This window comes from Enterococcus sp. RTP21361st1_A6_RTP21361_211029, from assembly GCF_040910045.1.
Classification (GTDB): domain Bacteria; phylum Bacillota; class Bacilli; order Lactobacillales; family Enterococcaceae; genus Enterococcus_D; species Enterococcus_D gallinarum.
In genome coordinates this window covers 1-41,336 of record NZ_JBDGBK010000024.1, presented here as the reverse complement: position 1 = coordinate 41,336, position 41,336 = coordinate 1, and the positions used below count along the sequence as shown (strand labels likewise).

Annotated in this window: 42 protein-coding genes, 1 tRNA gene, 1 pseudogene and 1 riboswitch; of the genes and pseudogenes, 28 read left to right on the top strand and 16 right to left on the bottom strand. The window is 41.4% G+C overall.

Translation table 11 applies throughout. The features are described 5' to 3' along the window. Window positions 1-903: pseudogene (locus AB5Z52_RS06470) on the top strand (hypothetical protein); the annotation flags it as partial. 177 nt (window positions 904-1,080) lie between these two features. Here the strand turns inward: AB5Z52_RS06470 and AB5Z52_RS06465 are convergent. The 6 genes from AB5Z52_RS06465 to AB5Z52_RS06440 form a co-directional block, all read right to left on the bottom strand. Continuing rightward, entirely contained in the window at window positions 1,081-1,359 is a 279-nt protein-coding gene (locus AB5Z52_RS06465; protein ID WP_021151001.1) for a rhamnogalacturonan acetylesterase, read from the bottom strand. A 53-nt stretch (window positions 1,360-1,412) separates the two neighbouring features. Next, window positions 1,413-1,541, bottom strand: coding sequence for a hypothetical protein (locus tag AB5Z52_RS06460; RefSeq protein WP_256926305.1), 129 nt, complete (start codon window positions 1,539-1,541; stop codon window positions 1,413-1,415). Between the two features lie 221 nt (window positions 1,542-1,762). After that, window positions 1,763-3,148 (bottom strand): glucuronate isomerase, encoded by a 1,386-nt coding sequence (uxaC, locus tag AB5Z52_RS06455; protein WP_021150999.1) that lies wholly within the window; start codon window positions 3,146-3,148, stop codon window positions 1,763-1,765. 20 nt (window positions 3,149-3,168) lie between these two features. Further along, window positions 3,169-4,674 (bottom strand): UxaA family hydrolase, encoded by a 1,506-nt coding sequence (locus tag AB5Z52_RS06450; protein WP_117474578.1) that lies wholly within the window; start codon window positions 4,672-4,674, stop codon window positions 3,169-3,171. Window positions 4,675-4,676: 2 nt separating this feature from the next. Next, entirely contained in the window at window positions 4,677-6,092 is a 1,416-nt protein-coding gene (locus AB5Z52_RS06445; protein ID WP_117474577.1) for a tagaturonate reductase, read from the bottom strand. A 96-nt stretch (window positions 6,093-6,188) separates the two neighbouring features. Continuing rightward, on the bottom strand, window positions 6,189-7,169 hold the full coding sequence (locus AB5Z52_RS06440; RefSeq protein WP_003127161.1) for a LacI family DNA-binding transcriptional regulator: 981 nt from the start codon (window positions 7,167-7,169) through the stop codon (window positions 6,189-6,191). 454 nt (window positions 7,170-7,623) lie between these two features. Between AB5Z52_RS06440 and AB5Z52_RS06435 the strand changes: the two genes are divergently transcribed. The 5 genes from AB5Z52_RS06435 to AB5Z52_RS06415 all read left to right on the top strand — a co-directional run bounded on the left by AB5Z52_RS06435 (window position 7,624) and on the right by AB5Z52_RS06415 (window position 11,322). Then, window positions 7,624-8,937: a glycoside hydrolase family 28 protein gene (locus tag AB5Z52_RS06435; protein WP_003127164.1), complete on the top strand. Its 1,314-nt coding sequence runs from the start codon at window positions 7,624-7,626 to the stop codon at window positions 8,935-8,937. Window positions 8,938-9,107: 170 nt separating this feature from the next. Further along, window positions 9,108-9,299, top strand: a complete 192-nt coding sequence (locus AB5Z52_RS06430) for a hypothetical protein (protein WP_003127165.1) — start codon at window positions 9,108-9,110, stop codon at window positions 9,297-9,299. A 289-nt stretch (window positions 9,300-9,588) separates the two neighbouring features. Further along, window positions 9,589-10,035: a GNAT family N-acetyltransferase gene (locus AB5Z52_RS06425; protein WP_288551401.1), complete on the top strand. Its 447-nt coding sequence runs from the start codon at window positions 9,589-9,591 to the stop codon at window positions 10,033-10,035. Window positions 10,036-10,122: 87 nt separating this feature from the next. Further along, the gene (locus AB5Z52_RS06420) at window positions 10,123-10,986 is read left to right on the top strand and encodes a VOC family protein (RefSeq protein WP_034704718.1); all 864 of its coding nucleotides are present in this window, start codon (window positions 10,123-10,125) and stop codon (window positions 10,984-10,986) included. Between the two features lie 117 nt (window positions 10,987-11,103). After that, window positions 11,104-11,322 (top strand): hypothetical protein, encoded by a 219-nt coding sequence (locus AB5Z52_RS06415; protein ID WP_005472469.1) that lies wholly within the window; start codon window positions 11,104-11,106, stop codon window positions 11,320-11,322. A gap of 200 nt (window positions 11,323-11,522) precedes the next feature. Here the strand turns inward: AB5Z52_RS06415 and AB5Z52_RS06410 are convergent, their stop codons facing one another. The 4 genes from AB5Z52_RS06410 to AB5Z52_RS06395 all read right to left on the bottom strand — a co-directional run bounded on the left by AB5Z52_RS06410 (window position 11,523) and on the right by AB5Z52_RS06395 (window position 13,930). Continuing rightward, window positions 11,523-12,014: a prolyl-tRNA synthetase associated domain-containing protein gene (locus AB5Z52_RS06410; protein WP_029486906.1), complete on the bottom strand. Its 492-nt coding sequence runs from the start codon at window positions 12,012-12,014 to the stop codon at window positions 11,523-11,525. A 353-nt stretch (window positions 12,015-12,367) separates the two neighbouring features. Then, window positions 12,368-12,778, bottom strand: coding sequence for a hypothetical protein (locus AB5Z52_RS06405; RefSeq protein ID WP_288551526.1), 411 nt, complete (start codon window positions 12,776-12,778; stop codon window positions 12,368-12,370). Between the two features lie 57 nt (window positions 12,779-12,835). Then, window positions 12,836-13,138 (bottom strand): hypothetical protein, encoded by a 303-nt coding sequence (locus AB5Z52_RS06400; RefSeq protein ID WP_003127173.1) that lies wholly within the window; start codon window positions 13,136-13,138, stop codon window positions 12,836-12,838. Between the two features lie 710 nt (window positions 13,139-13,848). Then, a tRNA-Leu gene (locus AB5Z52_RS06395) sits at window positions 13,849-13,930 on the bottom strand. Window positions 13,931-14,127: 197 nt separating this feature from the next. On the opposite strand from AB5Z52_RS06395, the gene AB5Z52_RS06390 reads away from it, so the two are divergent. The 4 genes from AB5Z52_RS06390 to AB5Z52_RS06375 all read left to right on the top strand — a co-directional run bounded on the left by AB5Z52_RS06390 (window position 14,128) and on the right by AB5Z52_RS06375 (window position 18,758). Further along, window positions 14,128-15,237 (top strand): hypothetical protein, encoded by a 1,110-nt coding sequence (locus AB5Z52_RS06390; protein ID WP_124018874.1) that lies wholly within the window; start codon window positions 14,128-14,130, stop codon window positions 15,235-15,237. Beyond that, window positions 15,237-16,451: an ABC transporter permease gene (locus tag AB5Z52_RS06385; protein ID WP_142434598.1), complete on the top strand. Its 1,215-nt coding sequence runs from the start codon at window positions 15,237-15,239 to the stop codon at window positions 16,449-16,451. Before AB5Z52_RS06390 ends, AB5Z52_RS06385 begins: the two co-directional genes overlap by 1 nt. 11 nt (window positions 16,452-16,462) lie before the next feature. Beyond that, window positions 16,463-17,338 carry an ABC transporter ATP-binding protein gene (locus AB5Z52_RS06380; protein WP_005472477.1) on the top strand — a complete coding sequence of 292 codons (876 nt, stop codon included), beginning with the start codon at window positions 16,463-16,465 and terminating at the stop codon, window positions 17,336-17,338. A 202-nt stretch (window positions 17,339-17,540) separates the two neighbouring features. Continuing rightward, window positions 17,541-18,758: a pyridoxal phosphate-dependent aminotransferase gene (locus AB5Z52_RS06375; RefSeq protein ID WP_003127177.1), complete on the top strand. Its 1,218-nt coding sequence runs from the start codon at window positions 17,541-17,543 to the stop codon at window positions 18,756-18,758. A 148-nt stretch (window positions 18,759-18,906) separates the two neighbouring features. Here AB5Z52_RS06375 and AB5Z52_RS06370 read toward each other — a convergent pair whose 3' ends face one another. Beyond that, entirely contained in the window at window positions 18,907-19,086 is a 180-nt protein-coding gene (locus AB5Z52_RS06370) for a DUF2187 domain-containing protein (RefSeq protein ID WP_003127178.1), read from the bottom strand. Window positions 19,087-19,227: 141 nt separating this feature from the next. On the opposite strand from AB5Z52_RS06370, the gene AB5Z52_RS06365 reads away from it, so the two are divergent. Continuing rightward, window positions 19,228-20,085, top strand: coding sequence for a helix-turn-helix transcriptional regulator (locus AB5Z52_RS06365; protein ID WP_003127180.1), 858 nt, complete (start codon window positions 19,228-19,230; stop codon window positions 20,083-20,085). 56 nt (window positions 20,086-20,141) lie between these two features. Continuing rightward, the gene (gene nagA, locus AB5Z52_RS06360; RefSeq protein WP_005472479.1) at window positions 20,142-21,287 is read left to right on the top strand and encodes an N-acetylglucosamine-6-phosphate deacetylase; all 1,146 of its coding nucleotides are present in this window, start codon (window positions 20,142-20,144) and stop codon (window positions 21,285-21,287) included. Window positions 21,288-21,476: 189 nt separating this feature from the next. On the opposite strand, the gene AB5Z52_RS06355 is transcribed toward nagA, so the two are convergent. Continuing rightward, window positions 21,477-22,073, bottom strand: coding sequence for an aromatic acid exporter family protein (locus AB5Z52_RS06355; RefSeq protein WP_368266852.1), 597 nt, complete (start codon window positions 22,071-22,073; stop codon window positions 21,477-21,479). Between the two features lie 96 nt (window positions 22,074-22,169). On the opposite strand from AB5Z52_RS06355, the gene AB5Z52_RS06350 reads away from it, so the two are divergent. After that, window positions 22,170-23,120, top strand: coding sequence for an aromatic acid exporter family protein (locus AB5Z52_RS06350; RefSeq protein WP_003127184.1), 951 nt, complete (start codon window positions 22,170-22,172; stop codon window positions 23,118-23,120). A gap of 55 nt (window positions 23,121-23,175) precedes the next feature. Here the strand turns inward: AB5Z52_RS06350 and AB5Z52_RS06345 are convergent, their stop codons facing one another. Beyond that, on the bottom strand, window positions 23,176-24,132 hold the full coding sequence (locus AB5Z52_RS06345; protein ID WP_117474473.1) for a Gfo/Idh/MocA family protein: 957 nt from the start codon (window positions 24,130-24,132) through the stop codon (window positions 23,176-23,178). Window positions 24,133-24,257: 125 nt separating this feature from the next. Here AB5Z52_RS06345 and AB5Z52_RS06340 point away from each other — a divergent pair, with 125 nt between their 5' ends. From AB5Z52_RS06340 to purB, 9 genes are all read left to right on the top strand, one after another. Further along, window positions 24,258-24,761, top strand: a complete 504-nt coding sequence (locus AB5Z52_RS06340; protein WP_034704725.1) for a hypothetical protein — start codon at window positions 24,258-24,260, stop codon at window positions 24,759-24,761. A 13-nt stretch (window positions 24,762-24,774) separates the two neighbouring features. After that, entirely contained in the window at window positions 24,775-25,563 is a 789-nt protein-coding gene (locus tag AB5Z52_RS06335) for a D-alanyl-D-alanine carboxypeptidase family protein (RefSeq protein ID WP_117474474.1), read from the top strand. After that, complete coding sequence (locus AB5Z52_RS06330; RefSeq protein WP_003127188.1) at window positions 25,556-26,155, top strand: glycoside hydrolase family 73 protein; 600 nt, start codon at window positions 25,556-25,558, stop codon at window positions 26,153-26,155. Before AB5Z52_RS06335 ends, AB5Z52_RS06330 begins: the two co-directional genes overlap by 8 nt. Window positions 26,156-26,175: 20 nt before the next feature. Further along, window positions 26,176-26,853: a hydrolase gene (locus AB5Z52_RS06325; protein ID WP_213359207.1), complete on the top strand. Its 678-nt coding sequence runs from the start codon at window positions 26,176-26,178 to the stop codon at window positions 26,851-26,853. An 89-nt stretch (window positions 26,854-26,942) separates the two neighbouring features. After that, window positions 26,943-27,040: riboswitch (purine riboswitch) on the top strand. Between the two features lie 75 nt (window positions 27,041-27,115). Beyond that, a complete protein-coding gene (locus tag AB5Z52_RS06320; RefSeq protein WP_003127190.1) occupies window positions 27,116-27,697 on the top strand; it encodes a xanthine phosphoribosyltransferase in 582 nt (193 codons plus the stop codon). Continuing rightward, window positions 27,697-29,001 carry a nucleobase:cation symporter-2 family protein gene (locus tag AB5Z52_RS06315; RefSeq protein WP_003127191.1) on the top strand — a complete coding sequence of 435 codons (1,305 nt, stop codon included), beginning with the start codon at window positions 27,697-27,699 and terminating at the stop codon, window positions 28,999-29,001. Before AB5Z52_RS06320 ends, AB5Z52_RS06315 begins: the two co-directional genes overlap by 1 nt. Before the next feature lie 172 nt (window positions 29,002-29,173). Then, window positions 29,174-29,659: a 5-(carboxyamino)imidazole ribonucleotide mutase gene (purE, locus tag AB5Z52_RS06310; RefSeq protein ID WP_288551525.1), complete on the top strand. Its 486-nt coding sequence runs from the start codon at window positions 29,174-29,176 to the stop codon at window positions 29,657-29,659. Then, entirely contained in the window at window positions 29,652-30,770 is a 1,119-nt protein-coding gene (gene purK, locus AB5Z52_RS06305; RefSeq protein ID WP_171917740.1) for a 5-(carboxyamino)imidazole ribonucleotide synthase, read from the top strand. Before purE ends, purK begins: the two co-directional genes overlap by 8 nt. A gap of 13 nt (window positions 30,771-30,783) precedes the next feature. After that, window positions 30,784-32,082, top strand: coding sequence for an adenylosuccinate lyase (purB, locus tag AB5Z52_RS06300; protein WP_003127194.1), 1,299 nt, complete (start codon window positions 30,784-30,786; stop codon window positions 32,080-32,082). A gap of 73 nt (window positions 32,083-32,155) precedes the next feature. On the opposite strand, the gene AB5Z52_RS06295 is transcribed toward purB, so the two are convergent. The 3 genes from AB5Z52_RS06295 to AB5Z52_RS06285 all read right to left on the bottom strand — a co-directional run bounded on the left by AB5Z52_RS06295 (window position 32,156) and on the right by AB5Z52_RS06285 (window position 35,300). Beyond that, window positions 32,156-34,204: a penicillin-binding transpeptidase domain-containing protein gene (locus AB5Z52_RS06295; protein ID WP_003127196.1), complete on the bottom strand. Its 2,049-nt coding sequence runs from the start codon at window positions 34,202-34,204 to the stop codon at window positions 32,156-32,158. 5 nt (window positions 34,205-34,209) lie between these two features. Continuing rightward, window positions 34,210-34,824, bottom strand: coding sequence for a DUF1054 family protein (locus tag AB5Z52_RS06290; RefSeq protein WP_003127197.1), 615 nt, complete (start codon window positions 34,822-34,824; stop codon window positions 34,210-34,212). 89 nt (window positions 34,825-34,913) lie between these two features. After that, on the bottom strand, window positions 34,914-35,300 hold the full coding sequence (locus tag AB5Z52_RS06285) for a hypothetical protein (RefSeq protein ID WP_003127198.1): 387 nt from the start codon (window positions 35,298-35,300) through the stop codon (window positions 34,914-34,916). A gap of 264 nt (window positions 35,301-35,564) precedes the next feature. Between AB5Z52_RS06285 and purC the strand changes: the two genes are divergently transcribed. The 6 genes from purC to purM form a co-directional block, all read left to right on the top strand. After that, a complete protein-coding gene (purC, locus tag AB5Z52_RS06280) occupies window positions 35,565-36,287 on the top strand; it encodes a phosphoribosylaminoimidazolesuccinocarboxamide synthase (RefSeq protein ID WP_005472501.1) in 723 nt (240 codons plus the stop codon). Continuing rightward, window positions 36,278-36,541, top strand: coding sequence for a phosphoribosylformylglycinamidine synthase subunit PurS (gene purS, locus AB5Z52_RS06275; protein ID WP_003127200.1), 264 nt, complete (start codon window positions 36,278-36,280; stop codon window positions 36,539-36,541). Before purC ends, purS begins: the two co-directional genes overlap by 10 nt. After that, entirely contained in the window at window positions 36,538-37,215 is a 678-nt protein-coding gene (gene purQ / locus AB5Z52_RS06270) for a phosphoribosylformylglycinamidine synthase subunit PurQ (protein WP_003127201.1), read from the top strand. Before purS ends, purQ begins: the two co-directional genes overlap by 4 nt. Continuing rightward, window positions 37,208-39,436, top strand: a complete 2,229-nt coding sequence (purL, locus tag AB5Z52_RS06265) for a phosphoribosylformylglycinamidine synthase subunit PurL (RefSeq protein ID WP_003127202.1) — start codon at window positions 37,208-37,210, stop codon at window positions 39,434-39,436. Before purQ ends, purL begins: the two co-directional genes overlap by 8 nt. Continuing rightward, entirely contained in the window at window positions 39,421-40,842 is a 1,422-nt protein-coding gene (gene purF, locus AB5Z52_RS06260) for an amidophosphoribosyltransferase (RefSeq protein ID WP_142435017.1), read from the top strand. Before purL ends, purF begins: the two co-directional genes overlap by 16 nt. Window positions 40,843-40,863: 21 nt before the next feature. After that, window positions 40,864-41,336: phosphoribosylformylglycinamidine cyclo-ligase (gene purM, locus AB5Z52_RS06255; RefSeq protein ID WP_368266850.1), on the top strand; the 473-nt coding region annotated here is incomplete at its 3' end.

The window sequence follows — 41,336 nt, the reverse complement described above, 5'->3', positions numbered from 1 at the left end:
AAACTTTCTGCGTCCATTTACTACTATAACGAAGTGAAGATCAAATTTGTTGATGAAAAAAATCAACCGCTCTTAGATTCGGGGGAAATCAGAGGGCTGATCACCCATTCTGTTGATTTATCTTCGTTCTATCCCACCATTACTGGGTACTATCCGATCCGAGAAGAAAAAGACCACATCATTGTCATGCCAGGTTCTCAAGAAGTTTTCCATCGTTACAAAAAAGGTGTCCCACTACTCTTTACATTAAAAGACCGACAACAAAGAATCATGATTCCACGCTTTTCTAAAGAAGTCAAGTTATCTTATGACCTTTCCCATGACAGCCATCAAAGCGTCCAAGTTGTTGCCCAATATGGGGAGAAAAAACAGGTGCTAAGAAACTATGATGTGGGAAATACACAAACGGAAGACTCGGTCGTTTTCGAAGTACCAGAAGAATGGCTTAATAAAGAGGTAAAATTATATCTAGAGAATAAAGAGGGGGATCAATCAGCAGCAGAAACTCGCGTGTTTGTTCCTGAGTCAGGACCAAGGCTGCAAGTGCCGGCAGTCTTATCTTTTGGAACACACCCTATTCCAGCTTTTAATCAGTATCTTTTTGCTGAAAGTCAACCAATCAAAGTGGAAGATAACAGTCGCTTAGAAAAAAGCAAATGGACAGTGAAAGTAAAAATCGATACGCCGCTTAAAAACAGTCAGCAACATGAGCTGCGAGATGCGCTGATTTTTGTTGATAAAACAGGGGATATTCTCTTGTCGGACAAAGCACAGCCGGTCTGGGAAGGCAGTGGATCCGCCACATTAGCTGAGAATCGATTGAAACTGTTATTGCGACCAACGGATCATGTCGGGGAGTATCACGGCTCGCTGGTTTGGATGTTTGAAGATGCGCCTCAGTAAAAAAATTTTCTATCCGTAAAGTTCAACCTTTTTTCATAATAAAACAAAGTAAGAAACAAGCCCTTAATTCACTAAGGCTGCGACATTCACATAGCTGAAATAAACAAGCAACGTGTTTTTCTCACTTTGGAAACACGTTGCTTGTTGTTGATTGGTAAACAAAGAATTCTAACCGAATTACAGCAATATCTCACTGCTGAGAGAAAGATTCGCTTCTTTGATTGCTTGACAAATCAAGCGAGCAACGATTAAAGCTCCTTGATCATTCAAGTGAGTATTGTCACTGATACCTTCGGGATAATTCGGATATTCGTTTTTTGAAAGATGCAAAAAATACTGGCGAGCTTGCCTAGTTGCAAATGTGGAAAAATAGTTTTGCGTCATCGTGAATATATCCAGACAAGGAATCTCAAAGGCAGCAGCAAAATCTCTCATAGCTTCTGGATAAGGTCCCATGGCTAGGTGATTCAAGTCATTATGCTGATGGAACTTCAAGCGAGTGATAGAAGTCAGTAAAACTGGATTTGCTTGCTTTTTTGTGCAACAGCAATAAACTGTGCTAAATTTTCTTGATGTTCTTTTGGCGTCGTTACTCGTTCAGGATCTGTTTTCTGGTCGTTGTGGCCAAACCGAATCAAGAAATAGTCTCCGGGAGCAAGTAGTTGCTCTGCGTGCAAGAGGCGTTTTTCTTGAATGAAGCTTTTGGTTGAACGTCCATTCATAGCTAAATTAATGACCGTAACCTCTGGGGAGAGGAAGGTTGGTATTTTTCACCCCAGCCAGTTTCCGGACGCTTGTCAGTCATTTTAGTTGCAGCAGTTGAATCACCGGCAATAATTAGTTTAACCATCATCCACCTCTAAAAATCAAAATAATCTGCTGCATTTTGGTAACAGATACCTTCAACAAATTCTTTTAACTGTCTGGTATCACTTGGTGCTTCGCCGCGAAGAATGAGTTCTCCCAACCATTCACAAAAAACTCTTCGGAAATATTCATGTCTGGTATACGAAAGAAAACTACGGGAATCAGTCAGCATACCAACAAAATTTGCTAACACGCTACCATCTGCAAACTTCGTCAATTGCCGACGCATGCCGGCACGGGTATCGTTGTACCACCAGCCAGAACCGAGTTGAAGTTTGTTGTTGCCTTCTTTTTGATAACAGCCCATCAGCGCTACCAGCACATCATAATCATTTGGATTCAATGAATACAAAATCGTTTGCGGAAGAGCCTCTTTCCTCTCCGCAGCATCCAGTAATGCTTGAAGTGGGCCAGTGATCGGCTGATCGTTGATGCCGTCATAACCTGTGTCAGGTCCCAATTGATTGAGCATATTCGTGTTGCAGTTTCTATAAGCATGAAGATGCAGTTGCATTGTCCAGCCATGGTTGTGATATTGTTCAAATAAATGAAGCAAGAGGGCAGAGCGATAGACTGCTGCTTCTGCTTCTGTAATGATTTCCTGATTTCTCGCTTTTTCAAAGATAGCTTGAGGAGTCACGCTGTTTTCTAGGAAATGGAAGTGATCCAATGCGTGATCGGATAAGCGACAATTCATTTGGTGAAAAAAAGTAATTCGGCAGTCAAGTGCTGTTAACAAGTCTTCATAGCTATCGATCCTGTGGCCAACAACTGTTGCTAATTGATCGATATAGTGGTTAAACCCACTTTGTTGGATATTTAAGGCTTTATCAGGACGAAAGGTTGGTAATACCCGAAAGCGGCTTTCTTCATTAGCCAATTTGCGATGAAATGCTAGTGAATCTGTCGGATCATCGGTAGTACAAATGAGTTGCACATTGCTGTTGGCGATGATTTCTCTTCTGCTAAAGGTCTTTGATTGCAATTTTTGGTTGACGATTTGCCAGATTTCTGGCGCGTTTTCTTCATTAATCATAAGATCGACACCAAAGAAACGTTTTAACTCCAAGTGGGTCCAGACGTAAAGGGGGTTGCCGATAATTTTAGGAACTGTCTGGCACCAAGCAATAAATTTGTCATAATCCGCTGCTTCGCCAGTAATCAACGATTCATCTACTCCACATGCCCGCATCAACCGCCATTTGTAGTGGTCACCGGCCAACCAAGCTTCGGTGATATTTCGGAAAGGATGATCATCATAAATCTCTTGGGGATCTAAATGGCAGTGGTAGTCAATGATCGGCATTTTCTTGGCGTATTGATGATACAAATCTTTGGCAAAGTCATTCGTTAGTAAAAAATCATCATTTAAAAACATTGGCTTCCTCTTTTCTTCGTTTATAAAATGACACCATTCTTGAAGATGGCGATTTCTCGAACATTGTTTGCTTCATTACGGGTTTTGGTCCCACTAGCGACCGCAATGATCGCTTGAATAAAATCAGCGAGAACGTCTTCCATTGGTTCATATAATAACCGACCTGCATTGAAATCCATCCAATGGGGTTTCTTCTCGAATAATTCTTGGTTGGTGGCAACTTTCATCGTAGGGACAAAGGCACCAAAGGGGGTTCCTCGTCCTGTCGTAAATAAGACCAACTGACAATCAGCCGAAGCGAGAGCAGAAGCAGCCACTAGGTCATTACCAGGTCCTTCAAGAAGACTGAGACCGCTTTCGCGGATTTTATCTCCGTATTTCAAGACGTCGACGACCGCAGAGGTGCCGGATTTTTGCGTGCAGCCTAAAGACTTATCTTCCAATGTGGTGATTCCACCCGCTTTATTGCCTGGAGAAGGATTCTCATAAACAGGTTCGCCATACGAAAGAAAATAATCTTTAAAGTCATTGATCAGATGAAGAATCTTTTCAAAAGTTGCTTGGTCTTTGGCACGAGACATCAATACTTGCTCGGCACCAAACATTTCCGGTACTTCCGTCAACACAGTGCTGCCACCTTGAGAAACCAAGAAATCTGAAAATGCTCCTAATAACGGGTTGGCAGTGATACCAGAAAATCCATCTGAGCCGCCGCATTTTAAGCCAACTTTTAATTCACTTAAAGGCACATCTTCCCGCCGGTCGTCTTTGGTAGCTTGCAGCAATTCGTGCAATAATGCTTCACCCGCTTCGATTTCATCTTGGCTTTTTTGAGCGACTAAGAATTTGACACGATCTGTGTCATAATCACCTAGCTTTTCTTTAAATTCAGCGACCGTATTGTTCTCACATCCGAGTCCGAAAACGAGCACCCCACCAGCATTTGGGTGTTGCACAGCATCAATCAAAATTTTCCGGGTGTTTTGGTGATCTTGCCCTAATTGAGAACACCCATAAGGATGTTTGAGAATCGTGACCGAGTCAAAGGTTCCTAAGTTGGGATGACTTTGTTTGAAATTTTCGACGATGATCTCAGCGATTCCATTGATACAGCCCACTGTGGGTATGACATACAAATCATTACGAATCCCGACTTTGCCATTTTTTCTCCGGTAGCCTTTAAAAGTCAATTGGCTTTTTGGATACACTACTGGTTGTAGGTTCGGCTCATAGGTATAAGCCAGCGTTCCTGAAAGATTGGTCTTGACATTGTGGGTATGTAGCCACTGTCCAGCTTTTACATCGGACAAAAGATGACCAATAGGGTAACCATACTTGATGACGTGATCGCCTTTATTCAAATCAATAAGTGCGATCTTGTGACCTTGAGGAATCTCCTCTGTAAAACTATAGGATCGCCCTTCAAATGTAAGCTGTGTCTCTTTCGTGATTGCATGCAGAGCAACCGCAACATTGTCTTTTAGATGCAATTTGAGAAAATCGCTTTTGTTTTTTATTTCTGTCATAATCATTCCGCCTTTTTTTGAGTCGGCTCATTTTTTAATGAGTCAACGAGGTGTCGAGAACCCTTGTTTGAAAGTAGCACTACCATTTGTGAAACTTCTTTGTTGAACACGCTCAAGTCCACTCCCCATAACTTTTCTTGTCCTAGAATAAAACTGACTTGTTCAGAAGATTCGAGGGCCCGTGCCTTTTCAAAGAGAGCTAGCACAGCTTCATCGTCTTGACAATCAGTCGTTAAATACAAGTAAATCAGTCCGGCTAATGATGCAATGATTCTTGGCGGCAGTAACTGTTGCTGATGATGACGGAGCAACAACGGCAAGAGACGTGCTTTAAATTTTGAGACGCTATTCAAGGCGATCGACTGCAGTTGATGATGAACATAAGGATTTTTAAACCGTTCTTTGATCTGTTCCGCATACTGGATCAATTCTTCTTGCGGCAGGTCTAGCATAGGAATCAGTTCTTCATTGAATAGCTCATCAATGAAGCATGTAAAATCAGGATCAAGCATCACCTCTTCAACCGTTGCCAAACCAGCTAGAAGGGCCAGAGGGACCATGGCTGTATGAGGGCCATTCAAAAGATGCACCTTCCGTTCACGATAGGGGGTCAGGTCTTCAGTAAAGATTACATTCAAACTCGCAGCTGGCAATGGAAGTTTCTGAGATACAGTATGCGATGGGTTTTCGATCACCCACAACATGAATGGTTCGGCAGTGACCATCAAACGGTCCTCATACCCGTGTAATTGATTCAACTCCTCTGCTTTTGATTGGGGGTAGCCAGGAACGATTCGGTCGACTAAACTACAGCAGAAAGTGTTTTCATTTTCTAACCAAGTATGAAAGCTGTCCTCTAGTTGCCACAGTGAGCAATATTGTTGGATACACGCTTTTAATTTTTCTCCATTTCGATCGATCAACTCACAGGGAATGATCGTGTAACCTGATTTATTCGCTTGGTACCGTTGATAGAGCAGCGCAGTTAACTTAGCCGGAAAACTTTTTGGCGGCATATCTGTCCGTTTGTCTTGAGGATCAAAGGCAATTCCTGCTTCAGTTGTATTGGAAACAATGATGTCCAAGTCATCAATTTCAGCTAGAGCTAAATAATCCTGCCATTGTTCATAGGGATTCAATACGCGGCTAATCGTCGTGATGATCTCAGAGGTTTGGACAGGACGGCCGTCTGCTAATCCTTCTAAAATTACCGTATACAAATGATTCTGCTGCGCCAATAGAGATCCTAGACCTTGTTGAATTGGTTGGACTACTACAGCGCTACCATTGAAGAGACCTTGCTTATTCATCTGCTGTAGCTGCCAGTTAAAAAAGCCTCGCATAAAGTTTCCTTCGCCGAATTGAATCACTTTTTCCGACTTGCGAGTAGGATGAGTCATTTCAGTTATTTTTTTCATTGTAACCTCCAATATTCATTGATTTATAATGAACGTCTGCCATTTTGCACACGTTAACATTTTTGGCAACAGCCAAAAGCATTCAAGAAGCGAATGCTAGAGGGAATCTCTGATTGTTAGTTCTGTATCTAAAAGGTATTGTTTTTGTGAAACAGAGCCGTTGATTGAATCTAGAAGCAGTTGTGCCCCAAGCTGACTCATTTCAAAAACGGGCTTGCTAATGGTTGTCAACGGGGGATTCGTATATTTTGAAAACGGGACATTGTCAAATCCAATAATGGCGATATCGGCAGGGATTGCAAGGCCATATTCAAGACAAGTGTTGATTGCGCCAATGGCCATGTCATCGTTGGAACAGAAAATCACTTCTGGCGGCTCTGCAAGTTCCAGTAATTGTTTGGCACATTTTCGACCGCTCTCGATAGAATAGTCTCCAGTGACAGCGTATTCTGTTGGAAACGCTAGCCCGTGCTCAGTAAGAGCCCGCATGAAACCTGTCTTACGCTCTATACTGGAACGAAAAGTTGGCTTGCCTTCAATGATCGCAACTTTCTTATAGCCTAACTGAATCGCGTAGTCAATGGCTTGATAAACGCCTTGCGCATCATTGCTTGTGACATTTAAAAATGATGGTCTATCCATTTGTCGATTGAGAACGACCACTGGCAAATCTAAGTGACTGATTTCTTCGATGAAAGTGTCATCTTGATCACTTTGACTCATAACGATGATGCCATCCATCCTTGGCAAGTCCTCAACTGGACTGGTAAGGGTCGTCATATCGTGGACCGCTAAGCGATACTCTGGCGGTAGGGTGGTATTGATTCCCTTGATCACTTCAACCAAAAAGCGATCCGATGTACCTGCCGACAAATTAGAAAAGTAAAGGCCAATAATATACGACTTCTGATTGACTAGACTTTTGGCATTGACATTCGGCGTATAATTTAAAGAACGCGCAATGTCACCAATTTTCTTTTTTGTGGCTGGCTTGATTAGTGGACTGTCATTTAACGCTCTTGAAACCGTGGTATGGGAGACGCCTGCGATTTTTGCAATATCTTTGATAGTGACCATATGTATCCCTCGACTTTCTCATTGGTTTTAGCATATATCCTAAAGAGAGGAATGTCAATATATCAATAATGCACACGTTAACTTTTTTCTTTGAACCTGTATTCACAAGAAATTTTTTATGCTAGAATGGACATATCTTAAGAAATGATTCTGTCAGTAATTACAGGAGAAATCCCATGAAAAGGGTAGGGGCTATTCAGAAACATTCAACCTTTTTTTATAACATTTTCCTTCCATTTTCTATAATTAGAAGCGTTTTAATAATAGCGTTTGGAAGTTTCATTTATCATCGCACGTATAAGGATATTCAGAAAACATTGGTCCAAAATCAGCAAAATTTCGTTCAGCAAGTCAAAGGAAATCTCGATCAAAAAATTCAGATCGCTTTAAAGGATTTGCACAGCTGTGCAAACCAGCCTTTTAATAGAACCTTTAAAGAAGGAAGGGGAAAAGAATGGAAATTAGTATTGACATCAACGATTATTTAAATGAAAAGTCAGTGACAGCAACAATCCAAGGGTATATCGATCAGCTTCATCAGGCAGGAGGAGGGAGGCTGATGTTTGCCTCGGGGGTGTATCCAACAGGTTCACTGATGTTAAAAAGTAATGTTGAACTCCATCTACAACCGGGAGCTGTTCTTCGATTCTCGGATGATCCCAAAGAGTATCCAGTGGTGGTTTCGCGTTGGGAAGGGGTGAAACGGGAAGTCTATGCTTCTTGTATCTATGCCGACGGTGCCGAAAATATTGCAATCACAGGTTTTGGCACGATAGATGGTCAAGGTCAGAAATGGTGGGATGTCTTTCGCAATCATCCAGAGCAGTTAGAATATCCGCGACCAAAACTGATCAGTTTTGATTCCTGTCAGCAAATCACATTGCGAGATGTTAGTTTGGTTAATTCTCCTAGCTGGACAGTCAATCCAATCTTATGCCAAGACATCACTGTGGATAATATTAAGATCAAAAATCCTGCAGACTCGCCAAATACTGATGGCATTGATCCGGAGTCTTGCAAAAATGTTCGTATCAGCAATTGTTTGATCGATGTAGGGGATGATTGTATTGCCATTAAATCAGGAACAGAAGAGACAAAAGAACGCGTTTCCTGTGAAAATATCACGATCAGCAACTGTCAAATGCTCCATGGTCATGGTGGGGTCGTTTTAGGAAGCGAAATGAGCGGAGATATTCGCAATGTGACCATCTCAAATTGTATATTCCAAGACACCGATCGCGGCATTCGTTTGAAATCTCGTAGAGGACGCGGCGGGATTATTGAGGATATTCGAGTGAACAACCTAATTATGGACAATGTGATTTGCCCATTTACGCTGAATTTGTATTATTTTTGTGGTCCCAAAGGAAAAGAAAAGTATGTTTGGGATAAAAATCCTTACCCAATCTCTGAGGAGACTCCTCAGTTTAGGAGAATTCATTTTGTCAATATCTCCGCGCGAAATGTTCATGCTGCTGCTGGTTTTATTTATGGTTTATCTGAACAATTCATTTCAGATATCTCGTTTCATGAAGTAGCAATTTCCATGGCAAAAGAGCCCATACCCGGAAAACCAGCTATGATGACTGGAATGGAAGAGATGACCAGTCAAGGATTCTATATTGGCTGTGCTAAAAATATTCATTTTGACCGTTTAGAATTAGTCGATGTTGAACATGCCTTCCATATCGAGAATAGCCAGGGGATTGAAGTTGACCGTTCCCAAGAAAATGGTAAGCCTCTCGTGCTTCATGGTGATTTTTCGTGAAACAGCGGCAAACGTTGCAAAGGTTTGGATCATTTCATAGAAAGGAACCAATAGTTCTTGTAAGAAAGTTCTTTTATGAGAAAACGATTGTCTCGAAAAGTTTTTGTTAGAACTCAATTAACAAGAACCAGTGTCGGCTTATTTTTGCCTATCCTTATGAGAAAAAGCTAGTGCCGTTTGTTCTTTTCAACCACTCTCATGGAGGCAGTTTTTCTATTGGCAAAGAAGAATTACGCAGTAGCAGTCACTATTTGCAGCCAGAAAGTTTTCTAGAAACATTGATCGCTGAGGGTTATGCAGGTGGAGCAATCGATATTTGGGAATTTGGTGAGAGAAAACATGGTGAAAGTACGGTGTTTTAAAATTTTCGTTCATAGGACAAACCACTCTGGACCACCATACTCAATAACAATCAACAGTTCTGAATCTACAATAATGCGTATTGATGGATCAGAAAGTAAATCAGATATAAAAACGGCTGGCAGCCTAGAGGGGGCTTGCCAGCCGTTTTATATCGTCTGTGCTTTATAAGAACTTATTATATTAGAGAAGCCAACTACGCCAAAAGGGTTTCCGAAAAAACAATTATCAAGCCGAAAGTGGTAAAATAATGCGAATGCTGCTTAATTTCAATAAGGAAGGATTTTTGAAATGGAAATTAAATTTTTGCAAAAAGATCAACCAAACTGGTTGGCTTATGCGGGTCAAATTGCCAGCGTCGATTGGAAAGCTGCTGCATTTGTAGCAAATAAGATGCGTCAGAGAAGCTATAACGACTGGGAAGGCGTTTTTGTGGCTGTTGCCCACAATCAATTAGCTGGATTTTGTACGATCGTCAAAGAGGATATTGTCCCTCTTCAAGTCGCCCCTTTTATTGCGACCGTGTATGTTGCTCCCAGCTATCGCGGCAATCATCTTAGTCAGCAATTGGTATCTACTGCAGAACGGCGCTTGCATCAGATCGGTTTTGATACGATCTATATTGTCACTCAGCTGTCAGGTTTGTATGAAAAATTGGGCTATCAACAAATTGAGACAGCCACCGATCGCTTTGGGAGAAGGATGCGTGTTTTGGCAAAAAATGAAGAATTCTGCTAGTCAAGCAAATCTCTTTACTTACTTTAAGTTAGTATTATTATTAAAGTAACAAGTCATCCATTCGAGATGAGAAAAGGAGCAGAAACAATGACGGTGATTATTCCAGAATTTCAACTTCATGAACAGACTCAAATTGGGAAAGTTGTCTTAAAAGTAGCCAACTTAGAAAAAATGATTGCTTTTTATACTCAAGTGATCGGACTATCATTGATCGAAAAAAATCAGCAGACAGCTCGCTTAGGTACGGCAGAGAAAATACTGCTTGAATTGATCAAAGTCGAAAATCCATTGCCTCTCACAAGGAAAACAGGACTGTTTCATGTCGCTTTCCTTTTGCCGACTCGCAAAGATTTAGGCAATACATTGATCCATTATTTGCAAAGCAATGCACCGATCGATGGCGCCAGTGATCATGGCTACAGCGAAGCATTGTACTTAACAGATCCCGAGGGGAATGGGATTGAAGTGTATCGTGATAAACCAAAATCTGAATGGGATATTCGAGAAGATGGCGAAATTGTTGGAATTACAAAAGAAATGGATGCAGAGGGGGTTGTCGCAGCAGCAGACAGCCAACAATCAAGTTTCCCCACAGGTACTATTGTGGGACATGTTCATTTAAAAGTTGCTGATTTAGCCCAGACAGAAACTTTTTATACCCAAGTCGTAGGACTGAGCTTAAAAAATAATTTTGGGAACCAAGCAAAATTTTTTGCGGCAGGAGATTATCATCACCATATTGGCTCGAATACTTGGATGGGCAAAGGTGTGACTCCTATGGCAGACAATGACCTAGGATTGGCTTATTATACCTTTGTGCTCCCAGACAAAGAAGCCTTTGAGTCATTGCTCACGCATCTTGAGAAGGAAAATGTATCCCTTACTCTTGAATCAAGTAGGCGTTTGGCTTTATTGGATCCAAATGGCATCCAAGTCAAAATGGAATACTAGGTAAAAATGATAGCTTTTGATGTTTTTGAATCCTTGATAGCAGTTTCAGTCTAAAGACGGATGGGGAAAGATCGGCTTTATGAGATACTTGGCATATCAAAAAAGGAGTGCAGGAACATGAAATGGTGGCATCTGATGAATACGCTATGGGTTTCATTGATTTTAACTAGTTTGTTGGTACTATTTGTTCAAGACCCATTTATGACTAATTATGGCATCGATCCAATGGCGAAATTTGCTTACTTGGCATTGATTGGTATTCTTGCGATTGGATTATATGGCGTCCAATCCGTCTGGAAACATCAATTAATGAAAGTATCAATGACAAAAAAATAAGCGGGGACCCGTCAGTGGGTCCTTTTTTGTTTTTGAAAGTCAGTAGCGGATGTGAAGCAAAAAATACCTTTTAGATGATAGTTTGCCGGGCAGCAAGTTTTGTGCACATTGATGAGGGGTGACTGGCGGGTTTGACAAAATAGATGCCAGTAAAAAGTATCAGGGCTGTGCGGATTGATTCCAGCACAACCCCATGAAAATCAGGAGATATCTATGATCTGATAAGAAAAGCCATTGACCGTTAAAAAGTTGAATACATCCTTGGTAGCAAGGAAGATCGTCTTGGTATTTGTATTAGGATGGAAACTCATTCGTGGTTCTTTAGTGATTTCGCGCTCAAAGAAAATCTGAATATCTCGCTCCGAATTGCTTAAGAGCCCAAATATGGAGACAACGCCAGGTGGCAAGTGCATTTTTTTCCTCAAAAGATCAGGAGAAGCTAATTTGACTCGTGATTCACCAGTGATTTCTTTGAGCAGATTTAGATCAAGCCGTTTTTGATCGTCCATTATTAGGAGATAATAGGCGGTCTTTTTTTTATTGGTTAAAAACATCGATTTTGTTCGAACCCCATCAATTCCAGCAATAAAGCTATCTGCTTCCGCAGTTGTACTTGCAGGCGGGTGTTCGATCACTTCAAAGGAAATGTTCAAGTCGGTCAGTCTTGCAGCAACAGATTCAAAAGGATCCAATATGATCAACCCCTAGTCTCTTTTTTATTACTATATCATAGGTATAAGTTTTAAAATGCCTATTCAATCGCATGAAAGATAGAGAGAGTAACAAAAAAGCAGCTTAGCTGCTAGTGTAGGTCGTTAACTTTAGTGATCGAAATCTGAAAACAGATCTGAAAAACTTTCTCATAAAGAATTGAGGAGCAAAGAGATTTCGTCATGCGCATGGATCGAGCGTCTGTCAGTGAGCAGAAGCTGCTTTTTACAGGCTGATTCTGCCATTAGTTGTCAAAACAACCCCATTTGCTTGATAAAGAGCAAGTAAGCGTCTCGTTACCAAATTATTTTTCCAAAGATTCATAAGCAGAAAGTTACTGAGATTCTTCGGTTGCAAGTTTGAGACTAAATTTAGAGATCACCCACAGTAGAACAGCAGCAATCAGGGTACCAACAAATCCAAAAAACATGTCTAGGGGATCGGGGGTATTCATAACGCCTAATACCGTTTCGCTTAATAAATTGGCAATCAGCAAGAAAATAGTCAATCCGAGAGTATAGGTGAATTTGACGCCCATCAATAACCAAAAATACCCTAGCAGACCAATGATCAAGCTAATAGAGAAATTGGAAATGTGTAAATAAAAGTCGGGGAAAATCGCTGTAAAAAAGGTTATATCTAGATATTTTGATAAATAGGCAAATAGTGCCAAAAAAATCAGTAGTAAATAGAGTAAAGATGCCCAAACTTTTGGGTAATAATGTAGCTTTATTTGATTTTTCAATATGAACTCCTGTAATCGATTGATTGGCTCAAAGCCGTAGCTATTGTACTGGGATAGTTAGGGATTGTTAATAAAAAACGCAGCTAGTGTGTTTTTTATTTGTTTATAGTCTTTTGTAACAAAATAGTTGGCTGGGACATTGATGATCGGCAGATCATTTTCGTTGTCAAACGGGACAAATGGATCAGGTACAACCAAATAATCCACTTGGTCTTTATCGCGGAAATAATTGATTGAGACATCATAATCATTGGCGAAATAATTCTTAAGCTCAGAATAATCTGCAAAAAAGAACGCTGGTGACAATGTGGTATAACTGAGCCCATTACTTGCAGTCAAAACGAAACAGATTTTTTTCATCTTATTTCTCCTTTTTTATGATTTTATTCGTACGTATATGTTAAGGGGGTGATCGATGAGAATGGTGTAAAAATACTAAAGGATCAAGAAAGTGTCCTGCACGTATTTACCAAACAATGTTTAAACCAAAACAGCTCGGTTGTCTGTGTCTTTTTATAGACAAGTTCATTCTTTTTTACTGGTCAATCGAGTGCTGTTAATTAGTGAGACCTGACTAACGACGGTCTAAATGAAAAGCAATTATTTGCTGACTCTAGTTTCTTTTTTTTGGTTTCTTTTATCATAGAGAAGTTTGAGCAACTCATAGAGAGCCGTGAGTATTGCAATGCAAAAAAGTAAAGTCGTATATCTGATAAGAAAAATTAGATTGAACCATAATCCGTAGACCATCGGCATAACCACGATCAAGCAAAGATACAATTCGATTTTTCGGCGTCTCCTCAATTGCAGCCATCGTTCATCAGACATGTTCTCGCTCCTTTGATCAAGATAGAATTTCCATGCAATCCTCTATGTGTTTGACTCAACGTATAGACAAATAGAAGAAATACTTAGAAACAGTATAACCGAAAATGACAAAACCACATAACTAGGACGGCAATTTCGTCCTAGTTGTGTCTTTGTCATAGATTTATAAATAACAATTGCATAAAACTAATTGAACTGGAAATACAAAAAAAGCAAATTACCGAAGTAATTTGCCGGTACGATGCAGACGATGGGATTTGAACCCACACGAGCTAAGCTCACACGCCCCTCAAGCGTGCGTGTCTGCCGTTCCACCACGTCTGCTTATTGTTTTTGTATACTGACAGCTGATTGCAGCCATCACGTCTAAAAAACATGTTACCGATTATCTTCACGTTTGTCAATGCTATTTTAGGGATTTATAAAAGGACATTTTTCTTGCTTTTTATTGAAAAAAATATTTAAGTGGCAGAATCTGGTATAATGAGAAAATAACTTTGGAGCTTTAAGGAGATTGATAAATGAACTACTTTAAAAATCTGCTGGCTAAATCGATTCGGCAGCGCCGTTTTTTGTTTACGATGATAGCAGCGTTCTTGATTGGTGTGGGGCTCGCTTTTTATCTTACATTCATGGAACCAGTGAATGTACAGGCAGAAATCACTATGCAAAAAGCGCAAGCATTACGGCTTGTAGACAATTATCAGAATTATCCAAATGAATCTCAGGACAAGCAAGAAACCTATCAACTGCTGCTGGCAAACAACACATTATCTAATCGGCAAGCCTCGAATCTAATCATGGAAGAATTTCCTCGTTTCAATCGGACCAGTGAAGAGATTGCAAAAATTCAGCTGCAATTATGGGAAACCGCTTTACCAGATAAAGCCTTTTTACCATCTATCTGGCAATTGCAGCAAAATAAAGTGGTAGCAGCGCAATTAGAAGAACAGGAAAAAGCTCCTTTTCTTACTGTTGACAATGCGCAGACTGCTGTTGCGTTGACTATTCAAGTGTTATTGGGATTTGGCTTTTTATTCCTGGCATTTTTTGCTAGCGATAATTTGCTGGAAGAAAAGCGCCATTTTTCTCTGATCCATTCCTATCCACAAGTCTTCCCTATAAGGATGATCAGTAAAGTCGGGGTAAAGATGATTGGTCATCTGGCAACGATCAGCCTGTTGCTTCTAGGAATCACTGCGGCCATGTCGGTGATCGGACGATGGGGGGATTGGCACTATCCAACGGCTATCTATTATCATCATACTTGGCATGCCGTACCTTTCTGGCAATACTTTCTATTGGTACTCGTGCTTTTGACAACTTTGATTATTGTGACAGAATTACTGGGCTTTGTGGCCAATGTTTTGATTCCAAATCGCTATGTTTCTTTTTTTCTCCTTTGTCTTTGCTATGGTCTCGGTACAATAGCTAGTACACCATTCAGTAAATATTCCCCTTTTGCTGTTTTTAATTTGCAAAAGATCCTCACAGGTGAGTTTGCAGTCAGATCGCAATCGACAGTCGGGTTAGGGACAGCTTTCATCCTTCTTTTCTTATGGGGGGTGGGAGCGGTCACCTTCTTGCTGATCGCAGATAAGAAAAACTGGCTAGCGAAAGGAGTCATATAATGAAAAATTATTTTCTCTTTGAACTACAGCAATTAATCAAAAGTAAAAAAACGATCGGGCTATGGTGCTTGTTAGTAATCGTTGCTGGCGTATACAGTTTTCGTGATCGCACCTATCGGCCAATTGAGCGAATAGACAAAAATGAAATTGAACAGCGGTATTTGACTAGACAATCCTTTTTGGATGAACAAGCAGAAAATCCCTCAGATCATTGGTCCGCCGCCATGGCAGTAGCGATGTTCGAGCCATGGAATCAAGCAGATAGCTTACGATTAACTTCCCTAGCTGCCAATGATTGGCAAAAGTATGCCAAAGCAACGAGCCAATGGTATCAGCTGAGTCTCCAATATACCGATGATGAAACAATTTTCTTCACGCCTGACTATTATACTTATCAGAACTATTATGCGGCTTATGATGGGAAATACGGCTATGCCTCCACTGCAAAATGGATGGAAAGTGCCAGCCAATTACCAAACAAAAAGCTTTCCAAGTATGTGTTGGAACAAAAAACGGGTATCCAATCTGTTCAGCGGGCATTTACGAATTACTTGCCGTTTCTCTTTCTTGGCGTGACGATCTTTTTGGCAATCGATAGTCTGACCAAAGATCGTCGACACAAAAGCTTATTCTTATCTTTGCCGGTGACGGTAGATGAGATTCTTTGGGCGAAGACAGCGGCACTGTTTATTGTGTCAACACTGATGATGATCAGTACACTCGTTTTGATTTGGATCGGTGTCGGCTGCCAATTCGGCTTTGGCTCATTGGACCTACCCGTCAGTATCTTGTCTTCATCCTTTGATGCCCGTTATCCTATTTCTTCTGCCGATGTTTTTTATACACGCCCTGTTGGAGTTTTCTTACTTCAGTGTATAGGGGTAGGAATCGTGCTGCAATTGATCTATATCCGAGGCATTCTTTTGCTGAGCACACTTTGGCGTTCAGAATTAGCCAATCTCTTTCTTGCTGGTTTTGGCTTGATTAGTCCACTTATTTTTCAGAGACGCTGGTTTAGTGCATTCTTGGATAAATCAAATGATGCCTATTTGTATCAAAATTATGGTCAGATCCTTTCAGGATTCAGCCGTTTTTATTTTGGGTCCTCTGAGTTTGTCCTTGCGAAAGGACTGCTGCTTTTTGGTGTAGTGTGGCTGCTGATCGAGATCGGTCTTTTTGTTCGTGTACAGCAGAAGCAATTTAAGCTTGTTTAGGAGGTTTGGAAATGTTAGCAATGAAAAACGTAACTGTGACATTTAAACGAAATGTTTTGGATGATTTAACGTTGGCCTTTCATCCTGGAGAAATCGTCGGCTTGGTGGCGCCGAACGGTACTGGAAAATCAACACTACTCAATGTATTGATGAATTTTGTTCAGCCGACTAGTGGGGAGATCTTTCTCGATCAAACACAGCTTTACACGTCCAAGAAGTCAGAAATGGCAGCTCACCAGAAAATCTCTTTTTTCCCTGATCAGAACGATCTATATAATGATCTCAGCGGATTAGAACATTTAAAACTTTATCAACGAATGTGGCGATCAGAGGAAGCGCTGATTGATCAAACCGTGAATCAATTAAGAATGACTGACTATATCAAGCGGCCGGTTGGAACCTATTCGTTGGGGATGCGTCAAAGACTGTGTTTTGCGATGCAGATCGTGACAGACACGCCCTATATGTTGATGGACGAAGTCATGAATGGGTTGGATCCGACCAATGTGGAATTGATTTCTAACGTTTTAAAAGGGTTGCGGGAGAAAAAGAAATCGATCCTGATTGCTTCCCATATTTTGACCAATTTGGATAGTTATGCAGATCGCGTTTTGTTTTTGAAAGATGGCAAGATTATCCATGAATACCTGGGAAAGAATTCTTTAGTAGATGAACCAATTTATTTAAAAGCAAAAGATCCAGAGTTTTTGGTTTCATTTCCCGAATTAACAACATTGACAATCGATCTTCAAGAACAGGTCTATTTAATCGAAATCAGTGATCCTCAGCTGCCGCAACGCTTTATTGAAGCTGGTTTTACAGAATTTTCAATTGGCCATCTCGCATTAGCTGAACGCTATTTAAAATTCTTTCCAGAGAATGACTGAACAAAAACGAATGAACGTCTAGGCAATAAAAGAGCGTTCATTCGTTTCTTTTAGAAAAGAATTTATTTAAAAGTCGTAAAGTTCTGTCAATTTGACCGTTTTTTTTCTAAACTTTTTGCTATAATAAATGCAATCTTTTAAAAAAGAATATCACTAGAACCAAGGTAATTTGCATTGATTCTACTGTCAAAGGAGAATTCGAATGAGAAAATTTGAAAAGTCATCAAAACTAGAAGGCGTAAGTTATGATGTCCGGGGACCAGTCCTAGAAGAAGCAGAACGGATGCAAGAAGAAGGCATCAGCATCTTGAAATTGAATACAGGTAATCCGGCACCATTTGGTTTTGAAGCGCCAAATGAGATCGTCCGTGACTTGATTATGAATGTGCGGGAGTCTGAAGGCTACTCTGATTCTAAAGGAATTTTTTCAGCCCGCAAAGCCATCGAGCAATATTATCAATTACAAAAGTTTCCAAATGTGACGATCAATGATATTTATACCGGAAATGGTGTATCAGAACTGATCACCATGTGTATGCAAGGGCTATGTAATAATGGCGATGAAGTGTTGGTGCCGATGCCTGATTATCCTTTATGGACGGCATCGATCTCTTTAGCTGGTGGAAAACCTGTACACTACATTTGCGATGAACAATCTGACTGGAACCCAGATATTGAAGATATTCGTTCAAAAATCACAAGTAAAACGAAAGCCATCGTGATCATCAACCCTAATAATCCTACAGGTGCTGTCTATCCAAAAGAAGTATTGCAGCAAATTGTTGATGTGGCTCGCGACCATGACTTGATTATTTTTTCTGACGAAATTTATGATCGGTTAGTGATGGATGATTATGTTCACGTCCCAATCGCTACATTAGCTCCGGATCGCTTTGTTGTGACTCTTGGTGGATTGTCTAAATCACATCGTGTAGCCGGATTCCGGGTTGGCTGGATGGTCCTTAGCGGGGATAAGAGAAACGTTAAAGATTATATTGAGGGCTTGAATATGCTTTCCTCTATGAGGCTTTGTTCAAATGTTCTTTCTCAGCAGATCATTCAGACGGCGTTAGGTGGCTATCAAAGTTCGGATGAACTGCTGCTTCCAGGAGGAAGGATCTATGAGCAAAGAGAGTATATTTATCAAGCATTGAATGACATTCCTGGTTTATCAGCTGTTAAACCTAAAGCGGCATTTTATATTTTCCCTAAGATCGATGTCAAACGCTTCAATATTAAGAATGATGAACAGTTTGTGTTGGATTTTCTGCATGAGCACCATGTGCTATTAGTGCACGGGGGCGGATTTAATTGGCAAGAACCAGATCATTTCCGAATCGTTTATTTACCGAATATGGATGATTTGAAAGCAACGACCGAAAAGATGCGGGAGTTTTTAGCCACTTATCAGCAAAAATAAGTAAGCAATAGTAGGAATGAACAATAGTAAAAAAAACGAACAGTTGGCTCCTTATCCTGTACCTTGTAGCAAGGCATCGGACCAGATCCAACTGCTCGTTTTTTTGATTGATCGAATATCTTAAAATCATAGCGCTTATTGCATATGCTTAGTCAGCAGTCTGCTGACATTTTTTTTTACTGATGATCATTCGATCATTGAATTTTTCCAGCATTTCTTCGCTAGGGTCTGTCACTTGGACAAGAACCGAATTTTCATATTCTCTTTCGACTTTTCCTGCATAGACCTTGCCTTCCCAAGTGAAGGTAATGGTGCTGTTAATCGTCATAGAAACACCTCGTTTTAAATTGTTAAAAAATACCAAGATATTGTTGGAATTGCTTTCCTTTTTGCTATTATGTGCTAAAATGAAGAAAATTAAAAATGCGAATTCGCATTTTTTTAATGTTGAAAAAGTTGGAGGAGAGTCATGGCAAATTCACAAGAATCCTTTGGCCAAATCATTCGCACGTTCCGCAAAAAGCGCAAGATGACACAAAAGATGTTGGCAGAAGATATCTGTTCACAAAGTGTTTTGAGCCGGATCGAAAATAATGAAGAATTACCGAATGTATTGGTCATGCATCAAATCTGTCAACGATTAGGCGTTACCTTAGATCAAGTAATGATGCTCCATGCTGAAGAGATCAATCGAACGAATCAAGTGTTCGCTCAAATGGAAAGCCATTTTGTTCATAAAGAGTACCAAGAGTTATTGACTAAACTGCAGGATAAAACGATCATGGACTATCTATATTTGGACGCAGACATGCAAATGTACTATTACTTTTTAGGGAGTTGCGAATATTTCTTGTTCCAAGATTATGAAGCAGCGATTGAAAGCCTTAAAAAAGGCTTATCCTACTCTTATCAGCAAGATAAAATCAATATCTCTGTGATGGAGATTCGACTCTTAAGTTGTATGGGGCGAGTGTATAATGATATGCAGCAATTAGAAGAAGCACGTTTTCATCTAGAAAAAAGTTACCATGGGGTGCAAGTGCTGCCGGCAGAACGGATGACCACAACCTTGACCAAAGTATTCTACAACTATGCAGTTTTTTTAGCGAAACAAGAAGAATTCACCACTGCTTTACAAATTCTAGAAGAAGGTATCGATCTTGCCAGAGAAAAGAACAGTTTCTATTTTTTAGAAGAATTATTTGAACTGAAAGGCCATGTCTTTGTCGCTCTTGACAATCAGCAAGCAGCCGATGAAAGTTTTGCTCTTTATCAAGCGGTCGTCGATATTCGAAATTCATCGAGAAATGGTGTAGACCTTTCTTGACTTCTTACTCAAATAAGAGTAATTTTAAGGAAGAAAAGAAATAAGGAGCGATCAAGATGAAAACATATATTTATGCGGACAAATTCTTTTTGAAGTCAGCTGTTCATGGGGCAGGTTATCTGGAGATCATTGACGGCAAATTTGGCGATATCGTCAATGAAGTACCGGAAGATGCGGAAGTAACTGATTATTCTGGGCAATGGATAGCTCCAGGACTCGTAGATACCCATATCCATGGGTTCATGAACCACGATGTCATGGACAACGATGCAGAAGGGATCAAAGCTATGTCAGAAGGCTTATTGTCTTGTGGTGTAACTTCTTTCTTGCCGACGACATTGACTTCCAGCAAAGAACGTCTAAGAGATGTAGCAGAAACTATCGGACAAGTGAAAGATTCTGTTACCGGTGCGAAAATCCAAGGGATTTATTTTGAAGGACCTTTCTTTACTGAAGAACACAAAGGCGCTCAAAATCCAATCTATTTTGGTGATCCAGACATCGATACATTCCACGAATGGCAGGAAGCTTCTGGTGGGATTATCAAAAAAATTGCCTTAGCTCCTGAACGTAAAGGCGTTACCGATTTTGTGTCTCAAGTGACAGAAGAAGGTGTTGTGGTTGCCTTAGGTCATAGTAATGGGACTTTACAGGAAGCTGAAGCTGCTGTTGAAGCAGGAGCCAGTGTTTTTGTTCATGCCTATAACGGAATGAGAGGACTAAATCACCGAGAACCAGGGATGGTAGGAGCATTGCTATCATTAAAAGAAGTATTCTCTGAATTGATCTGTGATGGACATCATGTTCATCCGCAAGCAGCTGAGATCTTGATGGAAAAAGCCGGGCATGACCATGTTGCTTTGATCACCGACTGTATGATGGCAGGAGGCATGCCGGATGGAGATTATATTCTTGGAGAATTCCCTGTTGTCGTAAAAGATGGAACAGCTCGTCTAAAAGAAGGAAATTTGGCCGGAAGTATTTTGAAATTAAAAGAAGCCATCAAAAATGTTGTTGAGTGGGAGATTGCTACCCCGCAAGAAGCAATCATGATGGCAAGTCTAGTGCCAGCAATCAGTTGTAAAATCGATGACAAATGCGGCATGATCAAGAAAGGTCGAGCAGCTGACTTTATCGTGTTGGACCCTCAAATGAATCTGCAAGCGACATTTTTAGATGGTGTTTGCCGGTACGAAGCTTAAGCAGAAAAAAGACACAGATCGCCAATTGGTGATCTGTGCTTTTTTTGTAAAAACGTTTAATTGTTTTATCGATTTTCATCAATAGCTGGAAGGTAGATCAAATTTTTCTTGCCCAACAAAAGAAAACAGCAAAAACGCCTTCCTCACAAGCTGTCTTGATACGTAAAAAGCTAAGTAGTGAGAGGGCGTTTATTTTTGTTCTTGCTGCTTGGAGATTTCTTCTTGAACATCTTCCAGCATAGTTTTCAATTCCGTTTCTCTTTCCTTCAATACAACCAAGTCTTCTTTGATTTCTGCTTGTTTTTCTTTTTCGGGAGGCCTCAAGACAAAATTGATGAAGATCGCAATCAGCGTACCAATAAAAGTGTCTAACACGCGATCTAATGCAAAAATAAAAGACTCTCCTTGTGGAACACTAAGAGTGATCAATAACATCGTAGCAATCCCAGAAATAATACCGGAATTATTATTGATCCCATCCGAAAGAACGATAATGAAGGCCACTAAAGCAGGGAGCACCAATAACTCGATCAAAAAATCATTGTGGAAATATTGTTTCATGAAGAAGTAGATGATGGCAGTAGCCCCACCAATCGAATTTCCTAAAACTCGTGATTTCCCAAAAGAAAGGGTCGTTGTTAAATCTTGACGTAGTGAGAAGATAGCGGAAAGGGCAGCGATCAAAGGCTGTCCGCGATTCAAAAATCGAAACAGCAAGATACACAACATGACAGCAATTGCGGTTTTTATCGTTCGCATCCCTAGACGAAAGCGGCCAAATTGCATGATCGATTTCCTCCTTTTCTTTAATCATAACCAAAATAACCGATAAATTCTAGTGAAATCCTTTTTTGTTTAGTATACTTTGAAAGGAGGTGCAGAATGAAAATTGGAATGAGAACAGTCAAGACAGCGATTGCTTCGGGTTTATCGATGGCAGTGGCTCAAGCGATTGGGTTATTATATGCGCCAGCCGCAGGGATCATTGCGATTTTGAGCGTAGGCAACACAAAGAAAACATCGCTTTATACGGGCATTGGACGCTTGATCTCACTGGCACTGGCGACAATTCTGGCATTTTGCAGTTTTTCGCTTCTCGGATATAATCCATTAGGGTTTGTGCTCTTTTTGTTTTTGTTCATCCCAATGGCTGTCCGTTTTTCATTGACAGATGGCATCGTGGTCAATTCAGTCTTAGTAACGCACTATTTACTGGAAGAATCCTTTGCTTGGCGCTTGATCGTCAATGAATTCTTGCTCATGATTCTCGGAGTTGGCTTTGCATTAGTATTTAATCTTTATATGCCAGATGGAGAAAAAGAACTGAAAGAATTGCAGCAAGAAACAGAAAAGACGTTTAAAAGACTTTTAAAAGATATGTCTGAACACTTAAATCAACCTTCTCGATTGACCTTGCAAGGGCAATGTCAATCATTATTGGCAAAGATTCGACAAGGACAAGAAAAAGCACAGGTTCATCAAGAAAACCAATGGAGCCAAAAGAATAGTTACTATGAAGCGTATTTTGCGATGCGGCGTGCGCAAGTTCGTTTGTTGACAGAAATGATTGGTCTCTTGCGATCCATTTGGGTAGAAGAAATTTATACAGAGAAATTTCGTGCCTTGCTGCTGTATACCGCAGAAACATTTGATGAAGCTAACGACGGCGAAGACCTTTTGCTAAGGATCGAAGAGTTGTATCAAGATTATCGACAAAAACCGCTGCCTAGAAATCGCGAGGAGTTTGAAAATCGCGCGCAATTGTTTCAATTTTTGCAGTCGTTTAAACGTTTTATTGAAATTAAAGCCGAATTTGCTGAACGGGATCATTAAGAAAAGGAAAGAATACGACTGCCCAGCGATTTGATTCGCTGGGCAGTCAATTGTTTTATTTTGTTTGCTTCCAAAATTGTTGCATCTGGTCTAAGACGGCAATGACGTCACTTGTTAGATGGATCGATCCTTTAGAAGTCCCTTCAATAGTTTTAATCATATTGGCGATTTCGTAATTTAGTGCTTGGGTCGTATCGCCTGTTTCAATAAACTCATTGGAGCCATCACGATAGTGGATGGTTGCTTTATCAGCCCGCGGATATTCTTCGACTGTGATATAGCCTTCTTCAAAAGCAACGATTCCTGTTTTTGGCATTTTAGCTTGGAAAGTTAGGGTCACACTGGCCATTTCATCAGCTGGGTTACGCAAAATCGTCACGGATTGTTCGTCAACGCCGGTTTCAAAAGGCTTCATGCTGCTGAATTCTACCTTTGGTGACTCACTCATGAAAAAGCGGGCAAAAGAGACGGCATAAGTACCAATGTCAAGCAGTGCACCGCCGCCTAAATCAGGATTGAAAAAACGATTTTGAGGATCAGGATCCTTGTAACTGCCAAAAGGTGCTTGAATCATTTTTAATTTTCCTAGTTTGCCAGAGGCTACGATTTCTTTTAGACGGTGATAAAGCGGCATGTTGTAGATGGTCATCGCCTCTTCTAAAACCAATCCTTTTTCTTTGGCTAAGGCCAGTTCTTCAGCAAGTTCATCGCCACTTGTAGTGATCGCTTTTTCGCAAAGAACGTGTTTCCCTGCTGCCAGTGCTGCCATGATGTAGTGATGGTGGATATCATTTGGTACCGCAATATAGACGATATCGATCGATGGATCAGCCAACATTGCTTCAGCAGATTCATAAGCCTGAGGAATCGAGAAACGTTCCGCAAATGCTTGGACTTTTGAGTAACGGCGGGCACAGACACCGTACAAATCGCTAGCATCGCTTGCAAATCCAGCGGCAAATTGTGTGGCGATGTCTCCAAGGCCAATTATGCCCCAACGATATTTTTTCATTTTCTATCAGCTCCTTCGTTTTTAGTATAACAAAACTTAGTGAATCTTAAAAATATTGCAAAGCCAAAGTTAAAAGTTCCATTTATGTCCAGCTTTCAGTAAAATAGATACAGGAGGGATGTATGATGCATAACGTGTCTATTGCAATTATTTTAAGTACAGTTATTGAACAATATTCTACGGAAGCTCGTTTCTATGAAACGCAGCTTGGAATCGATCGAGAACAATGGGAGGCCTGGAAAAATGGGACAGCGAGTTTGACACCTGCTGAAAATCAGAAAATCAAATTGCTGTTCTCTGATTATGAATGGATGCTGATTCAAAAAATTGTTCGTCAAACGGTGATCTATCCCGAAAAGAGAACAAGTGCGGTAGCTGAATTCAAGAAAATGAAGACACAGATTGCACGCACGTGGCTTTCAAATGATTTGGCAAAAGTGGAATTATTAACACAATCTGAAGAAAGTACTCAATACCTTGATTTAAGAGTCAGTATTACGTATGATGAATGGGGCTATGACGACATTTTGAACTTCCGTCTGCCTGCTTTTGTCCAACAACAAATCAAGAATGAGAAAATTGAGTTGTTGGCATGGGTCAAAGAGAATTTAGAAGAGACATATAATTAAAGGTAGGGTTTTTTTGAAAAAATATTTAGGTATCTTAGCTGCTGCTGGCTTTCTATTAATTAGTTTGGTAGCTAGTCTGCAGCAGGAACATTCAGCGAGCAGCGAAACAATCGCAAGTAGTCAGACAGTGGCGTCTAGCAGTGAAAAAGAACAAACAAGAGTCTCTCAGAAGAGTAAAGATTTTCCTAAAGTATCTTTAAATGATTGGGCGCTTGTTTTAGTGGGCCCCCTGAATAAAGGAACTGAAATCGATACGGGGGGATTAGCAAAATTAACCAATGGCTATCTCGTGGACAAACGAATCGTTTCTGACTATGAAAAATTAAAAGCTGCCGCAGAAAAAGCTGGTCATCCTTTAGTGATGATCTCCGCCTTTCGCTCCATCGCCTCGCAAAAGGCTGTTTTTGATCAGAATGTCACGATGCTGATGAGTCAAGGACAAAACAAAGAGAAGGCAATCGAAACAACCAAACGAACGATGACAGAACCAGGTTACAGTGAACACCATACGGGTTTAGCCGTAGACGTAGTTGATCGACAATGGTATGATTCTTATCCAGAAACCGTATTGGACCACCGATTTGGTGAGACAGATGGCGGCAAGTGGCTGCAAGCGCATGCCCGGGAATACGGCTTTATCATTCGTTACCCAGAAGGAAAGCAGGCCATTACTCAGATCGATTATGAACCTTGGCATTTACGCTATGTTGGTGTAGAAACTGCTACATATATTGAAAAACATCAACTGACTCTGGAAGAATTTCTAGAGCAAGTAAAAGAACAGGAGGAAGAAAATGAGTAAACGACGCAAAACAACGAAGACTCGACTGCCGTTTGTCTTTTTAGGTATCCTCCTGATTGGACTTGCTTTTATTTTTTCAATGAACAGTTTAGCCGATCCCTTGCCGAAACAAGAGGATAGTGAAGAAATGACTCAGCAAGAATTTATTGATCGCATTGCACCTCATGCACAGGAATTGCAAAAGGGGTACGGTATTTTACCGAGCATTATTTTAGGGCAAGCCATCTTGGAGTCTGATTGGGGCAAAAGTACACTAGCTAGTGAATACAATAATCTTTTTGGAATCAAAGCATTTGGACATAGTAAAAAAGTGACATTAGATACCCAAGAGTTTTATAATGAGCAGTGGGTAACGATCCAAGGCGATTTTCGAGTCTATGATTCGTGGGAAGAGTCCATGGATGACCACACGATGCTCTTTGTCAATGGCGTAGACTGGAATCCAGCGCTCTATGTAAATGTTTTGTCGGCAACAGACTACAAAACAGCTGCCAAAGCATTGCAAGAAGCTGGTTATGCCACAGATCCGGATTATGCAGAGAAAATCATTCGTGTAATTGAAACCTATCATTTAAATCAATACGACCAATAGACGGAAAGAAGTGGGTGCCCATGGAAGAAAAATACATGCCAAAGATCACAACGGAACTGCGAAAAGATATCGTGAAAGTTCCTAAAGTTATCAGACAAGCAAGCGGGATTCAAATTTTTGGCAAACAGATCCGCTCGATCATTTTTACTACAGATATTGCAATCATCCGCAATACCAATGCAGATGCGGTGATTGCCGTCTATCCCTTTACCCCGCACCCTGCGATTACCAAAGCGATTATCGAGGCAGCTGATATTCCCGTATTTTCGGGGGTCGGAGGAGGTTTGACTCAAGGATTTCGTTCTTCTTATATGAGCATGTTTGCAGAAGCGCAAGGTTCCATTGGTGTGGTGCTAAATGGTCCGACACCACTGAAAACTGTGGAGCAGGTCTGTAAGGTCATTGATATTCCTGTGATCAGTACCGTAACTAGTAAATATACCAAAATTGATGAAAAATTGAAGTTAGGTGTCAAAGTGATCAATATCAGTGCTGGGAAAAAAACCGCTGAGACTGTTCGTTATTTTCGCAAGCGGTATCCTGAATTGCCAATCATCGCTACTGGAGGCCCTACAGATGAAAGTATTTTAGAAACGATCGAAGCAGGCGCCAATGCAATCACCTATACACCACCTTCCAATGGAGAGTTATTCAGCAAAAAAATGCAGCACTATCGGGAAATGGAAAAACCTGATTAGTGAGCGTTGAGAAATAAAATGAGAACATTCTTATTTTGGAAGAGTTTTCTAAACTTGCCTTTTTAATCAATCTTCGGCATAATCGAACCTATCATTCATAAAATTTAACTTGTATATCGTCGTAATAAGGTCGACAGTCTCTACCCGATACCGTAAATATCGGACTATAAGTAAAAAAAGTGCCATTGATGCACCTTTTTTGCTTTAGCAAAAAAGGTGTTTTTTTGTTGATAGGCCTAAATGGAAAGGAAAGAGGTATAGGATGAAAAAGTTGATCGAACGGATCGAAAAAGACGGAAATGTTTTAGGTGATGGCGTTCTGAAAGTTGATAGTTTTTTAACGCACCAAGTGGATCCGGAATTAATGCAGGAAATCGGCACGACATTTGCCAAACGATTTCAAGCAGAGCAGATTACTAAAGTAGTGACTATCGAAGCTTCAGGGATTGCACCAGCTTTATTTACGGCACAAACATTAGGTGTGCCAATGATTTTTGCCCGTAAAGCCAAAAGTCTGACAATGGACGAAGAATTATTGACAGCCTCGGTTTATTCCTTTACCAAGCAAGTCACGAGTCAAGTATCGATTTCTCGGAAATTTTTGTCTGCGGAAGACAATGTATTGATCATCGATGACTTTTTAGCAAATGGCCAAGCAGCAAAAGGATTGATCGAATTATGCCAGCAAGCCGGTGCAACGGTTGCTGGTATCGGAATCGTCATTGAAAAATCCTTCCAATCTGGACGAGCATTGCTTGAAGAAATGTCGATTCCTGTTGTTTCTCTCGCGCGGATCGCTTCCTTATCCGAGGGTAAAGCAACTTTCTTGGAGGGTGACGCTTAATGAACGAACAAAATGGACGCTCTGCTGTCTTAGGGTTGCAGCACTTGCTCGCGATGTATGCGGGTGCTGTCGCAGTACCACTATTGATTGGAACCGGGTTAGGATTTAATGAAGCCCAAATGACTTATTTGATTTCCATTGATATTTTTATGTGCGGGGTAGCAACATTGCTGCAATTGACCGTCACCCGTTTCTTCGGGATCGGATTGCCGGTTGTCTTGGGCTGTGCCATCCAAGCTGTTTCACCATTGATTTTGATCGGAACTAAGTCAGGGATCGGTGCCATTTATGGAGCCATTATTGCTTCTGGTATTTTTGTTGTTTTGATCTCCGGTGTCTTCTCAAAAATCAAAGTCTTGTTTCCGCCATTGGTTACGGGAACTGTCATTACAGTGATTGGTTTGACGTTGATCCCCGTTGCCATTACCAAAATCGGTGGTGGGGATGCTGCCGCAGCTTCCTTTGGCGCACCAGACAATTTACTCTTAGGTTTTGTCACGATTGCATTAATTATTGGTATTCAGATTTTTGCCAAAGGATTTCTTCGTTCGATTGCTGTTTTGATCGGTTTGATCGGCGGAACTTTGCTAGCAACTGTCTTAGGGTTAGTTGATTTATCCGCGATTTCTCACGCGCCTGTCTTTCATTTGCCGCAGCCGTTTTACTTTGGGTTACCAACCTTTGATATTTGGTCGATTTTATTGATGATCATTATTTCAATCGTTAGTATGGTGGAGTCTACGGGGGTCTATTTTGCACTGGGAGATATTACAGGACAACCTGTTTCATCAGAATCATTGAAAAAAGGTTATCGGGCTGAAGGGTTAGCAGTGATTCTGGGCGGAATCTTCAACACATTCCCTTATACGGGCTTCTCACAAAATGTAGGGCTCGTACAGTTATCTGGTATCAAAACCCGTAAACCGATTTATTTCTCTGCGGTCTTTTTGATTATATTAGGTTTGTTTCCGAAAGTTGGTGCTTTGGCGCAAATCATTCCTGAAGCTGTATTGGGTGGCGGGATGTTAGTCATGTTCGGCATGGTGGCTGTCCAAGGGATGAGAATGTTGTCGAAAGTCGACTATTCAAATGACAAAAATTTGCTGATTATCGCTGTTTCACTGGGATTCGGCTTAGGTTTCAACATTATGCCAACTTTATTTAGCCGCTTACCTGAAACCTTGCAAATGTTTACTGGTAACGGAATTGTTATGAGCAGCATGACTGCGATTATCTTGAATCTTTTATTCAATGGCTTACCAAAAAAAGAAGCGGTCGAATCAGGAGAATTTAACGAAGTTTGATTTACGAAAGCATTCTGGTCAACAGGATGCTTTTTTTGTTTTAGAGAGAAGAAATGATCTTTTGTTAAAAGACGAACAATATATCTCGTATTTTTTCTATAGTTCGATTTTCTTTTGACTTTATGGATGTCACTTGCTAGTATTTAAGTGAATAATCGAAGGGAGTTGTCTTATGGAACAAGTAGCAGTCATTATGGGCAGTACGTCAGATTGGGAGACGATGAAACACAGTTGTGAGATTTTAGAGGAGCTTGGGATTCCCTATATCAAAAAGGTTGTTTCGGCTCATCGGACACCGGACTTGATGTTTTCCTTTGCCGAAAATGCAAGAGAAAAAAGGCTGAAAGTAATCATTGCTGGTGCTGGCGGTGCCGCTCATCTGCCAGGTATGGTCGCTGCAAAAACAACGTTACCCGTGATTGGCGTACCTGTTCAATCACGAACATTAAATGGATTGGATTCGTTACTTTCCATCGTACAGATGCCGGGAGGCGTTCCTGTGGCAACGACAGCGATTGGAAAAGCTGGTGCAATCAACGCGGGACTACTTGCAGCTCAGATGCTTTCCATGTATGATTTAGGAATAGCGGAAAAGTTGGATCAACGAAGAAAGACGTTGAAAGAAAAAGTAGTGGAAAGTAGTGATCAACTTGATTAAACCTTTGATGCCCAATGCGACGATCGGAATCGTTGGCGGCGGACAATTGGGGCGTATGATGGCAATGAGTGCCAAAAAAATGGGTTTCCGTGTCGGCGTGCTGGATCCAACAGCCAATTGTCCGACAGCACAAGTAGCTGACTGGCATATTGTTGCTGCTTATGACGATGTCTTTGCACTGGAAGAAATGGCGCGGCGTTCTGATGTGATTACTTATGAATTTGAGAATGTCAGCGTAGAGGCTTTGAATTCGATTTTGCCCTATGCAAATATTCCTCAGGGAACTGATCTATTGGCAATCACCCAAGATCGCTTGTTAGAAAAATCTTTTTTAGAAGCCAATAATATTGTTATTGCACCTTATGCGACAATCATCAGTCCTACCGATATTCAAGATGCCATCGAGAGTATCGGCTATCCTTGTGTATTGAAAACGACTCGAGGAGGCTATGATGGCAAAGGGCAATATGTTTTATACAGCACAGCTGATTTAGCGCCTTCGATGAATCTTTTGCGAGAAGGAACTTGTGAATTAGAAGCATGGATCCCTTACGAAAAAGAACTCTCGATCATGGTGGCAGGGAATGGTCGTGAAATCACCACTTTCCCAGTGGTTGAAAATATCCACCGCAACAATATCTTGCATCAAACGATTGCACCTGCTCGAATCGATTCTGAGGTAGCGGAGGAAGCAGAACGGATCGCGCGTGTGATTGCGCAAGCCCTTGATTTACGCGGTGTTTTAGCGATCGAGCTGTTCTTAACGAAAAGCGGCGGACTATATGTGAATGAGTTGGCACCACGCCCACATAATTCAGGTCATTACTCGATTGAAGCTTGTTCTATGAGCCAGTTTGATGCCCATGTACGTGGGATCTGCGGTTGGCCGCTTGCAGAGGTTAAACTGTTGAGTGATGCGGTCATGGTGAACATCTTAGGTGATGAACTCATTGAAACATATGACCTGATTGCTCATAAGCCAGATTGGCAATTCCATTATTATGGCAAAGAAGAAGCAAAGAGCGGTCGGAAAATGGGACACATTACGTTGTTGACCGAAGACATTACTGCTTCATTGGAAGAAATCTATCAAACGAATATTTGGGATTAAAGGAGAGTAACGCATGTTAGAACGTTATACAAGACCTGAGATGGGCAAAATTTGGACAGATCAAAATCGATACCAAGCATGGCTAGAAGTCGAAATCTTAGCTGATGAGGCGTGGGCCGAGCTTGGTGAGATTCCCAAAGAAGATGTGGAAAAAATTAGAGAGAAGGCAACTTTCGATATCGACCGTATCTTAGAGATCGAAGCACAGACGCGTCATGATGTGGTCGCATTCACCCGGGCTGTCTCTGAATCGCTTGGTGACGAAAGTAAGTGGGTCCACTATGGGCTGACTTCTACTGATGTGGTAGATACGGCTTATGGTTACTTGATGAAGCAAGCGAATGACTTAATCCGTAAAGATCTAGAAACATTCACAGCTATCATTGGTGAAAAAGCAATAGAACACAAATATACTGTCATGATGGGACGGACCCATGGGGTGCATGCCGAACCGACGACATTTGGGTTGAAGCTTGCCTTGTGGTATTCTGAAATGAAACGCAATATTGAACGTTTCGAACGAGCGGCGGCTGGAGTTGAAGCTGGGAAAATCAGCGGTGCAGTAGGAACATTTGCCAACATTCCGCCATTTGTTGAAGAATATGTATGTAACAAGTTGGGGATTCGTCCTCAAGAAATCTCTACGCAAGTATTGCCGCGAGATCTCCATGCAGAATATTTTGCTTCCATGGCACTGATTGCAACAAGCATTGAAAAATTTGCGACAGAAATCCGTGGATTGCAAAAATCAGAAACAAGAGAAGTTGAAGAGTTTTTTGCTAAAGGGCAAAAAGGGTCTTCCGCAATGCCGCACAAACGCAATCCTATTGGTTCAGAAAATATGGCGGGATTAGCACGAGTGATCCGCGGCCATATGGTGACGGCGTATGAAAATGTTTCTCTTTGGCATGAACGAGATATCTCTCACTCTTCTGCTGAACGGATTATTATCCCGGATACAACGATTTTGATTGATTATATGCTCAATCGTTTTGGAACGATCGTCAAAAATCTGACTGTTTTCCCAGAAAATATGAAACGTAATATGAATGCGACTTTTGGCTTGATCTATAGTCAACGTGTTATGTTGAAATTGATCGATCATGGCATGACTCGAGAACAGGCATATGATCTTGTTCAGCCGAAGACGGCACAAGCTTGGGACGAACAGCGGGATTTTCGACCATTGTTAGAAGCTGACCAAACCATTATGTCTACGTTAAGTGAAAAAGACTTGGATGATGCATTTGATTATCATCATCATTTAAAGCAAGTGGATACGATTTTTGCGCGCGTAGGTTTAGGTGAATAGGGAATAAACCCCGAAAAAAACAAAAGGCACGCTGCTTCAATAAGCAGCGTGCCTTTTGGGGTAGTTTTATTATTTAGTTATAGTTTTCGGAAAGATAAGACAAAAGATCTGGGGCTAATGCTGTAGCAGAAGAGTTTTCTTGCCGATCTTCTAGCATGGACACCATCAAATACTTTTGATTCTGGGCATCGAAAGCAAATAAGAAGCTATTTTCCTGTCCTTTCTCATCTTGTTTCTCCTTGATCTCAGCTGTTCCAGTTTTGGCAGCAAGAGGCAAACCGAGAGCTGCTAGGGAATGGGCTGTCCCATTCTCATCGGTAACGACAGCTTTCAAATCCTCATTGATCAGTGAAATCGTCTCTGGTGAAATCAACTCTTTTTTCGTCTTTGTTTCTGCACCCATCACTAATCGTGGATAAACCAGAGATCCTTGATTGGCGAAAACAGAGTACATCGCTGCTTGTTGAATTGGATTGATCAACAATTCTCCCTGGCCATAGCCAGTGTCTGCCAGCAAAATCTCAGAATTGAAGGATTTGTCATTGCTGATTTGTGCAGGGTTCATGGCAATCGGCAAGTCCAATTCTTCACCGAAAATAAATTTCTCCAAACCAGCACGGAATTTGTCTTCACCCATCGCCAATGTTTGTTGAGCCATATAGATATTATCCGAATAGACGAGAGCGTTACGCAAGTTAACGGATGCGACATCGCTGACCCGAGTCACGAAGTAATCTCCCCAAGAGCTATCTTTTTGCCATTTCAATCCGTTGATTGAAAGGACGGTTTCTGGATTGATCGTTCCATTGTCTAAACCGATGGCTGCTGTGATTGTTTTAAAGGTTGAACCGGGAGCATAACCAGTTGCAAAGCGGCTGATAAATGGTAGATCTTTGTTGTTATGGTAAGCATCATAGTCCTCTTGTGAAATTCCGTTGGTCATTTTATTGGGATCAAAACTTGGAGAACTAGCTAGAACGAGCAGATCCCCTGTGGTTGGTTCAGTGACCACGGTAGAACCAGCCTGATTCTTAAGGGAATCAAAAGCGATTTTCTGTGCTTTGGCATCGATCGTGAGTTGAATCGTTTTGCCGTCAGTTTTTTTCGTTTCGATCAATGCTTTTCGCTCTGTGCCTTTTTCATCGGTGATCGCTATCTTACCACCGTTTTTTCCTCGAAGTTCTTTGTCAAAAGCTGCCTCGAGACCAGAGCGGCCAATTTTTCCATTGCTGGCTAATGTATCATCTTTTTCAACATCTTCAGCCGTAATGTCTCCTACATAACCAATCAATTGTGCAGCGGCTTCACCTAATGGATAGGTTCTGCCCGCGGTTTCTTGAATGCTTGCACCGGTTGGGAGATCAGCTGTGGGTTCCACGATTTTCAAAGGAACAAAGTAATCGTCTTGCACCCAAGATTGATCCAATGCTTGCTGGATCGCTTTCTCAGTCAGGTCAAACTGCTTAGCGATCGCTTTGATTCTTGACTCTTTATCCTCTCCATCTCCTAATTGTCCGGGAATCACCCCAAGCTGGTACAAGGTGCCATTAGCAGCCAGTGGTGTTTTGTTGCGATCCACTATTTCACCTCGAACAGCCTCATCAACAGAAATACTTACTTTATCTTGTCCAGCCATGTCAGGGAAAATCAGGTTTGGAGCCCAATCGATTTTTGGCTGATCTTTTTCAAATTTGATGGTTCCGGAATAATTCAGATCTTTGATTTCCCCCAAGCTAGTAGTGAGAGATAACTGATAGGTAAACTGATAATCTGCATCTTTGACATCATCGCTTAAAGTGATTTTGGAACCCTTGATGTTGGCAGCATCAATTCCGCTGAAAATTGTTTGATATTTTTCTGCTACTTGATCATTGGTATAACCATTTCTTTCTGCGCTATCAGAAAGAATCAAGGATGGTAATTTGTCGAATTTGTTTTTTGAAAGGTTCTCAATGAATGAGTGGACGACTTTCTCTGCCTGATTTTGTCGTTGCTGTTTGTCATAATAGCGATAGCCGAAAAAGCCACCTACTACAAGCAATAAGAGCAGAGGAAGAACAATCAGTAAAGTCTTCCGTTTTTTTGGTGGTTGATTTTGAGAGCGGCGATTTTGTCGTTCCATTTTTCTTAATTCCCTTCTTGGTTAAGTATCGGTAACTCTTCGCGATTCCGATAAAGCGGCAGCAGCAAGCGATAATCTGCTAACAGTTGCTCCATAGTGAGCGTAGAAATCTGATCTTTGAGATAGACTTTGCCAATCTGTAATTCGCTTTTTTTTACAGTAGTCAGCCGCTCTAGAGCAGCGGGCCATTCTCGGATCGGCTGATAGCCATATTGCGTATGATCCAGAGAGAGGACAAAATCTTGAGGTAGAGTTTCAAACAGTGCCGGTTTCTCTGACCAGCAGCGAGCGATTTGCTGTTGGTTTTTCGGCTGATCAATCACACTTAACCAGACAAAAGCATACTCACGAGTAATACCGATCTGGAAGTGGGCATCCATCTTATAACCTCGCTTGTTTGGTCCAAAAGCTGCCCAAGTTTCTTCTGGAGGATAGACACTTCGCCGTCGGTGCTGTGCGATATGCAGATAAAAAGGAGTGTCTAGCTTTTCTGTGAAAAAAGGGCAGACTTTTTCACCAATTTGCTGAAAAATCGGTTGGATCTCTTTACGAATTTCCTGCATTCGTTCTTCCAAGCTCGAAGCTTGGAAGACGTGAAAGCTTTTATTAGTAAATAACATAGAGTAGAATTCCTTTCTTGTATTCTAAGAGATAGTATAGCAAAAAAACACCCTTAAAATCGCAATTTAGGCGTTTTTTAAGAGTGAGTTTAACTATTTATAAAATTAGGTTTTAAAGGAGTGAAAGTCTTTTCCTCATTGAGTAAGTTTAGCAAGACATCCAAAAAGGCAGTTTGCATTTCTTCCATATTGAAATAAATACGGAAACAATAGGTGTGTTTAAAGAAAGTCTGCTGATGGATTTGATGGATAATCAATTCTTCGTTTAATCCGTTTTTATATTGGAGTACCCGTTTTCGATGTTCGGAATAATGAGGCCGGGCATGTTTTTTGAATGGACTGAATAAATAAAAAGATGTCATTTGATTTGCGGTCAACACTTGTTGAACGGCAAGTAGTTCATTATGTAGCTGTTTTCTGTCGGTGTCCGATAAATGAGCGATAAATCGTTGCGCTTGATTTTTCAGTGACCACATGAATCAATTCCTCCTTGGAGATACCAATATTCACAAAATCAATATAACATGAAAAAAAATAAATGTAAACGCTTTATAGTGTGTGAACAAGTCGGAAATCTGCAGAACAAAAAATGATTTTAAGTTAAACACGAACGTTTAAAGAAAAATTAGTTGTTAATGTACATTATTTTGTTGACCCTTATTCTTTGCGTTGTTAGAATAGAAAACAACAAGAAGAGACTAAAAATCTATGTGAAAAAACTAACTTTTGTGAGGTGTCCGGTGGTGCAAGAACAATTGATTTACGAAGGGAAAGCAAAGAAACTCTTCAAGACTAGCAAAGATGAAGAGCTCCGTGTGGAGTATCTCGATCAGGCTACCGCGTTGAATGGATTGAAGAAAGATGCAGTTTCAGGAAAAGGAGCACTGAATAATCAGATTACCAGTCTTATTTTTCAAGAATTAGAAAAGCAGGGTATTCCAAGTCATTTTATCAAAATATTGTCTAAACACGAACAATTAGTTTGTGAAGTTGAAATGATCCCGTTGGAAATCGTCGTCCGTAATACGGCTGCCGGCAGCTTTTCTAAGCGCCTGGGAATTGCTGAAGGGGAGCAGCTGCCTTTTCCGATTATTGAATTTTATTACAAAGAAGACCGCTTAGACGATCCTTTCATCAATGAAGATCACATTCGTTATTTGGGAATCGCCACCCCTGAGGAAGTTGCTCAAATCAAAATGCTTGCTCGACAAATCAACACCGCATTGTGCCAACTCTTTGAGAAAATTAAGATCCACTTGGTCGACTTTAAAATTGAAGTCGGAAAAAGTGATGGGAAAATTCTTTTAGCGGATGAGATTTCGCCGGATACTTGTCGCTTATGGGATCTGACAACGAAAGAACATTTGGATAAAGATGTCTATCGTCGTGAAATCGGGGATCTGATTCCTGTTTACCAAGAAGTATTAAATCGCTTAGAAAAGGAGTATAGTTCATGTATTTAGTCAAAGTTTATGTCACTTATAAAGAGTCGGTCTTGGATCCTCAAGGAGAAGCAGTCAAAGGAGCGGTTCATCGTTTGGGGTATCAAAATGTCTCTGAAATACGTATTGGGAAATATTTTGAGATCAAAGTTACAGACAGCAACAAAGAATCAGTAGCGGCAGAAATTGAAGAAGTTTGTGACAAGTTACTGGCAAATGTCAATATGGAGACTTATCGTTATGAAATCATTGAGATGGAGGACAAGGAACAATGAAATTTGCAGTAATCGTTTTTCCTGGTTCGAATTGTGATGTCGATTTAATGTATGCCATCAAAGATGTGATGGGCGAAGAAGCCGAATATGTGTGGCATGACGAGACCTCGTTAGCTGGCTTTGATGGTGTATTGCTTCCAGGAGGTTTCTCCTACGGGGATTACCTTCGCTGCGGAGCCATCGCACGTTTCTCGAATATTATGGCAGAAGTCATTCGTTTTGCAGAAGAAGGAAAACCGGTCTTTGGTACGTGCAATGGCTTCCAGATCTTGACAGAAGCTGGCTTGCTGCCAGGGGTTTTACGCAGAAATGAATCGCTGCACTTTATTTGCAAGCCGGTACAGTTGCAAGTCAATAACCAGACGCCTTTTACCTCTGAATACCAGCAAGATGAACGGATCACGATCCCTGTCGCTCATGGAGAAGGAAATTACTATTGCGACGATCAAACCTACCAGGAACTGGAAGCCAATAACCAGATTGTCTTCCGTTATGTGGATAACGTTAACGGGAGTTTACATGGTATTGCCGGCATTTGCAACAAGGCAGGCAATGTTTTAGGGATGATGCCCCATCCTGAGCGGGCAATGGAAGAGTTGCTTGGCTCAAAGGATGGCAAGAAGTTCTTTGCGTCTTTATTGAAAAATTTCGGGAAGGTGCCAGTACATGAATAAAGCAATCATAGCAGAGCCAACACCACAGGAAATCAAAGAAACCAAGCTTTATCAACAATGGGGGCTCACTGATGAAGAATACCAAATGATTTCAGAAGAAATATTAGGTCGACTACCTAATTATACAGAAACGGGTCTCTTTTCAGTAATGTGGAGCGAACATTGTTCCTATAAAAATTCCAAGCCGGTCTTGCGCAAATTTCCAACCGAAGGCCCGCAAGTTTTACAAGGGCCAGGCGAAGGAGCGGGAATCGTCGATATTGGTGATGGCCAAGCAGTTGTCTTTAAAGCGGAAAGTCATAACCATCCTTCGGCCGTGGAGCCTTATGAAGGCGCCGCAACCGGCGTCGGTGGGATTATTCGTGATATTTTCAGTATGGGGGCGCGGCCCATCGCGATCCTAGATTCGTTGCGTTTTGGCGAATTGACGAATGAGCGGACCAAATACCTTTTAGAAGAAGTCGTGGCAGGAATCAGCGGCTATGGAAATTGTATCGGAATCCCTACAGTCGGTGGTGAAGTTGCCTTCGATGCCTGTTACGAAGGGAATCCATTGGTCAATGCGATGTGTGTCGGTTTGATCGACCACAAAGATATTCAAAAAGGACAGGCCAAAGGCGTTGGTAACATAATCATGTATGTGGGAGCAAAAACAGGTAGAGACGGGATCCATGGTGCAACATTTGCTTCCGAGGAGTTCGTGGAGGGAGAAGAACAGCAGCGCTCGGCTGTCCAAGTAGGAGACCCCTTCATGGAAAAATTGTTATTAGAAGCTTGTCTTGAGCTGATCCTTGAACATTCAGACAGTTTGATCGGTATTCAGGACATGGGGGCAGCCGGTCTCGTTTCTTCCAGTTCTGAAATGGCTTCAAAAGCTGGTTCAGGATTAAAACTTTATTTAGATGATGTACCGCAACGAGAAACTGGTATGACACCTTATGAAATGATGCTATCAGAATCCCAGGAGCGGATGCTGATCTGTGTGAAACAAGGACATGAAGCAGAAGTTGAAGCGTTGTTTCAAAAATACGGATTGGAAGCGGTAGTGATTGGTGAAGTAACCGATGATGGTGCGTATCGCTTGTACCATCAGGGAAAAGAAGTTGCCAATTTACCTGTTGATGCTTTGGCAGAAGATGCGCCAACTTATCATAAAGAAAAAGCAGAACCTGCTAGAATCCAAGCATTTCGTCAACAGCCTGATTTTGAACCAGTCATTGATGATGCAACAGCAGTCTTTTTACAATTGTTGCAGCAACCCACGATTGCTTCAAAAAAATCGATTTTTGAAACCTATGATTCTCAAGTGAGAACCAATACCGTTGTTGGCCCAGGAAGTGACGCTGCAGTCCTGCGGATCAAAGGGACCAACAAAGCTTTAGCTATGACCACGGACTGTAATGCTCGCTACTTGTACCTTGATCCTGAACGAGGCGGACAGATTGCTGTAGCAGAAGCAGCTCGCAATATTGTTGCTTCTGGGGGACGACCACTAGCGATCACAGACTGTCTCAACTATGGCTCGCCGGATAAACCAGAAGGCTTTTGGGAGTTATGGACATCGGCAGAAGGGATTGCCAAAGCTTGTGAAATTCTAGAAACTCCTGTTATTTCAGGTAATGTTTCGCTGTATAATGAAACCAACGGGCAGGCAATCTATCCAACACCAGTGATTGGTATGGTAGGGCTGATTGAAAAGGTCGAACATATCACCACACAACATTTCCAGACACCGGAGGATTTGATTTATTTGATTGGAGAAACGAAGGCCGACTTTAACGGCAGTGAACTCCAAAAATTACAAAATGGGTCGATCAATGGCCGTTTGATGGCATTTGATCTATTAGAAGAAAAACAGAATCAGGCAATCGTCTTATCTGCGATCCAGGCTGGACTTGTAAAAAGTGCCCATGACTGTGCAGAAGGCGGATTAGCTGTTGCATTAGCTGAATCTGCGTTTAAGAAGAATGTCGGTATATCTGTTCAACTAGATTTGCCGCAATCTTGGCTTTTTTCAGAAACACAAACGCGATTTGTGCTGTCCATTGCTCCAGAAAATCAAACCGCTTTTGAAGCTTTGGCAGGTGATAGCGCTTGTCTCATCGGAAAAGTTACAGCAGAACCGCAACTAAAAATCCAAGGTAGCGATGGAATGATCGTAGTGGAAACAGCCTTAGCACGTAAGAAATGGGAGGAAGCAATTCCATGTCTATTGAAGTAAAAAGCTTGAATGAAGAATGCGGGGTTTTTGGTGTCTGGGGTCACCCAGATGCTGCCCGAGTTACTTATTTTGGCTTGCACAGTTTACAGCATCGGGGACAAGAAGGCGCTGGGATCGTCGCAAATCAGCAAGGCAAGCTTGCCGGTCATCGAGATCTTGGCTTATTAGCAGAAGTTTTTTCCGATGAACGACTTCTTCAACGATTGACAGGTGAAGCAGCAATCGGACATGTTCGCTATGCTACTGCAGGCAATGGCAGCGTCGATAATATCCAACCTTTTCTTTTTAAGTTTTTTGATCAGCAGATTGGGTTGGCGCACAACGGGAACTTAACCAATGCCAAGAGTTTGCGGAAATCACTTGAGTCTGAAGGAGCCATTTTTCATTCAAATTCAGATACCGAAATTTTGATGCATCTGATTCGCCGCAGTGGTCAAGCGAATTTGCTGGATCGCATCAAAGAAGCGCTGAATCAAGTGAAAGGTGGATTTGCCTATCTTTTGCTGACAGAAGATGCGATGATCGCTGCTCTTGATCCAAATGGATTTCGGCCACTCTCGTTAGGAAAAATGGTCAATGGTGCTTATGTGATTGCTTCAGAGACTTGTGCTTTAGAAGTGATCGGAGCTGAATTTGTTCGAGATATCTGTCCTGGGGAAGTTGTCATTGTGGATCAAGCGGGCTACCGTGTTGAAACATATACGGAAGAAGTCCAACCAGCGATTTGCTCAATGGAATTCATTTATTTTGCACGACCAGATTCGAATATTGCCGGCGTCAATGTCCATACTGCACGAAAAAATATGGGACGTAATCTTGCCCAAGAAGCACCGATCGAAGCAGATATGGTGATCGGTGTACCGAACTCATCCTTATCGGCCGCCAGCGGGTTTGCAGAAGAATCTGGCATTCCTTACGAATTAGGATTAGTCAAAAATCAATACATTGCACGAACATTTATCCAGCCCACTCAAGAATTACGGGAACAAGGCGTTCGGATGAAGCTATCTGCCGTCCGCGGTGTGGTTGAAGGAAAAAAAGTGATCATGGTGGATGACTCGATCGTTCGCGGCACTACTAGCCGACGAATCGTTCAATTGTTAAAAGAAGCCGGTGCCAAAGAAGTTCACGTTCGGATTGCTTCACCGCCATTAAGATATCCTTGTTTTTACGGAATCGATATTCAGACGCGGAAAGAACTGATCGCTGCTCAGCAAAGTGTCGAAGAAATTCGACAAACGATCGGTGCCGATTCGTTGGCTTTTCTCAGTGAGACTGGCTTGATCGAAGCAATCGGGTTAGATTTAGACGCCCCCTATTCTGGATTGTGCATGGCCTATTTCAATGGTGATTATCCTACACCGCTTTATGATTATGAAGAAAGCTATTTAGCGTCGCTCGAATAAATGGTACAGGAGGAACTCAAAGTGGCAAATGCTTATGCAAAGGCTGGTGTTGATGTGAACGCCGGGTATGAAGTCGTTGATCGAATCAAAAAACATGTCAAAAGAACAGAACGGTTAGGTGTAATGGGTGCCATCGGTGGCTTTGGCGGCTGTTTTGACTTGTCAAACTATCCGCTGAAAGAACCAGTGCTGGTATCCGGTACTGATGGTGTAGGAACGAAATTATTAGTAGCGATCCAACAAAATCAACACCAAACGATTGGAATCGATTGTGTTGCGATGTGTGTCAATGATATTGTCGCTCAAGGAGCAGAACCGATCTATTTTTTGGATTATGTCGCAGTGGGCAAGAATGATCCCGAAAAAATCGAACAAATTATCGCCGGGGTTGCAGAGGGCTGCGTTCAGTCGGGAGCGGCTCTGATAGGCGGTGAAACAGCAGAAATGCCAGGGATGTACTCGGAAGAGGACTATGACTTGGCTGGTTTTGCGGT

Excerpts from the sequence above, each read along its gene's own strand:
- AB5Z52_RS06465 (WP_021151001.1), bottom strand. The coding sequence starts at position 1,359 with ATGGGACCTTATCCAGAAGCTATGAGAGATTTTGCTGCTGCCTTTGAG.
- uxaC (WP_021150999.1), bottom strand. The coding sequence starts at position 3,148 with ATGTTTTTAAATGATGATTTTTTACTAACGAATGACTTTGCCAAAGAT.
- AB5Z52_RS06450 (WP_117474578.1), bottom strand. The coding sequence starts at position 4,674 with ATGACAGAAATAAAAAACAAAAGCGATTTTCTCAAATTGCATCTAAAA.
- AB5Z52_RS06445 (WP_117474577.1), bottom strand. The coding sequence starts at position 6,092 with ATGAAAAAAATAACTGAAATGACTCATCCTACTCGCAAGTCGGAAAAA.
- AB5Z52_RS06440 (WP_003127161.1), bottom strand. The coding sequence starts at position 7,169 with ATGGTCACTATCAAAGATATTGCAAAAATCGCAGGCGTCTCCCATACC.
- AB5Z52_RS06435 (WP_003127164.1), top strand. The coding sequence starts at position 7,624 with ATGGAAATTAGTATTGACATCAACGATTATTTAAATGAAAAGTCAGTG.
- AB5Z52_RS06425 (WP_288551401.1), top strand. The coding sequence starts at position 9,589 with ATGGAAATTAAATTTTTGCAAAAAGATCAACCAAACTGGTTGGCTTAT.
- AB5Z52_RS06420 (WP_034704718.1), top strand. The coding sequence starts at position 10,123 with ATGACGGTGATTATTCCAGAATTTCAACTTCATGAACAGACTCAAATT.
- AB5Z52_RS06415 (WP_005472469.1), top strand. The coding sequence starts at position 11,104 with ATGAAATGGTGGCATCTGATGAATACGCTATGGGTTTCATTGATTTTA.
- AB5Z52_RS06400 (WP_003127173.1), bottom strand. The coding sequence starts at position 13,138 with ATGAAAAAAATCTGTTTCGTTTTGACTGCAAGTAATGGGCTCAGTTAT.
- AB5Z52_RS06390 (WP_124018874.1), top strand. The coding sequence starts at position 14,128 with ATGAACTACTTTAAAAATCTGCTGGCTAAATCGATTCGGCAGCGCCGT.
- AB5Z52_RS06385 (WP_142434598.1), top strand. The coding sequence starts at position 15,237 with ATGAAAAATTATTTTCTCTTTGAACTACAGCAATTAATCAAAAGTAAA.
- AB5Z52_RS06380 (WP_005472477.1), top strand. The coding sequence starts at position 16,463 with ATGTTAGCAATGAAAAACGTAACTGTGACATTTAAACGAAATGTTTTG.
- AB5Z52_RS06375 (WP_003127177.1), top strand. The coding sequence starts at position 17,541 with ATGAGAAAATTTGAAAAGTCATCAAAACTAGAAGGCGTAAGTTATGAT.
- AB5Z52_RS06370 (WP_003127178.1), bottom strand. The coding sequence starts at position 19,086 with ATGACGATTAACAGCACCATTACCTTCACTTGGGAAGGCAAGGTCTAT.
- AB5Z52_RS06365 (WP_003127180.1), top strand. The coding sequence starts at position 19,228 with ATGGCAAATTCACAAGAATCCTTTGGCCAAATCATTCGCACGTTCCGC.
- nagA (WP_005472479.1), top strand. The coding sequence starts at position 20,142 with ATGAAAACATATATTTATGCGGACAAATTCTTTTTGAAGTCAGCTGTT.
- AB5Z52_RS06355 (WP_368266852.1), bottom strand. The coding sequence starts at position 22,073 with ATGCAATTTGGCCGCTTTCGTCTAGGGATGCGAACGATAAAAACCGCA.
- AB5Z52_RS06350 (WP_003127184.1), top strand. The coding sequence starts at position 22,170 with ATGAAAATTGGAATGAGAACAGTCAAGACAGCGATTGCTTCGGGTTTA.
- AB5Z52_RS06345 (WP_117474473.1), bottom strand. The coding sequence starts at position 24,132 with ATGAAAAAATATCGTTGGGGCATAATTGGCCTTGGAGACATCGCCACA.
- AB5Z52_RS06340 (WP_034704725.1), top strand. The coding sequence starts at position 24,258 with ATGCATAACGTGTCTATTGCAATTATTTTAAGTACAGTTATTGAACAA.
- AB5Z52_RS06330 (WP_003127188.1), top strand. The coding sequence starts at position 25,556 with ATGAGTAAACGACGCAAAACAACGAAGACTCGACTGCCGTTTGTCTTT.
- AB5Z52_RS06325 (WP_213359207.1), top strand. The coding sequence starts at position 26,176 with ATGGAAGAAAAATACATGCCAAAGATCACAACGGAACTGCGAAAAGAT.
- AB5Z52_RS06320 (WP_003127190.1), top strand. The coding sequence starts at position 27,116 with ATGAAAAAGTTGATCGAACGGATCGAAAAAGACGGAAATGTTTTAGGT.
- AB5Z52_RS06315 (WP_003127191.1), top strand. The coding sequence starts at position 27,697 with ATGAACGAACAAAATGGACGCTCTGCTGTCTTAGGGTTGCAGCACTTG.
- purE (WP_288551525.1), top strand. The coding sequence starts at position 29,174 with ATGGAACAAGTAGCAGTCATTATGGGCAGTACGTCAGATTGGGAGACG.
- purB (WP_003127194.1), top strand. The coding sequence starts at position 30,784 with ATGTTAGAACGTTATACAAGACCTGAGATGGGCAAAATTTGGACAGAT.
- AB5Z52_RS06295 (WP_003127196.1), bottom strand. The coding sequence starts at position 34,204 with ATGGAACGACAAAATCGCCGCTCTCAAAATCAACCACCAAAAAAACGG.
- AB5Z52_RS06290 (WP_003127197.1), bottom strand. The coding sequence starts at position 34,824 with ATGTTATTTACTAATAAAAGCTTTCACGTCTTCCAAGCTTCGAGCTTG.
- AB5Z52_RS06285 (WP_003127198.1), bottom strand. The coding sequence starts at position 35,300 with ATGTGGTCACTGAAAAATCAAGCGCAACGATTTATCGCTCATTTATCG.
- purS (WP_003127200.1), top strand. The coding sequence starts at position 36,278 with ATGTATTTAGTCAAAGTTTATGTCACTTATAAAGAGTCGGTCTTGGAT.
- purQ (WP_003127201.1), top strand. The coding sequence starts at position 36,538 with ATGAAATTTGCAGTAATCGTTTTTCCTGGTTCGAATTGTGATGTCGAT.
- purL (WP_003127202.1), top strand. The coding sequence starts at position 37,208 with ATGAATAAAGCAATCATAGCAGAGCCAACACCACAGGAAATCAAAGAA.
- purF (WP_142435017.1), top strand. The coding sequence starts at position 39,421 with ATGTCTATTGAAGTAAAAAGCTTGAATGAAGAATGCGGGGTTTTTGGT.